Below are 54,994 nucleotides of genomic sequence, written 5' to 3'. Positions count from 1 at the left end.
TGGACCGGTGAACCAGCCGAACACCGCGCTGATGTTCGCCATGCTCAAGCCCTTCGATGAGCGCAAGGACCCGTCGCTGTCGGCCTTCGCCATCCAGGGCAAGCTCATGGGCAAGTTCAGCCAGATCCCGGACGGCTTCGTCGGCATCTTCCCGCCGCCGCCGGTGCCGGGCCTGGGTTCTATGGGCGGCTTTAAGCTGCAGATCGAGGACCGGGCGGGCCTGGGTCCCGAGGCGCTTGCACAAGCACAGGGCCAGATCATGGGCAAGGCCATGCAGGCGCCCGAGCTGGCGAACATGCTCGCCAGCTTCCAGACCAATGCGCCGCAGTTGCAGGTGGACATCGACCGGGTGAAGGCCAAGTCGCAGGGCGTGTCGCTGACCGAGGTGTTCGACACCCTGCAGGTCAACCTTGGCTCGCTCTACGTCAACGACTTCAACCGCTTCGGTCGCACCTACCGGGTAATGGCCCAAGCCGATGCGCAGTTCCGCATGCAGGCTGAGGACATAGGCATGCTCAAGGTGCGCAATGCAGCGGGCGACATGATCCCGCTGAGCGCGTTCGCGACCATCGAGCGCAGTTCCGGCCCCGACCGGGTGATGCATTACAACGGCTTCCCCTCGGCGGACATCAGCGGCGGGCCAGCGCCGGGCTACTCATCCGGCCAGGCCACCGCCGCGATTGAGAAGATCGTGAGCGAATCGCTGCCTGACGGTATGACCTACGAATGGACGGACCTGACTTTCCAGGAAAAGCGAGTTGGCAATACTGCTATCTATATCTTCGCGCTGGCGGTGCTGCTCGCCTTCCTGTTCCTGGCGGCCCAGTACAACAGTTGGTCGCTGCCGTTCGCTGTGCTGCTGATTGCACCCATGGCGCTGCTCTCGGCGATCGCCGGCGTCTGGCTCTCTGGGGGGGGACAACAACATCTTCACGCAGATCGGTTTCGTGGTGCTGATCGGCCTGGCCGCCAAGAACGCGATCCTGATCGTGGAGTTCGCCCGCGCGAAGGAAAGCGAAGGGGCCGATCCGCTGGCAGCCGTGCTCGAAGCCGCGCGCTTGCGGCTGCGCCCGATCCTGATGACGTCGTTCGCCTTCATCGCTGGCGTGGTGCCGCTGGTGCTGGCCAGCGGTGCGGGCGCCGAGATGCGCCACGCCATGGGCATCGCGGTGTTCGCCGGCATGCTGGGCGTGACGGTATTCGGCCTGGTGCTGACGCCGGTGTTCTACGTCGTGGTGCGCAAGCTGGCGCTGCGCCGCGAAGCGCGCCATGCCCGTGTCGGCATGACCGACCAGCACGCATGACGGCCAGGAGGACATACGACATGAAAACATCTTTCGCATTCACACGACCCGCCAGGACGCTGGCGCCGCTCGCCCTCGCGGCGGCGTTGACTGGCTGCTCCATGGCACCGAAGTATGACCGGCCCGCAGCGCCGATCGACACGGCTTATCCCTTGGGCGCGGCCTATGTGGAACCGGCGGCCGCGACGCCCGACGACGCGATCACGGCCGAGATCGGCTGGCGGGACTTCTTCCGCGACCCGCTGCTGCAGCAGTTGATCGGCATTTCACTGGAGAACAACCGCGACATGCGCAAGGCCGCGCTCAACGTGGAGGCGGCTCAGGCGCTGTACCGTATCCAGCGTGCCGAGATGCTGCCGAACCTGGGCGTTTCCGCCCGCGGCGCGTCAGAGCGCGTACCGGCCGACCTCAGCACCACGGGGCAAAGCGACGTGCTCCGGCGCTACGACGTGGCCGGGGTGACGGCCGCCTGGGAACTGGACCTGTGGGGCCGCATCCGCAGCCTCAGCGACCGGGCGCTGGCGTCCTACCTGGCCCTCGACGAGACCCGCATCGCCACGCAGATGAGCCTGGTGTCCGAGGTGGCCAGCGCCTACCTCACGCTGCGTGCCGACCAGGAACTGCTGCGCCTGACGAGCGACACCCTCGCCACGCAGAAGCGCTCCTACGGGCTGACCACCCAACTGGTGGAAGCGGGCAACTCCACGCAGCTCGACCTGCGCCGCGCAGAGATCGCGTTGCGCACCGCCGAGGCCAACCATGCCGCCTACACACGGCAGGCGGCCAAGGACCGCAACGCGCTGGTGCTGCTGTTGGGCCAGCCGCTGACGCCGGAGCTGTCCCGGCAGCTTGACGAGGCCATGGCGCTGCCGGACGACATCGTGCCGACCGGCCTGCCGAGCGGCCTGCCGTCCGAACTGCTCGCGCGCCGGCCGGACATCCGCGCCGCCGAGCAGATGCTGATCGGCGCCAACGCCAACATCGGCGCGGCGCGGGCCGCGTTCTTCCCGACGATCAGCCTTACGGGCTCGGCGGGCACGGCCAGCGCTTCGCTGGACGGCCTGTTCGATTCGGGCTCGCGGGCCTGGAGCTTCCTGCCGCAGATCACGCTGCCCATCTTCCGCGGCGGCGCGCTGCGCGCCAACCTGGACGTGGCGCACGTACAGAAGCGCATCGAGATCGCCAACTACGAGAAGTCCATCCAGGCGGCCTTCGCCGAGGTGGCCGACGGCCTGGCGGGCAAGCGCACGCTCGATGAGCAGATCCGCGCGGAGCAGCTCCTGGTGGCGGCCAGCCAGAAGGCCTACGAGCTGGCCGAGCAGCGCTTCCAGGAGGGCGTGGACGACAACCTCACTGTACTCGACGCGCAGCGCACGCATTACGGCACGCAGCAGACCCTGGTGCGCACGCGCCTGACGCGGCTGAACAACCTCATCCATCTGTACAAGGCGCTGGGCGGCGGCTGGACTGAGCACACGGTGCAATCGGGCGCCACGGCGCAGCAGTCCGCCCGGTCGCCGGGATGAGGGCCGGCGCGCAGCGGTGGCGTCCCCCATCGCTGCGCGCGGAGAGCTGGATGAGGATTGGTGAACTCGCGCGCTTGACCGGCACGCCCCCTGAGAACATCAGGTTCTACGAACGGGAGGGCCTGCTGCCCGCTCCCGAGCGGTCCCGCAACAACTACCGGCGCTATGGCCCGGCCCATGTCGAGCGGCTTTACCTGATTCGCAACTACCGCGCGTCGGGCATCGGCCTGGATGACATGCGCAACTTGCTGGGCTGGACGCATCGCGAGTCCCCGGAACCCGAGCTGCTGACGCAGGCTGTCCGGGACCATCTCGCCTATGTCGAGGAACGCATGGCGCAACTGACCCGGGTGAAAGAGCACCTGCTCGCATTGGAACGGCAGGCTGTTCCTTCTGCCGCTCGGGAGATTTGCGAGGAGCGACCAGGTTGCGGCGGTTCATGAGCATCGCATGGCCGAATCATGGTCGGATAACTGAACATATATTCATGCGTGTAATATTTCCGGCCAGACAAACGAACAAGAAAGACCGCCCATGACCGACCAGAGCATCACGCGCCGAAACATCGGCGTTCTCACCGCCGCGCAGGCGCTCGGTGGCGCCAGCGCGCCCATCGTGATGTCGCTGGGCGGGCTGGTCGGCCAGCAGCTTGCCAAGGACTCGGCCTGGATCACCTTGCCCGTGAGCCTGTTCGGCCTGGGTCTTGCCATCGGCACCTTGCCTGCGGCGTTCATCATGCGGCGCCATGGCCGCCGCAACGGATACGTGGTCGGGGTCGGCTTCGGCGTGGCCTCGGGCCTGATCGCCGCGCTGGGCATCATGCTGGCCTCGTTCTGGATCTTCTGCGCCGGCACCTTCCTGGCGGGCTTCTACGGCGCGTATGTGCAGAGCTACCGCTTCGCAGCCGCCGACACCGCCGAGGACGCGCTCAAGGCCAAGGCGATTTCCTGGGTGATGGTGGGGGGTCTCGCGGGTGCCATCATCGGGCCGCAGTTGGTGATCTTCACGCGCGACGCGGTAGCGGGCACGCCCTACGTCGGCAGCTTCCTCAGCCAGGCGCTGCTGCCGCTGATCGCCCTGCCGATCTTGCTGATGCTGCGCACGCCGCGCCAGACCCCGGCCGAAGCCGCCGCCGACAGCGGCCGCACGGTGCTGCAGCTCCTGGCGATGCCGCGCTACGCGCTGGCCGTGGCCGCGGGCGTGGTGTCCTATGGGGTGATGGCGTTCGTGATGACCGCCGCGCCGGTGGCGATGGTCAACCACGGGCATTCGGTGGACAACGCCGCCCTGGGCATCCAGTGGCACCTGCTGGCGATGTTCGGGCCGAGCTTCTTCACTGGGCGGCTGATGGTGCGCTACGGCAAGGAGCGCGTGACCGCCGTGGGCATGGTGCTGCTCGCCGCCTCCGGGGTGGTGGCCCTGGGCGGGCTCGGCCTGTCCCACTTCTGGGGCTCGCTGGCGCTGCTGGGCATCGGCTGGAACTTCAGCTTCATCGGCGCGACGGCGGTGGTCACCGATTGCCACACCCCGGCCGAGCGCAGCAAGGCGCAGGGCATGAACGATTTCTTCGTCTTCGCCGCCACGGCGGCCGTGTCGTTCCTCGCGGGATCGATCCTGCACAGCTCGGGCTGGCAGGCGGTCAACTGGATGATCTTCCCGGCCCTGGCGCTGATCTTGGTGCCGCTGCTGTGGCAGACCGCGCGAAAGCCGGTGCGGCTAGGTCCGGGCTGATCGGGCCGATGCGGGAGGTGTTCCATCTAGCGGTCGCCTCAGGCGCTACATCACCTGCTTCCACCGCTGCAGCTTCGACAGCGCGTTGTCGTAGGCGGCGGAAGTGAAGGACTGGATCTTGCGCCGAGGGTCTTCATCGGCATCAACGGCGAAATGAGGGGCTTGACCTTCCAACAATGGGAAGCCCTACAGTGACTCCATCAATCTCATTCAAGGAGTTTTTCATGAGAGTCAACAAGTTCAGCCTGTTGTTCATTGCGGGCGCCGTCGTGGTCGCCATCGGCCTGATGGCCGTTCAGAAGAAGGTGGTCCCGTCGGGTGAAGTGATGCAGGCCAATGCGAGCGGAGATCACCAAGGGCACGCGATGCCCTCCAGCGCCTCGGCCAATGACAGCCCTTCCACGACCGCGTATCGCGCCGTGAACGACCAGATGCACGCGGGGATGGGAGCGCAGTTCACTGGCAACGCCGACGTCGATTTCATGCGCGGCATGATCCCGCACCACCAGGGCGCGATCGACATGGCCAAGGTGGCGTTGCAGTACGGCAAGGACCCGGAGGTCCGCAAGTTGGCTGAGGAGGTTATCTCTGCGCAGGAAGGCGAGATCGCCATGATGAATAAGTGGCTTGGAGAACGCGGCCAACAGGCGGCGACCGGCAGCTCGGGCGACGCCTCGACGACCGCCTACCCTGCCGGCAATGACCGCATGCACGCCGACATGATGATTGACTTCAGCGGCGATGCCGATGTGGACTTTATGCGCGGCATGATCCCGCATCACCAGGGCGCGATCGACATGGCCAAGGTGGCGTTGCAGTACGGCAAGGACCCGGAGGTCCGCGAGTTGGCTCAGGAGGTTATCTCTGCGCAGGAAGGAGAGATCGCCATGATGAAGAGCTGGCTTGCCGCTCGGGGAAAGTGAAGGCACGACCATGAACCAAGCCAGCACCCCGCGCATCATCATCTATAGCACTCCAGCCTGCCCGGACTGTCGGGTGCTGAAGGAGTGGCTGTCCCAGCAGAGCATCGTGTTTGAAGAACGCGACCTGACCGACCCGAAGATTTCTGCGGAAGCCAAGTCACGAACCGGCGTGCGCGTGGCTCCGATCACGCTCATCGGTAATGAGGTCTTCTATGGCACCTTTGCGAGCCAGAAGCCGGGGCTGATGAAGGCGCTCGGCCGTTCGACAAGTAGATGAAGGGTCTCAAGAAATACTTGGCCCGCGCTGCCGTCCAAGCTCCCAAGATACGCCGCCACCGCGCACCACGGCGGCGATATGCTGCCCCAGCCGCTGCTCGATCACCGGCCGCCACGGCACCAAGCTGAATCCCATGCCGTCGTCCAGCATCGCGTAGCGCCCGCTGGCGAGCATGACGCTGCGCCGGTAGATGCCAGCCACGCGCTGCCCGTCGGCCACCGGGCGATGCTCCAGGCCGGTTTCAGCGGCAATGCCCTTCGCGGCCTGTGCCAGTTCCCGGTTGCGCAGTGTGCCCAGCAGGTTGCGCGCCAGGATCACGCGCTGCCCGCGCCGCTCGGCCAGCCCCTGTTCGGCCAGGAAGTCGGCGCGCTGTTGCATGGCCTGTTTGGCCTCGCCACCAAAGCCCAGGTCGCCCAGGCCCGAGCCGCCGCCGATCAACTGCTGGTCGAGCCACGTGGCCCCGATCACGCGGGCCTGCCGCTCGATGGGCAAGTGCGATTTCAGCTCCACGGCCACGCCGCCCAGGCGCTGCGCGTCGTACTGGCGGCCACGCTCGGCCAGGTCGTCCGGCACCTTCCATAGCCCTTCGGCAACGCGCTCCACAATGCCGGCCCGACGCAGGGCCTCCAGCCGGCGGATGTGGGCGGCGACGACTTCTTGCGGGTCGCGTCCGGCCTTGGCCCGGCCCTGCCCGATCGCCAGGTGATGGTCAGTGCGGTACAGGCCATCGCTCGCCAGCGCGGCGATGTTCTTGTCGGCTGCGCGCACGTCGGCCGAGCCTTTCACCTCCACCACGGCGCCGCTCGGGTAGTTCGCCAGCTCGTCGCGGGCGTTGAGCGCGACGTAATGGGCCTTGCCGTCCACCCCGTCGATGACCAGATAGCCCCGGTCGCGCAGCTCGTCGGCCAGCCCCTTCGCGGCCACACGGCCGAGGATGGTTCGGCCATCGTCCCCCGGCTCGAACACGGCCAGCTCGCGCGGCTCGCCGCGCATGGCCCGCTGCACGGTGCGGATGATGTCGCCGCGCTCGCCCAGCGCGCGCAATGTCTTTTCCGCATCGGCATGGATGGCCCAGGTGCCGGGCTGCGTCTCGTCGGCCAGGCCCAGGCGCTGCAAGTGTTGCAGGCGGCCGATTAGCATCAGGCGTTGGCGCTGCAAGCGGGGGGGCGTTGAACCTTTCGACGCGCACCAGGCCATCGCCGCCGGCCTCGCCTATCTCACGCTTGAGGGTGCGATCCAGGCTCGTCCACCGCTCTTGCTCCACCTCACGCTGCAAGGTCTGCTGGATCTCCAGTTCGGTGCGCGGCCCCAGCCATTCGGTCGCCAGCTCGGCGGCGCGATAGCGGAAGCCATCGGCGATGTAGTCGCCCGCGATGATGAGGTCTTTGCCGGTGTCGTCGCGCCCGCGCACGACGATGTGCGTGTGCGGGTTGTCGGTGTTCCAGTGGTTCACGGCCACCCAATCGAGGCCCGTACCCAGGTCGGCCTCCATGCGGCCCATGAGGTGCCGCGTGTAGGTGCGCAGGTCTTCCAGCTCCGCGCCATCCTCGGGCGAGAGGATGAAGCGGAAATGGTGCCGGTCGTCGGCGCAGCGTTCCTTGAAGGCGTCGAGATCGGCCACGTCTGTCTGCGGCCCGTAGGCTTGGCCCGGCTCGCCGTCGCGGCCCACGCCGTCGCGCTCGATGTAGCGCAGGTGCTTGGCGAGCGACTGCGGGCTGGCCCGCTGGTGGTTCACCAGCAGCGTCTTGATGGTCGCGCGCCGCGACATAGGCGTCAGCTTCGCCCCGGCGAAGCGTGCTGCCGTGTGGCCGCGCCCCAGGCGCGAGCCGGGCCGCTGGCCGGTGCCACTCGCCGATGCCGGACGGCGCACCGTGGACTTGCCGCTGCTGGCTTTGCCCGCCTGTTTGAGCACCTTGGAAACGAAGCTCTGCCCCTGGCCCTTGCCCCGGTTCTTCGGGGCGCTGGGGCGCACGCGGAAATCGTCGTCGCGGCGGTCGGTCATGGCTGCGCTCCCTGCAAGCTCTGGCGTGTCCTGTCGTGCGAAGCACGCGGACATGCCTGCATTGGCGCGACCTTCGCGCCGAACGCGGCACGGCGGCAAAGCCGCTCCGTGCCGCGCCACCCCCATGTGCAGACTGGCTTTCGACGCGGCCCGGTGCCGCGTCCTTTTGTCTTGCCTTCCGCCTTTGCCTGTCGCTGGTGCTCCAGGCGTCGGCGGCCCGGCGGTGCTGTGCTGCTTGCAGCCAGCCCGCCGGCGAACGCGCAGAGGGACACGCCGATGGCCGCTAGCCGGGCGCGTTCGAGGCAAGACGCCTGCACACTGGATGGCAGCGCGAAGTGCGGTGCGAATGCACCCGCACTGCACGCGCGACGACATGGCGGCAGCAGCCAGAACGACATGCCCGATGGCACGATGAGATGCACGGCAGCGTGCAGCGAATCGGCCGCCATCATGGGCGTGCCTCCAGCCAGACCCGATGCGCAACGCCGATCACGGTGGATGCGCTGACCGGCCCGAAATAGCGGCTGTCGAACGATGCCGGCTTTGTCACGCTCAACAGGAACAGCTCGCCCGGTTCGAGGTGGCGGCAAAGCTGCAAGGATGGCAGCGACCGGCCCAGCCGGTCGGCAGGCAGCACGGCGGCCGAAGGCACGCCGTCGATGCGTACCTGTCCAGCGACGATGCAAACGTGTTGCGGTGCGACTGCGCCCACACGTTTGAGCAGCGGAACGCGCGTCGGCAGGTAGCCGCGCTGCGCAGCCAGTGCGGCTACCTCGACTGGCAACGGCACGAGCACGATGCTGTCCACGGACAACGGACGTAGCAGCGAAGCAGTGCGCGGGTCGAACGGTTCGATGCGATACCATCCGACCGCCACGCTGTCGGATGGGTTGTACGTCAGGCGCGGCAGCGGTTGCACGAACGCCGCCCAGGCCAGCGCAGCGAGGCCGACTGCGGCGAAGCCCGCCAGCACGATGCGAGCGCGCAGGCGCGAGCGAGGATGCGGCGAGGCGGACGAAGTGGAAACGGTCGTCATGGCAGCGCCTTCCCAGCGAGCCACGCGGAATGCCGCTCGGCGGTGTATTCGGGCAGCGGCAGGCGGGCCTCCAGACGGTTGCCCAGCGTGCGCCAGTACGCGGGCGAGACGGCAGACGCGGCGATGCCCAGCGCCTCGATGCCGTCGATGCGTTCCAACACGGCGCGCACGTTGGCGTCATCCTCGGCGTGCAGCAGCAGACGTGCGCCTGGCCGCACGCCGGGGATGCGCTGCAAGGCATCCAATGGCGTGCCAGCCTGCATCACCATGAGCTGCCAGCGGATCGTGCCGTAGTCGTTGGTCTGCCAGCGGATGCGGCAGAGAACAGCGTTCGGCAGGAACACCGCGCAGCGCCGCCAGCGGTCGAGCTGGAGCGTGCGCGCAGGTTCGCCGAAGCGCAGGTAGAGCTTGAAGCGCGGTTCGATGTAGGCCAGCGATACGCGCGTCAGCGGCACGTTGCCGGCCTGGCGGGCGAGTGTCGAAAGCGAAGTCGCTGGCGTGGTCGATGCAGAAGCCGTGACCGCGTTCGCGGCAGGTGCGATGGATGCGTTCATGGCAGGTTCTCCGTGCGGGTCTCGGGAAACTCCCGTTCCAGCAGGCCGCGGAGCAGTTCGGCCACGGTCACGCCCTGACCGAAGGCGGCGATCTTGATGCGCGCGCGCAGCGCTGGCGTCACGTCGAGGGTCAGGCGTGCGGTGTAGAGGTCGCCCTTATTGAGCGCATCAGCGTCGCCCTGGCGAATCCACGCCTCAGCGTGCGGATTCGCCGGTGGGCGCGCACCGATGCCAATGCGCTTGGCCGTGCGCTTGCTGTTCGGTGGCGACTGTGCGGTCATGTCGGCCACCGCAGCAGTTCATCGACCAGCGCGGCGATCTCGCGGGTGGCGGCGCTGTCGGGCGCCGTCTCGCGGGCGAGTCGACCAGCGGCCACGCTGTCGGCGAAGACGATCCTTTGCCGAACCTCAGCGCGCAGCGCCGGCAACGGCTGTTCGGCCAGCGATTGCCGCGCCTCCCGACCGATCACCGTGGTGCTAACGCGGCGGTTGATGACGAAGGCCGCGCGCAGCGCAGGCCGGAACACCTGCGCCTCACGGATCAGTGCCACCATCTCGGCGCTGGCCCACAAGTCGTAGGGGCTGGGCTGCACCGGAATCAGCACGCGCTCGGCTGCCAGCAGCGCGGAGCGCGCCAAGGCGGCGATGCGCGGCGGCCCGTCGATGATGACGTGATCTGCGCGGCGGGCGAGTTCTGGCGCCTCTTGGTGCAGCGTTTCGCGTGCAAGGCCCACGGCGCTGAACAGCCGTGGCAAGCCTTGCTGGCTTCTGCGCTGCGTCCAGTCCAGCGATGAACCCTGCGGGTCGGCATCCAGCAGGACGACGTGCTGGCCGCGCATCGCCAGTTCGCCGGCGATGTGGGTGGCGAGCGTGGTCTTGCCGACGCCGCCTTTTTGGTTGAGTAACGCGACGATCATGGCGCGGCCCTCCGTGCTGGAAAGCCTTGCTTCGAGTCGCCTGCAAAACCTGATTTCTGGCGGCTTGGATTGCCTGCCGTTTGTGGCCGCGTGGCGGTTGTCCACCGCAGCGGCGCTTCTCTACTAAAAGTTAGAGAATTTAAGTTATGTATGTTAGAGAGCGCGCAAACCCAATGCTGGCGCGGGTTTTCGGCCGATTGGCACGCCTGATAGCACGATAGGGCCACGCCTGATAGCACGATACCCCGCACGCCTGATAGCACGACACTATTCACAGGTTGTCCCGGAGTTATCCCCGTGCCGTGGACGGCACGGGTCGGAAGGTCAATAACTCCGTTCCGTCGTCCGGCATCCGCTCGATGCCCAGGACGTAGCCGGGCAGCGACTGCCGCGCCACCAGCGCGCGCAGGTCGCAGGCGAAGTCGTAAGGTTTGGCGGTACTGCCGGACTTCTGGTGCAGGTAGCGGAAATCGAACTGCCAGCCGTATTCCTGCCTGCCACCGTGCTTGCGTACCAGCCGGTACAGCCATCGCTCGATACCGCCGGTCAGCCGGAAATACGCCGGGTCGATGGTCAGCACCAGGGCGGCATCGAGCACGCCGGCGTAGAACCAGTCCGGCAGGATCAGTTCGATGCCCAATGGCGTGCCGCTGGCGTCGGCCAGTTCCTTCCACTCGTTGATCCACGAGAAGCGGTGCAGCCGCCTTCCCGTGGTCTCGCGGATGGACGTGGCCACCGTGGTCGATTGCAGCCGGTCGAGCGCGGCCTTGAGACGCTGGTAGTCGCGTGAGCCGGTGCCGCGCCCGATGAAGCGCAGGATCTCGTAGGGCGTGGCGTGCATCAGCCGCGATGGCCGCAGGCCCGCGTCCTGCGCCTCCACGATCTGGCTGGCGGCCCAGATCAGGATGTCGGCATCCCAGATCGTGGCGATGCCATGCTCGGTCGTGCCTTCCACGCGGATCGTCACGTTGCCCGCCCGGAAGTCGATGGGCTTGACCCGCTTGGACTTCGCCAGCGAGAAGAACGGATAGGCCATCAAGTCTTGGCTGTCGCGCGGCGCCATGTCGCCCGGCAAGGCGCGAAACAGGTCGAGCTGTTCGCGCTCCTGCACCGACCGCTGCCGGGGCGGCAGCGCGAGACTGGACATGACGGCGGCCACCCGTGAACCTGCGATCAGCGGCGATCACGGTAGTCACCCGCATGGCGCTCGGCGTACTCCGGGTCGGAGGTGGCATCGAAGCTGCGCGCATCGGCCCAGGCATCCAGGTCGGCCACCGCGTACATGACGCGCCGGCCGAACTTGCGGAACTTCGGCCCGCCGCCGATCACGCGCTGTTTCTCCAGCGTGCGGGGCGACAGCCGCAGGTAGTCGGCGGCTTCGTCGTTGGTCAGATAGCGTTGGGGCTGCGCGGGCGCAGCAACAGCAGCGGAAGGAGCGGTTACAGAGGGCCGCAAGGGAGCGGGTCGCATGGGATTTACCTCCATCAAGCCCGGCCACACCACGCGGCCGGATGGAGGCACTTTCGAGAAATTCAGGCTTCCTGCTAAGGGACGAATTGCAGGGAGTGCAAAACGTCCCCCCTTGCTACGATGCAACTGGCCCAAGCTGCGCCAGGCTGCGATAGCCGCCGCGCATCAGCGCCTCGCCGCGACGCGCCAGCCGCCGCACGCGGGCACGCAAGGCGCTGTCGGCGTGCCAGTCGGCGGCCACGGCATCCACGCCGAACAACCCTTCGGCCACCTCGCGCAAGGACGCGCCGGCCAGGGTCGCGTCAAGCGCCTGGAGCGTGTGCAGTTCCTGCACCGCCGCGAGCGTGGGCCGGGAACGGGCCATTGCCGCAGGCACGGCATCCGGCAGCGCCGCCAGCTTGTCCAGTTCGGCCACCAGTGCCTGATAACGCGCGCAGGGTGTGGCGCAGGCGCGGGTAGCGTAGAGGTAGGCCATGCCGTCTTCCAGGCCCGGCGCCAGCGCGAGCCGCAGGCAGCAACCGGGCCAGCGCGACACCAGCACCAGGCGTTTGCCGTCGTGGATCAGATGCTTGCGGCCGGGAACACACCAGAACTCGAAGGCATAGGCTTCGGGCGGTGGGTCGGCATCGGGATAAAGCTGCACCACGGCATCGTGGTCGGGAAACCAGGCCGGATGCGCGTCACGTGCGTCTAGGGCGGGATCTTCCAGCAGGCGCAGGCCCCAGCGGTGCGCCGCATCCGGGCGGCGGCGACGGCGCAGCCAGTCTAGCCGGTAGTCGGGATTGCGGCGCAGGTACTCCCAGGCCAAGGCCGGGCCATCAAGATGCAGCGTGTAGAGATACGCAGCGGTCGGATACCAGTGTTCTCGATGTTCGGCACTCGGGCCAGCCATGACGCAACCTCCTGTCAGTCAGCAGGAACGTCGCTGCGGCTCGGCATGCGGGAGCTATCGTTTCAACATCAAAACGTCATCGTTATCGGGTTAAGCTGAAACTACGGGTGTCAAGTCCGATTGGCTCCGGTGCATTGCGAAAATCGTCTGAATGCGACGGCTGTGCCGCCTGGAATCGACGGTCAGCAGCCGATACCGTGCCGCAGCCCGGGCCAAAGACCATGACTGTTTACATCAGAGTTGCACCGCTTCGGTGCAAGAATGCGGATTCAGACCGGGCGGGTCTTGAGTGAGACGGAAATAGTCACAATGCGCTGCGCTTGGCCTCGCTGCGCGGGCCTGCATCAGTCCGGTATCGAACCGTCTTCTTCGGCCAGCCGCACATACTCCGACAGCCGCCGTGTCGGTTGAAAGTAACGATCGCGCATCACGGGCTGCTTGCGCGGCCCGACGATGGACGCCAGATCGGAGAGCTTCACCGTGCCCAGGGCAGGCATCCCGATGCCCAGGTCGATCAGGCCATAGGCCGTATCGCCGTCGGTGGGATCGAGCGAGGCCAGCAGCCAGGTTGCGTGCGCGTCGGGGGTGAACAGCCGCACCACGGGCAGCGGGTCGGTATCCTGCCCGGCGGCGCGGGCCTGGCCGTGGGCCAGCAGCCGCGCCCGGTCGTCCTCGGTGACAAGCGGGGTCACGACCGCGCGCCTTGCACGAATGCACGCAAGCGCTGAAGCGCATTCGTGCTTGCGCCCTGATGCACAAATGCGCAAGCGTACGAATCCGCAGAAGCGTAGAGCCACGCAGGCGCATGTACGGAAGTCAGGAAAGACACGGATCAGGCTCTCCGCTTTTGAAGAAAGCCGCTGATGTGGATTTCTTCAAAGGCACAAAAACAAGTGGGATCGGATGAATGAGTTAAATATAACGTGGTTTTAAATTTTGTACAAACTGAAACTTCTGCATATGCAGAAGCGATCCATCCAGCGTGGCCGACCGACGGGCGCGACAACCTTTGAAGCGGAGCCGGCACAAGCGTTTGGCGCCGCAGTACGCTCTATCAGGACTGCACAGGGTGTTGCGCAAGAAACTTTGGCAAATCGTGCAGGAATCGAGCGCTCACATATGGGGAAGATTGAACGAGGAGAGCATATGCCCACTCTGGCGATTATCTTGAAAATTGCTAGAGCACTGGGATGCAGCGCTTCTGAATTGATGAAGGAAACAGAAAATGGGCTTGAGGCAATCAAGGGAAAATAACCCATTCCAATGCGCTGCTGTTGCAACGATCGAAGGGGTCTCTTTGGAGTTGGAGGAAGGTTTTTGCGAAACAAAAATCATTCCCGCCCCACCGCACGCGAATAGCCACTATCAAGAAACCTCGCCTTTTCTGAAATGGGCAGGAGGGAAAAGGTGGTTGGTCGAAAAGCACTCACACCTTCTAAATATAGAGCACGAAAGATATATCGAGCCTTTTGTGGGTAGTGGCGCAGTTTTTTTTTAGCCTGCTTCCGCATTCCGCTATTCTTTGCGATAAAAACGAAAAGCTCATAGAAGTTTATGAGGCAATAAAAAGCGACTGGAAGAAAGTTGCAGATTTGCTTCGAGTTCATCACAAAAATCACTCTTCAGAATATTATTATCAAACTCGCCGAAAGCGGTTACGCACGCCAGAAACACGAGCAGCGCAATTTATTTACCTAAACAGAACCTGTTGGAATGGCTTATACCGGGTAAATAAGAAAGGTGAATTCAACGTCCCAATAGGAACGAAGCAGAATGTAGTTCTGTCGACTGATGATTTTGAAAAAATCGCCTTGTGCTTAAAAAATGTAGAGCTTCTCTCTGGCGACTTTGAAATTGCTCTTGAAAAGGCTGGGCAGGGGGATTTTGTTTTTATAGATCCTCCTTATACAGTCAAACATAACTACAACGGCTTTCTAAAGTACAACGAAAGTATATTTTCCTGGGAAGACCAGGTTCGACTTCGTGATGCCGTCGAGCTTGCTGTATCACGAGGGGCAAAAGTGCTTGTGACTAACGCCTGCCATGACAGCATAAAACGCCTATATGAAAACCTAGGCGAGATCTCAACGTTAAATAGAGCCAGCATCATAGCCGGGAAATCTTCCGCTCGGGGCAGGTACGAGGAGGTCGTCATCAAATGCTACTAAAGACCATCGGCCGCCTGCCTCTAATTCAATGCCTGGTGCATTTTCCTCTGAATGCTCATAAAACAGCATTAAAGAAATTCTCTACGCTTTGGATTTTGACCAGCCTTCCTGTCATCGTCGCTGTATTTCTGTCGCCAATACCAGATGGAACCTCGGGTGTGGGAGTAAAGCTTCTGCTGAAGCTAAGAGAGTCCATTACAGTTTCAGAATTATTTGTGTACACCGCCACATTTCTTACGCCTATTTTCTATATGATTTTTGAGAAGTACCAAGAATCATCAGAAACTCAATTTGGCGAAAAAATAGTACAAAGCGTTAGAAGGTTATTCAAGGGCTACGGGTTGCTGGCGTTGATTTCAATCGTCATCATGATCTTGACCGCTATTGCTTTCGGGCAGATTAAGGCAGGGTCGAGTGACTTCCAAAACTCGTTTCTCGGCTACTACCTAAGTAGTTTATCACTGCCAATCTACATCTTTTCTTTATACTGCTGGTATCTCACGCTCCTTGATGGAGCATGGAGAGGTGATTTTGTATCGGAGAATAGAAGCTCTGAAAAAAATATAGTGAACGATTTTTCTGCAAGGCTGCGTGCTCGGGAGTCTGGTGATGAGTAAAGAATTAAAGCTTACAGTCCTGAAAGTCCGCCAGCCAATTGGCGATTTTTATATCGCATCAATAAGGGCACAAGACCTAGTAGATATATCCTTCTCGGATGTAAGGCGGTTAGCCAAAGACCAGCGTGACCTTGAGAAATATCTTGGTATCCAGCGCCCTGTCAGCCCCAAGAGAATTAAAGAAATAAAGCAATATATCGAAGGAGAGGATTCGACATTTCCAACATCAGTTATCCTTGCTGTGGATGAAAAGTGCGCTGAATATGACTCAGATGGGAACGGCATCGGCACACTGGTTCTTAAGGAGTATCAAGCCGATGCCTCTGATGAGGCAGACTCAATACCTTACGCTAGAATTGCAAAAGTTATAGATGGTCAACACCGCATTGCTGCCTTCATGGATGAAAACAATAATTGGTGTTTTGATTACGATGAGCGAGATTTTGATATTAATGTTGCGATATTTATCGGGGCGGATGTCTCCGAGCAGGCAAATATATTTGCAACCGTAAATCTTGCGCAAACAAAAGTTAATAAAAGCCTTGTGTATGACCTGACGGAGCTGGCAAAAACATCAAGTCCTCATAAGACATGCCACAATGTAGCGGTGGCATTGGATAAAGAGCCAAGCAGCCCGCTATATCAAAGGATTAAGCGGCTAGGAACAGCTACGCCAGGTCGAAAAAAAAGAGCCCTTGACACAAGCATCCTTTGTTGAATCTTTAGTTAAATTCATTTCACCCAACCCCGTTCAAGATAGAAATGATCTCTTGGCAGGGAAGAAAATAAAGCACGTCGCTGGATCTGATTTGAAAAAATTTCCATTTAGAAATTTATTTATTGATGGAAAAGAGATTGATATTACCGAAATAATTTACAACTACTTTAAGGCAGTTGAGAAAAAATGGCCAGACTCATGGAATGCAACTGATCGCGTGGGCAATCTCCTTCCTCGATCAAACGCCTTTAAAGCCTTCATGATTTATTTGCGAGAAGATGCGTATCCAGAACTTGCGCAAGGAAACTATGGACTGATTCCGTCCGTGAATGAATTTTATAAAAAACTGGATCACATCGAGTTAAAAGACGAAGACTTTACAACCCGAAATTTCGCACCAGGCAGTGGTGGACAAGCCACGTTCTTAAAGATGTTGCGTGGGGAGATATCGCTCGAAGATATGCTAGACGGGTAAGTCCCGAATGTCCTTCCTCGTATCAGAAAACGGGGGCAATAGCCCCCGTGTGTCATAACAAGCCATGCTCTGCAAACGACACCGTGTTTGCACCGGCCACGATGACATGATCCAGCGTGCGAACTTCCACCAGCGTCAGAGCCTCTTTCAGCCGCTGCGTCAACACCCTGTCGGCCTGTGACGGCTCAGGATTCCCGCTCGGATGGTTGTGCGAGAGGATGACCGCCGCCGCATTGAGCCGCAGGGCTTCCTTGACCACTTCACGCGGATACACCGATGCACTGTCGATGGTGCCGTGGAACATCTCCCGGTACTCGATCAGCCGGTGGCGCGTGTCCAGAAACAGCACTGTAAAGACTTCATGCTCGAAGCCTGCCAGCTTGTTGCGCAGGTACTCCTTGACCAGCGCCGGGGAAGTGAACTCAGCACCACGCTGCATTTTCAACTCGATGGCCTGGCGCGCCGCTTCGAGAATTTGATCCACCGATGCCGGCATGTAGCGCCCTTGGGCGTCACGCACCAGCAAAGCGTCATCGAACGAGGAAAAGGACAGTTGCGACATAATCGTGCTCCGGTTGCTCGGGCGGAATTGCCCGGAACCGTTGCCAGCACGGCGCAGCGCAAGCAGTCAGAGATCGAAGACGGCCACTAGGCCGCAAGCGTGCGAGCACGCGCAGTCATTGACGGCGAGAACGCCGTGATACGGTGAAGGGAACAGCAAGACCGCCTACACCCCACTCAGCCACACACCCGCCGTTGGCAAGTGCGCAGCACGCGCAGGCCCGGATCAACGATCCAGGCCGGAGGCGTCAGGGATCAGCGCCGAATGGCTGTGATTCGGCACGAAGCACGGGGCGCAGCCCGCGAGCCCGACGGCGGTACGCCGGGACGCACAACTATGGCTTGCCGTCCTTGAAGGACAGCGCTCCGCGAGATTCGAGCAGCCGCCGCGTGTTCTCCAGTTCTTTTTGCAACAACTCGGCATCTGGCAGCACAGTGCGGTAGTTCGCCGCCATCACCTTGGTTGGCAAGCCATCCAGCGCATACCGCGCCAAAGCATGGCCCTTGTCGGCACACAGAATCAGGCCCACCGGCGGGTTCTCGTCCGGGTAGGCCCAATGCTCCTTGGCATAGTTGCAGTACATATGCATCTGCCCCACATCGGCATGGGTCAGGCTGCCCAACTTCAGGTCGATGATGACCAGGCAGCGCAGCTTGCGATGGAAGAACAGCAGATCCACCCGGTACCAGGTCTGGTCGATGCGCAACCGGCGCTGCCGCCCAACGAAGGTGAAGCCTTCGCCCAGCTCCAGCAGAAAGTCTTCCAACCGCTGGATCAAGGCCGCTTCCAGGTCGGATTCCGAGTACTCGTCCTTGAGGTCAAGGAACTCCAGCACATACGGGTCTTTGATGGCGTCATTGGGCGTGACGATATCCTCGGGCTTGGCCGCCGCACCCTTGACCAACATCACGGCCTTGTCTTTGGACAAGGCCGTGCGTTCATAGAACTGGCTGCCTATCTGCCGGTCGAGCTGGCGCACGCTCCAGCCACCGCGCAGTGCTTCGGTCTCGTAGAACCGGCGGGCATGGTCATCCTTGACCGACAGCAGCCGGACATAGGCCGACCACGGCAGGGTAAAGACCTGAGCCAGTTCGGACAGACTCAATTTCCCAGACACTGTCTGGGATTTCTCAGGGGGCGACTCGTTTCCCAATTTCCCAGACAGTGTCTGGGAAATCTCTGGTTGGGGGTACGCGAGGTAGAAACGCCGCATGCTCTCCAGGTTGTTGACGCCGAACCCGCGCCCGAATCGGGCCGTCAGGTCGGCGGACAAGCGTTCCATCAATTGCTCGCCGTAACCAGCCCGCCGCCTGCCTTTCTGCTCGGCCTCGACGATCCGGCGGCCGATTTCCCAATAGCTGGCGGTCATCATTGCATTGACACTGCGCGCCGCCGCCTGGCGCGCCGCATCCAGCAGCTCGACGATGCCGCCGTGGATGCCGGCGTAGCCGGCAGGTAAGGCGGCGGGCTTCCGCGTTGCCACAGGCGTCTTCCTTGTCATGCTGTCGCCTCCATAGAACGGGATGCCCCGGTAATCGCCAGCCGCCGATTCGCCACCAGTTCGGCCGCGTCCCGCACCGGCTTGTCCTCGGTATGAACATAGTGCATGAACATCGCCACGGTCTTGTGACCTGTGAGCTTCATGCCCACCTTGGTCGGAACACCCGAGTTGGCAATGTCGGTCGTCGCCCGGTGGCGGATGCCGTGTGTACCGACATGCGGCACGCCTGCCGCCTTGAGCACGCGCGTCCAGCCGCCGTAGTGCTCGCCGTGGGTCAGGTGCCGGGTCGGGTCGTTCGGCGACGGTAGGACATAGGGGCAGCCTTCCCGGCGCGGTGCCGTCGAAAGCAGCCGATAGGCTTCCTCGCTCATGGGCTTGGAGATGCCACCCGTCTTGCTGTCGGGCCAGACGACGCGGCGCTTTTCCAGATCAACCCATGCCCATTCGAGCGGGCAGATTTCCGAGCGCCGTGCGGCGAACTCGAATTGCAGGCGAATCGCCAGCGGAATGACGTAGTTCTCCAGCCCCTCGGCCTCCAGCTTCTCCAACTGGCGGAAGATCCGCACCAACTCATCGTCCACGATGAGCCGGGTTTCCTTGCCGGGCGGGTACATCGGGACGTGTCGGCACGGATTCGTGCCGTCTGGGCGCAGCCCCCACACTTCGGCCAGGTTGAACATCTTGCGCAAGACGCCGAAGGTGCGGTTGGCTTCGGCCTGCTTGTAGGCCAGCTTCTTCATCAGCGCGGCCACGTCCGGGCGCTTCACGTCCTGCACCTTCATCCGCCCCATGATCGGGATGATGCAACGGTCAATCACGCCCTGATAGCCGCGCTGCGTGCTGGGCTTGTTGCGCTGCTTGGAGTAGTCCTCCATGAAGGTGTGGCAATACTCCTTCATGGTCGGCGCCTTGCGCGCGGCATTCTTGGCCGCGCTGGGGTCGCCGCCCCGGCGAACCTCGGCCAGCCACTCCTGCGCCATCGTGCGCGCCTGATCGACCGTCAGTTCCCCGTACTGGCCCAAGGCGGGCTTGCGGCGCTCGCCGGCGTTCGTGCGGTACTGAAGCATGAAGACCTTGCGCCCTGCCGGGGTGATCTTGCACAGGAAGCCGGGCACCACGGTGTCCCGCAGTTCGATGGCCTTGTCTTGAGGTTGCGTCGCATCGACTGCGGACTTGGTGAGTTTTATTCTTGCCACGATGACTCCTCGGAAAGCCCGGTTTCCAAGAGCCGCATGGGAGCCACGCGAGGGGAAGCCGGGTCAAGTTTCGGAAAGCACCGGCATATGTTGAACTCGCCTAAGTAATTGATAAACCTGCTGTATCGAGCCTTGGCGTAGTCCAGCGAATTACGGTACTGGAGTCATCGTGAAACAAAAAAAGCCCTGCCGGCATCGGCCGGGCAGGGCTTTTTTGCAATCAGCCGCGGTAGCGGCGGTGGCCTCAGCGGGTACGGGAAATGTTGGTATCGATGGTGCCGAACACGGTGATGCCGCTTTCGCCCGAGCCTGACTGCACAGGCGCCGTGCCCGAACAGGCCGACAGGGCAGCCAGCATCACGGCAGCGGCGGCGGTGGAAATCCAATGGCGCATAAGCGTTCTCCTGGGCATAGAGGGGCTCCGGCAGAGCCATGGCCCATGGTAGCGCCCAGGGCAGAAGCCGAGGACAGAACAAGGGGATTTCAGGCTCGAACGCTTGCCGGACAAGCGCTTCCAGCTATCAATTTCACTGCTCCAGATACAGCTCTGCCAGGCGTTTGCGCACCTGGGCATCCACGCCCAGCGCTTCGCTCAGATAGCGGTCCACGCTGCCGTGCTGCGCGCGCGCCAGCTCCACCGAGGCCATGAGGAAGGAAGGCTGCACGCGCCACAGCACGTCCAGCACCTCGGCGGACATGTGGCCGTACATCTGCGCGGGGCGCCTGAACAGGCTGTTGGTCAGCAGGTAGTCCTGCATGATCTGCTCCTCGTCCACGCCCAGGGCCGTGAGCAGCAGGGCCGCGGCCCAGCCCGTGCGATCCTTGCCGGCCGTGCAGTGGAAGACCAGCGGCGCGTCGCCCTGCTGCAGCAGCGTGAAGAACTGGGCAAAGCGCGGGCTGTAGGTCTGCACGAAGCTGCGGTAGGTGTCGTGCATCAGTTCCTCGGTGGCGGCCACGGTCAGGCCTTCGCCGGACTCCAGCATGGCCTGGGCCCGCTGCACCACCGTGGGCTCGACCACCAGCGCGTGGCGCGTGAGCTGTGGCCAGCTGTAGGAAAGGTGCTGGCTTTCGGTCAGGCCGCGGAAATCCGCGCTGCGCGTCACGCCCAGCGCCTGCAGCGCCGCAAGGTCCTGCGGCGTCAGATGGGCCAGATGGGCCGAACGGTACAGCCGGCCCCAGCGCAGGCGCCGGCCGTCCCGGGTCAGGTAGCCGCCCAGGTCGCGGAAGTTGGAAGCGCCAACGAGGCTGACGGAGCGCGATGGCGTGGCGGGAAGAGAGGGGGAAAGCAGTTCGGCATCCATGTCCCAAGAGTAGCCGATATGCATTTCCCCATCATGTCAGGCCTGCGACGCACCGCGCAGCAGGTGTTTCAACAGTTTTCCCGTGGCCGTGCGCGGCAGGGCCTCGCGAACCTCGTAGACACGCGGGATCTTGTACCGGGCCAGCCGGGGTTCGAGAAAGCCACGCAGCGCAGCTTCGTCCAGCCGCCGGCCCGGGCGCGGCGCGAGCACGGCCACCACGGTTTCGCCCCATTCGGGATGGGGGCGGCCGATGACGGCCACGTCCTGCACATCGGGATGGGTGGCCAGCACGTCTTCCACCTCCTTGGAATACACGTTCTCGCCGCCCGTGACGATCATGTCCCTGAGCCGGTCCACGATGTAGAGGTAGCCGTCCTCGTCCACGCGCGCCAGGTCGCCGCTGCGGTACCAGCCCTGGGCATCGAAGGCTGCGGCGCTGGCCTCGGGGTTGTCGAGATAGCCCTGCATCATGGCGGCCGAGCGCAGGTGGATCTCGCCCACCTCGCCGGGGCCGCAGGGACTGCCGTCGGCGCGCCGCACTTCCAGGGCCACGCCGGGGACGCCGCAGCGGCCTATGGAGCCGGCCTTGGCAATGGCCTCCTCGGGGTAGAGCACCGTGCCCAGCGGGCCCGATTCGGTCATGCCGTAGACCTGCATGAAGCGGTCGCTGCCGTAGCTGGCCGCCAGCCTGCGCGCCATGTCTGCGCCCAGGGGACCGCCGCCGTAGGCCCACAGCCGCATGGCGCTGAAGTCGTAGGCCGCCACATCGGGCACCACGGACAGCGGCGCCAGGAACGCGATGGGCGCGCCGAAGGTGAAGGTGATGCGCTCTCCCGCCAGCGCGTCGAGAAAGGCCTTGGGCGCATATTCACGCAGCAGCACGGCCGTGCCGCCCATGAGCAGCGTGCCCAGCAGCCAGTTGTTCAGCGGCGAGGAATGCCAGACGGGCATGGCGATCAGCGTGCGTTCCTGGTGCGTGAGCGAGGTGCTGGCCGCCGCGCACAGCGCCGCATGAAAGACATTGGCATGGCTGTGCAGGCAGCCTTTGGGCTGGCCCGTGGTGCCCGAGGTGTAGAGGATCTCGGCCGGGGCTGGGTCATCGGGCGTGCCTCCATCCGCAAGCGGTGCGGCTTGCTCCAGCAGCTCGTCGAGGAACGGCAGGCCATTGGCGCGGCTGTCGGTGCTCATCCAGCGGGTGCCGCCGGCCATGCGGCCGGCCAGCGGCGCCAGCGTGCCGTCGGCGATGCACAGCTTCACGCGCGCATGGTCGAGGATGTACTGCACCTCGGGTGCCTGCAGCTTGTGGTTGACGGGCACCACGGTGGCGCCCAGCCGCCAGGCGCCGAACAGCGCGAAGACAAAGCCCGGCGTGTTCAGGCACAGCAGGGCCACGCGGTCGCCGCGGCGCACGCCCTGGCCATGCAGCACGGCGGCGGCTTGGCGGCTGGCTTCGGCCAGGGCCGCATAGCTCCAGTCGCGCGCCGGTTGGCCGATGGCGCGCAGCGCCAGCTTTTCGGGCCGCGTGCGGGACTGCTGGTCGAGCAGCGAAACAAAATCCATCATCGCTTGCCTCTCCTCAGTCCGTCCAGGCGGCGCGCAGCAGCGCTGCGGGATCGCCCGTGCCGCAGGACGCGCCGGCCACAGGCCCCCAGTCGGCGTCGAAGCGGCTGGCGATGAAGGCCGAGGCGGCGGCGCTGTCCGCATGGCGCAGCATCAGGCTGGCCTGCACCGTGAGCGCCAGGCGCTGAGTAAAGCGCCGCGCCTCGCGCTCCAAGGCCTGGGGCGGCTGAGCGACAGCGGCGCGCAGCTTGCCGACCTGCGCGGCCAGCAGCGGCTCCTGCGAAGCCGTGTCCTGCAGGTGGTCCAGCAGCAGGTGCGCGTCGTCCGGGTTGCGGGAAATGGCGCGCAGCACGTCCAGGCACATCACGTTGCCCGAGCCTTCCCAGATGGAGTTGACCGGCGCCTCGCGGAACAGCCGGCCCATGGGGCCGGTCTCCACATAGCCGTTGCCGCCGAAGACCTCCATGGCCTCGCCCGTGAAGCCCACGGCGCGCTTGCAGTTCCAGAACTTGGCGGCCGGCGTGACGATGCGGCGCCAGGCCAGGTCCAGCGCATCGCCGCTGCCAAAGCGCGCGGCCAGGTCCATGGCCAGCCAGGTGGCGGCCTGGGACTCCAGCGCCATGTCGGCCAGCAGCGCCGTCATCACGGGCTGCTCGGCCAGCGGCAGGCCGAAGGCATAGCGGTTGCGGCTGTAGTGCAGCGCCTGCACCAAGGCCTGGCGCATGAAGCCGGCGCTGGACAGTGCGCAGTCCAGCCGCGTGTAGGTGGCCATCTCGATGATGGTGGAGATGCCGCGCCCCTCCTCGCCGATGAGCACGCCCCAGGCCTCGTGGAACTCCACCTCGCTGCTGCTGTTGGAGCGGTTGCCCACCTTGTCCTTGAGGCGCTGGATGTGGATGGCGTTCTTGCTGCCGTCGGGGCGCCAGCGCGGCACGAAAAAGCAGGTGGAGCCGCCCTCTTCGGTCTTGGCCAGCACCAGGTGCCCGTCGCACATGGGAGCGGAGAAGAACCACTTGTGGCCCGTGATCAGGAATTCCTCGCCCCAGGGGCCGTGTCCATAAGGAGCAGCGCGCGTGGTGTTGGTCCGCACGTCGCTGCCGCCCTGGCGCTCCGTCATGCCCATGCCCACGGTGATGGAGCGCTTGCCCGCCAGCGGAATGTCGCGCGCATCGTGCTCGGTGGAGGCCAGCAGCGGAGCGACCACCGCATCGAGCTGCGGATTGAGGCGCAGCAGCGGAATGCTGGCCTTGGTCATGGTCGTGGGGCAGGTCGAGCCCGATTCGATCTGGCTGTGCATGAACAGCGACGCGCCATAGGCAGGCCAGGCGCTCCGGCGCCCGTCGACGAAGGGCAGGTTGGCGATGCCGTTGCGCCGCGCAATCGTCATCATCCGGTGCCAGGCCGGATGGAAGCGCACCTGGTCGATGCGGTCGCCCGTGGGCGAATGGGTGTGCAACTCGGGCTCGAAATGGTTGGCTTCCTCGGCGGCCTGCAGCGTGGCCTCGGCGCCGTATTCGGCCCCCTGGCGCAGCAGCTCGGACTCGCGCCACTGCGCACCGCCGCGCGCCACGGCGCGCTGCAGCACCGGGTCGCTGGCGTAGAGGTTGTAGTCCTTGAGTTCGGGGACCTGGTTGTGGGGGTGGATGCCGATATCTGCCATGGCGTGTCTCCTGTGTCCGCTGGCGCCGGGCTGCGGTCCTGCTGTCCGCAGCCGCGCAAGCCCTGCCGTCTTGTTTGCCCCTGCATGCCGCAGGCCGGGGTACACGTTAGATTCTAGGAAGCGACCCTTCTTTACGTGTTCGGATTTGCGCAGCCATGAAACCCTCTTCCAGCCGGCCACCCGCCGCCGGGCGCCGGCGCCCCTCGCAGTCGCGGGCGCGCCAGACTTCGCAGGCCCTGCAGGACGCCTTTGTTCGGCTTTTGGTCGAGCGCGGCTACGCGGCGATCACGGTGCGCGAGATCGTGCTGGTGGCCGGCACCGGCCTGGGCAGCTTCTACGAGTACTTCGCCAGCAAGGAAGACCTGGCGCGCGTCTGCCTGCACCTGCGCACCAAGGCCCTGCTGCTGGGCATGCGCGGCGTGGCCGCCAGCCATGCGGGCCGGCCTCTGCAGGACATCGTGCAGGCCGTGGTGGACTCGCAGCTGCAGGCCCACCGCGAGCGGCCCGAGGAATGGAGCGCGCACTACCTGCTGGAGCGCCACTACTCCAGCGCCGAGGCCTACCGCAAGATGTACGAGCGCTTCGTGGATGCCTGGGCCGGCGCCATCGAGACGGCCAGCGACCTGCCGCCCGGCTATCCGGTGCGCGCGGCGGCGCGGGTCAGCCAGACCATTCTCTACGGCCTGTTTTCCCACGCCCACCTGCGTGCGCCAGGGCCTGATCCGTCCGCGCTGCGGACCGAGGCCTGCACGGCCATCGCGGCCTATCTGAACGCCTTGCCCAGCGCACAAGGCTGAGATGCCCCACAGTGCGCAATTAAAAGCTGCCTGCGCTTGCTGGATAAGGAGTTGAGATGCTTTTGCATCAAACTTCCATGCACAGCAAGCTCTAACAGCTCTTGTTTTGAGAGCACCACTCAAAACCGGCGCTGCTCCAACCCGGGGGCGGCGAAGCTGCCTTCCCGCCGGGGGAAGGCGCGCAGCGCCTCAGGGGGCTACATGTTTCCCGACAATGCCGGCCAGCTCGAACATGCTGATCTGGTCCTTGCCGAACACGGGCCTGAGCTTGGCATCGGCATTGATGGCGCGCTTGTTGGCGGCATCCTGCAGGCCGTTGGCCTTGATGTAGTCCCACAGCTTCTTGATCACTTCGGGGCGCGAAGTGGGCTCGCTGCCGATCACCGCGGCCAGCTCCGCGCTGGGCTTGAGCGTGGCGCTCACGGTGCGCGGCTTCTTCGCCGCTGCAGTCTTGGCTGCCGTCTTGGTCGCGGTCTTTGCGGCGGTCTTCTTGGCGGCAGCGGTGGTCTTGGCGGCAGCTCCCGTCTTCGCCGCCGCAGAGCCCGCCGTCTTGCGCGGCGGGTATTTGCTTTCGCGCTGCTCGAACTCGAAATTGACCTTGCCCGCAGCGCCGTCCCAGACCAGGAAGGCCTTGAAGTTGCGGCGCGTGCGGTTGGAGACGAATTTCTCCAGCAGATCGGTCTTGCCGGTCTGCAGCAGCTTGCTCATCTGCTCGCGCTCGATGGGCTGCTGCAGGATGATCTGGCCGCTCTTGAAGTCGCAGCTGGGCGTGGGCTGGGCCAGCGTGGGCACAGCCTTGGAGCAGACGTAGTTGCTGCCGTGCTCGTAGACCGGCGCGCCGCACTTGGGGCAGGGGCCCAGCGGCTGCTGCTGGGCGAAGTCCACGATCTCGCCTGTGTCCTCGGAATCCTTGTCGTCGCCGAAGTCGAATTCGAGCTTGTAGTTGCCCCCCTCCTCGTCGCGCACGATGGCGACTTCGGCCACGAAGGGCCAGCCGGCCTTGGAGCGGAATCCCTCCAGCGGGCCGATGCGGCGATCGCGCAGCAGTTGTTCGGCTTCGGCCGTCTCGAAGGTGCGGCCCGCGGGCGACTTGGTGAACGAGAAGCCGCAGCCTTCGCCCGTGCCGCTGGCACCCGTGCAAGCGTAGCGGCGGTAGTTTTCCTTGACCACGCCGCCGCAGTTGGGGCAAGGCGTCTGCAGCGTCGCATAGTCGCCGGGCACGGTATCGCGGTCGTATTCCTTGGCCTTCTTGACCAGCTTCTCGGTCATGGCCTGGATCTGCTGCATGAAGGCTTCGCGCGAGAGCTGGCCCTTTTCCATCTGCGAGAGCTTGTATTCCCACTCGCCGGTCAGGTCGGCGCGCGAGAGTTCCTCCACGCCCAGGCCGCGCAGCAAGGTCATGAGCTGGAAGGCCTTGGCCGTGGGAATCAGCTCGCGGCCTTCGCGCAGCATGTATTTCTCGGTCAGCAGGCCTTCGATGATGGCCGCGCGCGTGGCTGGCGTGCCCAGGCCTTTTTCCTGCATGGCTTCGCGCAGCTCGTCGTCGTCGATCTGCTTGCCCGCGCTTTCCATCGCACCCAGCAGCGTGGCTTCGGAGTAGCGCGCGGGCGGCTTGGTCTTGAGGCCCTTGACCTCGGCATGCTGTGTGCGCGGCTGCTCGCCGGGCTGCACGGCCACCAGCGGCTGGCCCTTGTCGCCTTCCTTGGCGTCCTCGACCTCGTTGGCGGCTTCCTTGCCGTAGATGGCCAGCCAGCCCGGCTTGACCAGCACCTTGCCCTCGGTCTTGAAGCTGTGCTGCTCGACCTTGCTGATGCGCGTGGTGACCTGGTATTCGGCGCTCGGGAAGAACACGGCCATGAAACGGCGCACGACCAGGTCATAGAGCTTCTGCTCGGCCTCGGACAGGCCCGAAGGCGCCTGCGTGGTCGGAATGATGGCGAAGTGGTCCGAGACCTTGCTGTTGTCGAAGATGCGCTTGGTCGGGCGGATGTAGTTGTCGTTGATGGCCTGCTGCGCGAACGGCGCCAGATGGCGCATGGAGCTTGCGGCCAGCATGGCGAAGGTCTGGTGCGCCACGGGCAGGTAGTCCTCGGGCAGTGCGCGCGAGTCGGTACGCGGATAGGTCAGGGCCTTGTGGCGCTCGTACAGGCTTTGCGCCAGCGCCAGCGTGGTCTTGGCCGAAAAGCCGAACTTGCCGTTGGCCTCGCGCTGCAGGCTGGTCAGGTCGAACAGCAGCGGCGAGGCCTGCGTGGTGGGCTTGCTCTCTTCGGTAACGGTGGCAGGCTTGCCCTGCACCGCGGCGGCAATCGCCTCGGCCTGGCGCTTGTCCCAGATGCGGTCGGCGCGCGCCTCGGCGTCTTCGCCCTTCTTCCACTGCGGGTCGAACCACTTGCCCAGGTACTGGCCGGCCTGGGCGCCGAAGGTGCCGTGCACCTCCCAGTAGTCGCGGCTCACGAACTTGCGGATCTTTTCCTCGCGCTCGACGACCAGCGACAGCGTGGGCGTCTGCACGCGGCCCACGGTGGTCAGGAAAAAGCCGCCGTCGCGCGAGTTGAAGGCCGTCATGGCGCGCGTGCCGTTGATGCCCACCAGCCAGTCGGCCTCGGAGCGGCTGCGCGCGGCGCTGGCCAGGCCCTGCATCTGCTGGTCGCTGCGCAGATGCTGGAAGCCGTCGCGGATCGCCTGGGGCGTCATGGACTGCAGCCACAGGCGCCGGATGGGCTTGCCCAGCGTGCCCTTGGCGCCGCCCGCGTACTGCTCGATCAGGCGGAAGATCAGCTCGCCTTCGCGGCCCGCGTCGCAGGCATTCACGAGTTCGGTCACGTCCTTGCGCTTGGCCAGCTTGACCACGGCGTTGAGCCGGCTCTTGGTCTTGTCCACGGGCTTGAGGTCGAAGTGCGGCGGAATCACCGGCAGGTGCGCAAAGCTCCATTTGCCGCGCTTGACGTCGTACTCCTCGGGCGCCTGGATTTCCACCAGATGGCCCACCGCGCTGGTCACCACATAGCGCTCGCTCTCGAAATATTCGTCGTGCTTCTCGAACTTGCCGGCCACCGGGGTCAGCGCGCGGACGATGTCCTGCGCCACCGATGGCTTCTCAGCAATCACCAGGGTCTTTGTCATTGTGTGTTCTCGTCGTCATTAACCGCCCGCGCGCCACGCGGCGCCCGGGCTCATACAATCCGCTTCTCACGCGTGCGCACGCACGCGCATGTGTGCACATCCAAGTTATCAGAGAAAACATGCCCCGCACATCCCTGGCCCCATCGACCCAGCCCCCGGGTGGCCGCCGCATCCAGACCCGGCGCTCCGGCGTGCATGGCAAAGGCGTTTTCGCCGTGCAGGATATTGCCGAGGGCGAAACCATCATCGAATACGTGGGCGAGGTCATCAGCTGGCAGGAGGCCCAGGACCGCCATCCGCACGACCCCTCCCAGCCCAACCACACCTTCTACTTCCATGTGGACGAAGACCATGTGATCGACGCCACCCACGAAGGCAACTCCTCGCGCTGGATCAACCACAGCTGCGAGCCCAACTGCTACACGGACGAGCGCGACGGCCGCATCTTCATCGTGGCGCTGCGCAATATCGCGGCGGGCGAGGAACTGAACTACGACTACGGCCTGATGGTGGACGAGCGCTACACCAAAAAGCTCAAGGCCGAATACCCATGCCACTGCGGCAGCGCCCGCTGCCGCGGCACGCTGCTCGCGCCCAAGCGGGGCTGGCGTCCGCCGATGCCTGGAGACACCCCCTGAGCCGCTGCGCGGCCTCTCCCTCTCTCTACGCGCTTCGCGCTATGGGAGGGGGACGACAGCCTCGCTGCGGGACGGCGCGGCCGGCGCAGGCCCTTGCTCCCTGTCTCCGAGTTGGAACATGCTTATTCAAGGCCTGCTCGTCACATAGAAATTTTGGATAAAAAAATGACCCAGCCGATTCACTGGAATGCCGAAGCCCTGTGGCAGGCGATCGCGCCGCAGCTGCCGGGCTTCAGCGTGGAAGTGCTGCCGTCCATCGGCTCCAGCAATACCGAGCTCATGCGCCGCGCGCGCGAAGGCCAGACCGACCCGGTGCTGCTCATCGCCGAGCAGCAGACGGCCGGCCGCGGCCGCCTGGGGCGCAACTGGATCAGCGGCGTCGGCGATTCGCTGATGTTCTCGCTGGGCATGCCGCTGGCGCCGCGCGACTGGTCGGGCCTGTCGCTGGCCGTGGGCGTGAGCGTGGCCGAGAGCCTGCAGCCCCAGCTGCCGGCCGCAGGCAGCGCTGTGCCGAAAATCGGCATCAAGTGGCCCAACGACCTGTGGCTGGAAGGCGACCGCAAGCTGGCCGGCATCCTGATCGAGACGGCCAGCTTCGTGGGCAGCCACCAGCACGACGTGCATGCGCCGCGCTATGTGGTGATCGGCGTGGGCATCAATGTGCGCCCGCGCCCCGGCGACGGCATGCGCACGCCGCCGGCCTGCCTGCAGGAGCTGGATCCCGCGCTGGACGCGCCCACGGCCCTGGCCTGCATACTGCCGGCCCTGGTCAATGAAGTGCAGGTTTTTGCCCACGGCGGATTCGCGCCGCTGATGGAGCGCTTTGCCCGGCGCGACCTGCTGGCCGGGCGCGAAGTGGTGCTGAGCGACGGCAGCAGCGGCCTGGCCCAGGGCGTTGGCGCCGACGGCGGCTTTCTGGTGCGCACGGCCGCCGGCCTGCAGGCCGTGACCAGCTCCGAGATCAGCGTGCGGCCGAGATGAAGCTCCCCCTGAGCCGCTTTGCGGCCTCCCCCTCTCTCTCTACGCGCTTCGCGCTACAGGAGGGGGACGATGCCTTCGCCGGGGCGGCCCCGCCGCGAGGCGGCTCTTGCTCGGCATCCCTGGCTTTGGGCCGCGCCAGTTTCATGGGCTGCGGGTGGCGCGAAGTGCCATGAATAACTGATGTGAAGAACCTTGACCCTATGCTGAGAATCGCCTTCCTGCTGCTCGTGCTGGCCAATGCCGGCTACTACCTGTGGAGCCACGGCCAGCTGGTGGCGTGGGGCCTGGCGCCGGCCACCCAGTCCGAGCCGCAGCGCCTGGAGCAGCAGATCAAGCCCGAGGCGCTGGAGATCCTGCCGTCCGCCCCGCCCGCTTCCCCAGCCCCCTCGCCAGAGCCCGTACCGGCCGCACCCGCTGCCGCGCCGGAGCCGGCGGCCGTGGCCGCACCGGTTGCCGCCGCCGCAGCGACCGAGGCCGCCGCAGCCAGAGGCCCGGCGGTCTGCCTGCAGGCCGCCGGCGTGGAGGAGCGCCAGGCCGACAACCTGCGCCGCGCGCTGGCGCAGCTGCCGCGCGAGCAGTGGGAGCTGATCGCCAACCACCAGCCGGGCCGCTGGATGGTCTACATGGGCAAGTTTCCCGATGCCGAGTTCCTCGACCGCAAGCGGGCCGAGCTGCGCGCGCTCAAGATCGACTTCGACCGCGCGGGCGGTAACCTGGAGCCGGGACTGTCCCTGGGCCGCTTCTCCACCGAGGAGGCCGCCACGCGCCAGCTGACGGCCTTTGCCCGCCAGGGCGTGCGCACGGCCCGCGTGGTGCAGGAACGCCCCGATGTCACCACCTACACGCTGCGCCTGCCCAAGGCCACGCCGGCGCTGCGCGCCGAAGTCGAGACCCTGGCCGGCCGCAATCTCGATGCCAGGGCCCTGCGCGCCTGCGCGCGCTGAACCGGGGCTTGAGAGGCCGCCCGCTCCCGGCATATGGGCTGACCACGCAAAAAAGGCCTGCATCGCAGGCCTTTTTCATGGTGGGGTGCCAGTGCCAGGCACCCTGGGTGCATCAGTCCAGATGGATCTGGGCGACTGCCGCCACCTTCTTCATCTTGGCGACTTCGTTGGCGATCTGCTTGGTGAAGTCGGCGCTGGACGTGCCCGAGACATACAGGCCCTGCGAAGCCATGCGCTGCTTGACGGCGGGGTCCTTCAGGGCCGCGACGATGGCCTTCTGCACGCGCTCCACCTGGGCGGGGGGCGTGTTCTTGGGGGCCACGAGGCCGAACCACGAAGGATCGTTGAGGTCCGGATGGCCGGCCTCGGCATAGGTGGGCACATCGGGCAGCACGTCCAGGCGCTCGCGCCAGGACACGGCCAGGGCCTTGACCTTGCCGGACTTGATGTGCGGCAGCGAGGAAGCCACCTGGTCGAAGTACACGGGCACCTGGCCGCCGAGCACGTCGTTGATGGCCGGGCCTGCGCCCTTGTAGGGGATGTGGGTCATCTGGGTGCCCGTGCTCTTGAGGAACTGGGCGCCCCACATGTGGGCGATGGTGCCGTTGCCGGGCGTGGCGAAGCTGACCTTGCCGGGGTTGGCCTTGAGGTAGGCCACGAATTCGGCGAAGTTCTTGACCGGAATCTGCGCAGGGTTGATCACGAGCACGCCGGGGGCCTTGACGATCTCGGTCACGCCCACGAAGTCGTTGATCGCGTCATAGGGCAGCTTCTTGTAGACGGCCGGATTCACGCCCTGGGTGGACAGCGTGGCGATGCCGAAGGTCACGCCGTCGGTGGCGCGCGCCACTTCGGCCATGCCGATGGAGCCGCCGGCGCCGGCGCGGTTCTCGATCACCACGGGCTGGCCGCCCAGCAGCTTGGGCAGCACGTCCTGCATGTTGCGGGGCACCATGTCGGTGGAGCCGCCGGGCGGGAAGGGAACGACGATGCGCAGGGGACGCGTGGCGTCCTGGGCCATGGCCAGGCCAGGGGCGGAAGAGACCACTGCGGAAGCGGCAGCGGTGCAGAGGAATTGACGACGTTGCATCAAGAAAGCTCCAAGGATCCAAACAAACCTAGTACGGTACCGATCACGGCAGTTGCCATTTTTGCAACTCAATGTTTCAGCCCGACTTGTGATTCCGATTGTAGGGGAAGCAAGTATTTGCTCAGCCGTAGGCTGCGCTCAAGTTCTCGGCCTATTGTCCGGCGCAGCGTCGAGAGCCAGGAAACGCACGGTAAAACGGGCGCCCGGCGTGCCCTGGCCCGGGCGGGCATCCTCGAGCAGCACCTGCGCGCCGTGCTGGCGCGCGATCTCCATCACGATGGGCAGGCCCAGGCCCGAGCCGTCGGCCTCCGAGCCCAGCGCACGGTAGAACGGCTGGAAGATCAGCTCCCGCTCGGCCTGGGGCACGCCCGGGCCGGAGTCTTCGACCTGCAGCAGCAGCACGCGGCCGAAGTGGTCGGCCTGCACGCGCACCGTGACCACACCCGGCGCCTCGCTGCTCGAGGGCGTGTAGTTGATGGCGTTGTCCACCAGGTTGCGTACCAGCTCGGTCAGCAGCGTGGCATTGCCGCTGAGCCAGACGCCGGGCGTGACGGCCTCGGCGCCCTCGTAGCCCAGGTCGATGTGCTTGTCCAGCGCGCGCGGCAGGCAGTCCAGCACCACGTCGGTGGCGATGCGCACCAGATTGCAGGGCTTCATGGCCGGCACCGCGCTCTCGGCCCGCGCCAGCGCCAGCAGCTGGTTCACCGTGTGCGTGGCGCGCATGCTGGAGCGGCCGATCTGCTGCAGCGAGCGCTTGAGCTCGTCGGTGCTGGTGCCTTCGCGCTGGGCCAGGTCGGCCTGCATGCGCAGTCCGGCCAGCGGCGTCTTGAGCTGGTGGGCCGCGTCGGCCAGGAAGCGCTTTTGCGTGGCGATGGAGTCGTCCAGCCGCTCCAGCAGGCCGTTGACCGAATCGACCAGCGGCACCACTTCCAGCGGCACGTCCTTGTGGTTGATGGGCGAAAGGTCTTCGGGCTTGCGCGCGCGGATGCGCTCCTCGAGCCGGTGCAGCGGCTTGATGCCGCGCGCCAGCGCCAGCCACACCAGCAGCGCCGCCAGCGGCAGGATGACGAACTGCGGCAGCATCACGCCCTTGATGATCTCGGTGGCCAGCACGCTGCGCTTCTCGCGCGTTTCGGCCACCTGCACCAGCGCGAGCGCATCGCCGGGCAGCGGCATGCGCACCCAGATGTAGGCCACGCGCAGGTCTATGCCCTTGTATTCCTCGTCGCGCAGCAGCACCGTGCCCGAGGGCGGCGCCTCGTCGGCCTCGGGCGGCAGCGGCAGGTCGCGTTCGCCGGCCAGGTACTCGCCCTTGACGCCGCGCACCTGGAAGAAGATGGTGTCCGATTCGTCGGCGCGCAGGATCTCGCTGGCCGACTGCGGCAGGTTGAACTGCACCTTGCCGCGCTGCACCACGACGAGCTGGGCCAGCGCCTGGGCGTTGTATTCCAGCGCGCGGTCGAACGGCTTGTTGGCCAGGCCCTGGGCCACCAGCCAGGTCAGCGCCAGGCTGACCGGCCACAGCAGCAGCAGCGGCGTGAGCATCCAGTCGAGGATTTCGCCGAAGAGGGAACGCTGCTCGCGCTGGAAGATTTTCACGGTTCAAGCCTTTTTGGCCGCCAGCGCCCGTCCATCAAGCGCAGACAGCTATCGAATGAATAGCTCAACCGGGGATTTTTTCAAGGCAGTAGCCCAGGCCGCGCACCGTGGCGATGCGGATGGGGCCGCGCTCGATCTTCTTGCGCAGACGGTGGATGTAGACCTCGATGGCGTTGTTGCTCACCTCCTCGCCCCATTCGCACAGGCGATCCACGAGCTGGTCCTTGCTCACCAGCCGGCCCGCGCGCTGCAGCAGCACCTCCAGCAGGCCCAGCTCGCGCGCCGACAGCTCGACCATCTTGCCGTCGATGGTGGCCACGCGCCCCGCCTGGTCGTAGACCAGCGGCCCGTGCTTGATGGTGGAACTGGCCCCGCCCATGCCGCGGCGCGTCAGCGCGCGCACGCGCGCCTCCAGCTCGGACAGCGCGAACGGCTTGGCCATGTAGTCGTCGGCGCCCAGGTCCAGCCCCTGCACGCGCTCCTCGATCGAATCGGCCGCGGTGAGGATCAGCACCGGCAGCGCATCGCCGCGCCCGCGCAGGCGCTTGAGCACCTCCAGGCCGTGCATGCGCGGCAGGCCCAGGTCCAGGATCAGCAGGTCGAACTCGCTGCTGGTCATCAGCGCCGCATCGGCCTCGCTGCCGTTGGCCACATGGCTGACCACGGCGCCCGAGCTGCGCAGCGTGCGCAGCAGGCCATCGGCCAGCACCTGGTCATCTTCGGCAATCAGTATGCGCATGGGGAGTCTCCTGAAATATGGTTACCGCTGTCGACGCAAGTACAGTGGCTGCTTTGGCTCCGATTCTAGGTCGCCGCAGGAGGCTGGCACAGCGGGCTTACGGGTGGCCTGCGGGCAGGGACAGTGCTGCGGCATGGTCGATGACGTAGAGCCAGCGGCCGTCGGCCTGGCGCCGGACGACCTCGGCCGTGCTGCCATTCGCGACGAGACCGCCATCGTCGCCATACAGCGTCCAGTCGGCGCGCAGCAAGGCGATCTCTGCGCATTCGATGCAGAAATTGTTGTGGGATACCATGCGCCCCGGCACGGCCAGCAGGCGGGACAGCGGCTCGGCGATCCGGGTCCGGCCGCGCCAGGTATCGGTGCTGCCATCCACACGCAGTGCGGCGTCGGGCTCATACAGCGCCAGCAGATGGGCCAGATCGCGGCTGTTGAAGGCGCGCGCAAAAGTTTCATTCATGGCGGCAGGGGTCAGGACCTTGAACATGTTTTCTCCTTGGATGGATGTCGAGACCGGCATCAGAGCACTGGACCATCCAGCTATCCAAACGGATAGCCGGCCCGAGATGCCCCGTCCCGTGCGCCCCCAGTCCTGCCCTGTCGAGGACTGGCTGGCCTTCCTCGGCCACCGCTGGAATGCACTCGTCCTTTGGCATCTGCGTGCAGCCCCTCTTCGGCATGGAGAGCTGATGGAGTGCCTGCCCGGCATCACACCCAAGGTGCTTGGCGAGCGGCTGGCCGCCCTGCAGGACCGCGGACTCGTGGCCCGCGCTGAAGGCCGGCACGGCTACATGCTCACTCGGCGCGGGAGCACCTTGCTGAGCGTGCTCGATCAGCTCGAACTCTGGGCCCGCTACGCTCCGCCGGCATAGGCTTCCAGGCCCAGCGCCACCACCGTGGCCACGTCCTCGCCCACGGCTTCGCGGAACTCCGCCTCGGCCTGGGCCACCGCATCGTGGAAGGCCTGCAGCCAGGCCAGGCCGGTCTCGGTGAAGCGCACGCGCCTGGCGCGCGCATCGCGGGCATCGGCCTCGCGCGTGACCAGGCCCCAGGCCTCGCACTGCGCCACCAGGTCCGCCATGGCCTGCTTGGTCATGCCGGCCTTCTCGGCCAGGTCCGTGACCCGGTCGCCGGCCAGCGACAGATGCCGCGTGATGTGGATATGGGCCGCGCCCACCTTGTCACGTGCGGCGAGGTTGGACAGCGCCAGCGGCACTTGCACATCGCGCGCCATGAGCTGCAGCACGCGCGCATCGAAGCGGCGCATGGCATGGCCGAGCAGGCGGCCCAGATGGGTCTGGCGCCAGGCGTCCGCGGGCGGGGTGACAGGGGCAATTTCGGACATTGCAGGTATTTCGGAGTCAGGGCAAATAGTAAGGCAAACTGTCCAAATATTTCAACACATGGACAGTACAAACCCATAAACTACTGTTCAAGCATCCAGCCTGAATGTAAATACAGAGCTGCAACCGACCCGCATCCACTCTTCTAGGAGCCTGTTATGAACGCCATCGCCAAGACCGCCGAAGCCAACAGCGAAAAAGCCAAGGCACTCGCCGCCGCCCTCGCCCAGATCGAAAAGCAATTCGGCAAGGGCACCATCATGAAGCTGGGCGAAGGAGAGGCCATCGAGGACATCCAGGTGGTCTCCACCGGCTCGCTGGGCCTGGACATCGCCCTGGGCGTGGGCGGCCTGCCGCGCGGCCGCGTGATCGAGATCTACGGTCCCGAATCCTCGGGCAAGACCACGCTGACGCTGCAGGTCGTGGCCGAGATGCAGCGCCAGGGTGGCACCTGCGCCTTCATCGACGCCGAGCATGCGCTGGACACCAGCTATGCCCAGAAGCTGGGCGTGAACCTGAACGACGTGCTGATCAGCCAGCCCGACACCGGCGAGCAGGCCCTGGAGATCGTGGACAGCCTGGTACGCTCGGGCGCCGTGGACCTGATCGTGGTGGACTCGGTGGCCGCGCTCACGCCCAAGGCCGAAATCGAGGGCGAGATGGGCGACCAGCTGCCCGGCCTGCAGGCCCGCCTGATGAGCCAGGCGCTGCGCAAGCTGACCAGCACCATCAAGAAGACCAACTGCATGGTCATCTTCATCAACCAGATCCGCATGAAGATCGGCGTGATGTTCGGCTCGCCCGAAACCACCACCGGCGGCAATGCGCTGAAGTTCTACGCCTCGGTGCGCCTGGACATCCGCCGCACCGGCACCATCAAGAAGGGCGACGAGGCCATCGGCAACGAAACCAAGGTCAAGGTGGTGAAGAACAAGGTCTCGCCGCCGTTCAAGACCGCCGAGTTCGACATCCTGTTCGGCGAAGGCATCTCGCGCGAAGGCGAAATCCTGGACATGGGCGTGAATGCCAAGATCCTCGACAAGTCGGGTGCCTGGTATGCCTACAACGGCGAGAAGATCGGCCAGGGCCGCGACAATGCCCGCGAATTCCTGCGCGAGAACCGCGACCTGGCCGTGGAGATCGAGAACAAGGTGCGCGAAAGCCTGGGCATCAAGCTGCTGCCCACCGAAGGCGGCGAAGCCCCCGAAGCCAAGTCCTCCGGCAAGAAGGGCAAGGTCGACAAGGACGGCGTGATAGAAGCTTAAGCCCCCTGAGCGACTTCTCGTCGCTTCCCCTCTCTCTTCGGGCGGGGGACGGCATCCTCGCTGCGGGGCGGCGGGGCCGCCCGGGCCCTTGCCTGATGCCTCTGGCTCGGTGCACGCCAGCATGCGGGCTGGGGCCACGGACCAAAGAGTTAGCCATCTTTGCGCAGGCAACCCCTGCGCATTTTTTATTGCCGCCGGACACTTCAACCTTCAGGGAGACCTTTCGCACATGAGCTTTGCCAAGCTTTCACTCAAGGGCCGCGCCCTCAAGCTGCTGGCCCAGCGCGAGCATTCGCGCCTGGAACTGCAGCGCAAGCTGGCTGCGCATGTGGAAGAAGGCGAGGATCTGGACGCCATCCTCGACGCGCTGGAGCAGCGCGGCTTCATCAGCGAGGAGCGGGTGGTGGAGTCGGTGATCCACAGCAAGGCCGGCCGCTACGGCACGGCCCGCCTGGTGCAGGAGCTGCGCAGCAAGGGCCTGGACGACGAGACCGTGCGCGCGGCCGGCGAGCAGTTGCGCGAGACCGAGCTGCAGCGCGCGCGCGAGCTGTGGCGCAAGCGCTTCGGCACGCCGCCGGCCACACCGCAGGAGCATCTCAAGCAGATGCGCTTTCTGGCCTCGCGCGGCTTCGGCGCCGATATCGCGAGCAAGGTCGTCAAGGGCCGTGGCCTGGAGGAAGACGAATAGCCTCTCCGGCGCCCTCCTCCCAAGACCCCTGCGCCGGCAGCCGAGCACTCCTGAAAGAAGAGCTGCTTGCGCATGAGCAGCCTTTGATTCAATACACTTTTCCCTTCAATCAAAGAACCGGCAAGCGCAGGCAGCTATCAATTCAGCGTACCGCCTGGCTGCCGCGCCCCACGAACAGCAGCACCAGGATGGCGGCACAGAACTCCACCGCGGCAATGATGAGCAGTCCGGGCGCATACGAGCCGCTGCCGGTCTGCAGCAGGCCCAGCAGCTGGGGCGAGAAATAGCCCGCCAGATTCGCCACGGAGTTGATCACCGCCAGGCCCACCACCAGCGCTGTGGCCGACAGGAAGCGGCTGGGGATCTGCCAGTACACGGGAATCGAACCCATGGTCCCTAGCGAGGACAGCGCCAGCGACGCCACCACGCCGGCCACGCTGCCCTGCCTGAGGAACAGCGCCGTCAGCAGCAGGCCGATGGCGCCCAGCGCGGCGGCGGCCGCCGTATGCCAGCGCACCTCCTTTCGGCGGTCGGACAGCCAGCCGTTGCCCACCATGCCCAGCCAGCCGAAGGCATAGATGCCGGCCATGACCCAGCCCAGCGCCTTCAGGTCGGTCACGCCCACGGACTTGACGATGCTGGGCCCGTAGAACACCAGCGTCGCATTGCCGGCCACGATGCAGAAGAAGATGAGGATCAGCATCAGCACGCGCGGATTGCGCATGGAAGCCCAGAAGCTGTGCTCGCGCTCGCCCAGCGCCTGCTCTTCCGCCCACAGCTCTTCGCGCACATGCTGCTTCTCGCGGTCGCTGAGCCAGCGCGCCTGCGCCGGGGTGTCGCTGAGCAGGAAGTAGGCGGCAATGCCGGCGATCACCGAGGGAATGCCTTCGACGATGAACAGCCACTGCCAGCCCGCATGGTTGCCCATGCCGTGCAGGGCCTCCATCAGGTAAGCGGCGATCGGGCTGCCCAGCATCAGCGACAGCGCCGAGGCCGAGACAAAGAACGCCAGCGCCTTGCCGCGCCGGTGCGCGGGCAGCCAGTAGGTCAGGTACAGGATCACGCCGGGCTGCAGGCCGGCCTCGAAGGCGCCCATCAGAAAGCGCAGCACGTAGAACTGCAGCGGCGTCTGCACCCAGGCCATGAGAATGCCCGTCACGCCCCAGCCGATGGTGATGCGCATGATGGTCTTCTTGGCGCCGAACCTGTGCAGCAGCAGGTTGCTGGGCACCTCGAACAGGAAGTAGCCGATGAAGAAGATGCCGGCGCCCGCGCCGTAGACGGCGTCGGACCACTGCAGGTCGCTCATCATGGTGAGCTTGGCAAAGCCTACGTTGACGCGGTCGATCCAGGCCAGGAACCAGACCAGGGTCAGGAACGGAATCAGCCGCCAGATGATGCGGCCGAAGGTCACGTCGCGCTCCTGGACGGAGCTGGCATCGGCCGCCTGCTGCGGCGGCTTTGCGGGGGTGGTGATGGCAGACATGGAACGCCTCGCTTTCGTGCAACAGAGGCCGGGATCGCAGCGATGGTCGGAGCCGTGGCGGCCTCCGTCCCAGGGGCGCAACGGCCGGCCACACAGGTAAGGCGGACTATAGGAAAGCTCGGCGCAGGCCAGGGCCGGGACTTGTCCGTCTGGACAAGGCAGGATTTTTAGTTTTCAAAAAACCAAACAATAAGAAAAATAAATTTCACATCACCCGCAAACCTCCCGCCGCGCGCCGAAAGCAGGCAAGAAAAAACGGCCGCCAGGGCCGTTTTCGGGGATGGGGCAGAGAATGCGGCTTACAGGCCCAGCATGATCTGCAGGTTCTGCACCGCGGCGCCGCTGGCGCCCTTGCCCAGATTGTCCAGGCGGGCGATGAGCACGGCCTGGCGGTAGCTTTCGTTGGCGAACACGCGCAGCTCCAGCTTGTTGGTGTCGGCCAGTGTATCGGCGGCCAGCTTGCCGTCTTCGGTCGGCGCCAGCACGCTGACCCAGCGGGCCGGCGTGTTGGTCCTGTCGTAATGGCTGGCCAGCGCATCGTGCAGGTCGGCGGCCCTGGGTGCGCCGGGCAGCAGGTCCAGATGCAGCGGCAGCTGCACCAGCATGCCCTGGCGGAAATTGCCCACGGCGGGCACGAACACGGGGCGGCGCGTCATGCCGGTGTAGTGCAGGATCTCGGGAATGTGCTTGTGCGACAGGCCCAGCGCATAGGCTTCGTAAGGTGCGGCCTGGCCGGCCTCGTAGGCCTCGATCATGGTGCGGCCGCCGCCCGAATAGCCGGAGACCGAAGGCAGGCTCACGGGATAGTCGGCCGGAATCAGGCCCGCGGCCACCAGGGGATGCAGCAGCGCGATGGCGCCCGTGGCGTAGCAGCCGGGGTTGGCCACGCGGGTGGCGGACCGGATCGCCTCCAGCTGGCCGGCGCGCAGCTCCGGGAAGCCGTAGACCCAGCCCGGCGCCACGCGGTGGGCCGTGGAGGCGTCGATGATCTTGATGGCGCGGCCCGTCTCGGCCGTGATGGCATCCACCATGGCCACGGTCTCGCGCGCGGCATCGTCGTGCAGGCAGAGGATGACCAGGTCCACGCCGGCGATCAGTGCTCGCTTGGCCGCCGGGTCCTTGCGCAGCTCGGGCGCAATGCTCACCAGCTCCACGCCAGCAAAGTTGACCAGACGCTCGCGGATCTGCAGACCTGTGGTTCCTGCTTCACCGTCGATAAAGACTTTTGCCATTGCTCTTCTCTCCTACACCGGCTCGCGCATTGCGTTCCTTGTATGCCGCGGCCTGCGGCACCATTGCCGCGTTTAGCTCTTTATTGTCGTTTAAACCGCCGGCGGATGCGGAAATTGGCGCTGAAACCACGCTGCGCCGACAAAGCCCGGCGGCTTTCGTCCTGACTGCGGCCGGACTGCTTCCTTTTTTGACCCCGGGCATGGCCGGGCCATGGTCGGGCGGCAGTTTGTCGGATGGCTGACAAAACTCTGGAAAAACCCTGCAGCTTATATATAAGACATAAGAGAAAGGCGGGTGAAAAAATATGACCCGGATATCATTTCCTCAACGATATCAAGGCATTGCGGGCTGCCCGGCGCTTCTGTAAAGAAGTGCCACATTGTGGATTTTGCGCATGGTGGGCCGTCGTTTTGCGCGGTGCAACATGGTACATTTCCGAGTGCCATGTCATACGAACCCGGTGGTTGCCAGACGCAGTGTCCACGGCACACGGGCATTTCCCCTCAGTTCAGAGAGACAAAGTCATGAAGATTCATGAGTACCAAGGCAAGGAAATCTTGCGTCAATTTGGTGTGCCAGTTCCCCGTGGCATCCCGGCATTCACCGTTCAGGAAGCCGTGGAAGCAGCCCAGAAGCTGGGCGGCCCCGTGTGGGTTGTCAAGGCCCAGATCCACGCCGGCGGCCGCGGCAAGGGCGGCGGCGTGAAGGTGGCCAAGAGCATCGACGATGTGAAGGCCCTGTCCGAGCAAATCCTGGGCATGCAGCTGGTGACCCACCAGACCGGTCCCGAAGGCCAGAAGGTCCGCCGCCTGTACATCGAGGACGGCGCCGACATCCAGAAGGAATACTACCTGTCCGCCGTGACCGACCGTGCCACGCAGAAGGTGGCCTTCATCGCTTCGAGCGAAGGCGGCATGGACATCGAGGAAGTGGCGCACTCCACCCCCGAGAAGATCGTGACCGTGATGGTCGACCCCCTGCAGGGCTTCACCCAGGCCAACGGCGAAGAGCTGGCCAAGGGCATCGGCATGCCTGCCGATTCCGTCGCGCAATTCATCGACGTGTGCACCAAGATCTACAAGTGCTACATGGACACCGATGCCTCGCTGGTGGAAATCAACCCCCTGAACCGCGACTCCAAGGGCAACATCATCGCCCTGGACGCCAAGTTCAACTTCGACTCCAACGCCCTGTTCCGCCACCCCGAGATCGTGGCCCTGCGCGACCTGGACGAAGAGGATCCCGCTGAAATCGAGGCTTCCAAGTTCGACCTGGCCTACATCAGCCTGGACGGCAACATCGGCTGCCTGGTCAACGGCGCCGGCCTGGCCATGGCCACCATGGACACCATCAAGCTGTTCGGCGGCGAACCCGCCAACTTCCTGGACGTGGGCGGCGGCGCCACTCCCGAGAAGGTCACCGAAGCCTTCAAGATCATGCTCAAGAACCCCAAGGTCAAGGGCATTCTGGTCAACATCTTCGGCGGCATCATGAAGTGCGACACCATCGCCACCGGCGTGATCACCGCCTGCAAGGCCGTGAACCTGTCCGTGCCGCTGGTCGTGCGCATGAAGGGCACCAACGAAGAACTGGGCAAGAAGATGCTGGCCGAATCCGGCCTGCCCATCATCAGCGCCGACACCATGGCCGAAGCCGCCACCAAGATCGTCGAAGCCGTCAAGTAAGGCCCGGAGAACAGAACATGTCTATCTATATCAATAAAGACACTCGCGTCATCACCCAAGGCATCACCGGCAAGACGGGCCAGTTCCACACCGAGAAGTGCATCGAGTACGCGAACGGCAAGAACTGCTTCGTGGCCGGCGTGAACCCCAAGAAGGCCGGCGAAAAGATCTTCGACGTGCCGATCTACGCCTCCGTCAAGGAAGCCGCCAAGGACACTGGCGCCACCGTTTCCGTGATCTACGTGCCGCCCGCAGGCGCTGCCGCCGCGATCTGGGAAGCCGTGGAAGCCGACCTGGACCTGGCCATCTGCATCACCGAAGGCATTCCCGTGCGCGACATGCTGGAAGTGCGCAACAAGATGAAGGCCAAGGAAGCCGCCGGCGGCAAGAAGACGCTGCTGCTGGGCCCCAACTGCCCCGGCCTGATCACGCCTGACGAGATCAAGATCGGCATCATGCCCGGCCACATCCACAAGAAGGGCCGCGTGGGCGTGGTGTCCCGTTCCGGCACACTGACCTACGAAGCCGTGGCGCAGCTGACCGAACTGGGCATCGGCCAGTCCTCCGCTGTCGGCATCGGCGGCGACCCGATCAACGGCCTCAAGCACATCGACGTGATGAAGGCCTTCAACGATGATCCCGACACCGACGCCGTGATCATGATCGGCGAAATCGGCGGACCCGACGAAGCCGAAGCCGCCCGCTGGTGCAAGGAACACATGAAGAAGCCCGTGGTCGGCTTCATCGCCGGCGTGACGGCCCCTCCCGGCAAGCGCATGGGCCACGCCGGCGCGCTGATCTCCGGCGGCGCCGACACGGCCGATGCCAAGCTGGCCATCATGGAAGAGTGCGGCTTCACCATCACCCGCAATCCTTCCGAAATGGGCCGCCTGCTCAAGGGCCTGCTGTAAAAGCGAGCATCAAGGGTGCGTGAAACTGTGAGCACTTACGCAGTTTCACGAACAGATACAGGCAGGTATAGCCACTAAACTGCCGTCACCCAATAAAAGATCAGCGCCATGGGTATCCCATGGCGCTTTTCCATTCATAACGCGGAGTGACCATGGAATTTCTCAGCAGCGCCGACTTCTGGATCGGCCTCGTCAAGATTATCTGGATCAACATCATCCTGTCGGGAGACAACGCCGTGGTGATCGCGCTGGCCGCACGATCGCTGCCGCCCGAGCAGCAGAAGAAGGCCGTCATGTTCGGTTCGGGCGCGGCCGTCGTGCTGCGGATCGTGCTGACCGTGGTCGCAGCTAAGCTGCTGGAGCTGTCCTTCCTGCAGATCGTGGGCGGCTGCCTGCTGCTGTGGATCGGCTACCAGCTGCTGACCGGCGACGAGGACGGCGAAGGCGAATCCAAGGGCACCAGCTCCATGATGGCTGCCGTGCGCACCATCCTGATCGCCGACCTGGTGATGAGCCTGGACAACGTGATCGCCGTGGCCGCCACCGCCCAGGGCAACATGGTCCTGCTGATCCTGGGCCTGGCCATCAGCATCCCGCTGGTGATCTTCGGCTCCACGCTGATGATCAAGCTCATGGAGCGCTTCCCCGTCATCGTCACGCTGGGTGCCGCCCTGATCGGCTGGGTCGGCGGCGAGACCATCATGAACGACAAGGTGCTGCACGGCTTTGTGGAAAACGCCCCCTGGCTGCACTATGTGGCCGCCGCGGCCGGCGCCATCCTGGTCGTGGGCCTGGGCAAGTTCATGCAGGCCCGCAAGCCGCAGGAAGAAGCCAGCGCGGCCTGAACGCGGCCCGACCCGGCAGCGGCCGATGCGGCTGCCAGCCCCTGAAAACGCACTGCACCGGCAGTGCGTTTTTCATTGGGCCTGCGCCAAGCCGGCCTGCACCAAGCCGGCATGTGCCGGGCGGTACACCGCGCACCGCGCTCCTGCAAGCCCGCGGCGCATGTCCATGACGCCAGCAGCAATAGTGCCCCGCGCCACGGCGCGGCAGATGACTAAACTGGACCGTCATCGACCCAGGCGGCAATGCCGCTTCTCTTGCGCGCTGCACGGCGCATCCTGGCGGAAACATGCACCTGGGCAAAGGAAGCCTGCCCATGGAAGCCCTGCTTGCCGCCGATTTCTGGATCGGCCTGTTCAAGATCGTCTGGATCAACATCATCCTCTCGGGCGACAACGCCGTGGTGATTGCGCTGGCGGCGCGCGGCCTGCCGGCGCACCAGCAGAGAAAGGCCATCGTGTTCGGCTCCGGCGCCGCCGTCGTGCTGCGCATCGCACTCACGGTGGTCGCCGCGCGGCTCATGCAGCTGCCCTTTGTCGAGATCATCGGCGGCCTGTTGCTGCTGTGGATCGGCGTGGGCCTGCTGCGCGAGGACGACAGCGCCGATGACGCAGACCGCCAGACGGCCCGAACCGGCATGATGGCCGCCATACGCACCATCCTGCTGGCCGATCTGGTCATGAGCCTGGACAACGTGATCGCCGTGGCCGCAGCGGCCCGCGGCGACATGCTGCTGCTGATCCTGGGACTGGCCATCAGCATCCCGCTGGTGGTCTTCGGCTCCACGCTGATGATCAGGCTCATGGACCGCTTTCCCGTCATCGTCACGCTGGGCGCGGCCCTGATCGGCTGGGTGGCCGGGGAAACCACCACCGGCGATGCCGTGCTGGCCGCGCTTGCCGAGGCCACGCCATGGATCCACTATGCGGCGGCGGCCACCGGCGCGCTGCTGGTGGTAGTGACCGGCAAGGCCTTGCAGGCCCGGGCCAACCGCAGCGCAGCGGCGTGACGGATGGAGAGATAAGCTCCCGAAAAAGGAGCTACTTGCGCCTGCTGCCTCTCAATAACAGGCTCTAACATCCCCATACCCAATGAGCAGCAAGCGCTGCCCGCTCCTGATTTCATACCGCTTGCGTAACGGGCACCCTCCCCGGCCTTTTCATGGAAGCACCGCCATGCCAAGATCAGGAGCCGGTTCCCGGTCTCGCCGCCTCTTGCGCCACCCTCCCATGCTGCCCCCGTCGCCCCTGCCGCGCTCCACATCCAACGTCGTCCGGCCCGCCGTGCACATGGTGGCGCGGACCGACACGGGGCTGCAGCGCAGCAACAACGAGGATGCCGTCGCCATCCACCCGGATGCCAGGCCCTGGCCCGTCGCCGTGCTGGCCGACGGCATGGGCGGCTACAGCGCCGGCGAAATCGCCAGCGCCATGGCGGTGAAACTGGTGCCCGCCGCCTTGCAGGATGCTCCGGCTGCGCCCGCCCATCTGGAAACGGCGCTGCGCGATGCGCTGCAGCTGGCCAATGCCGCCATTTTTTCCGCGGCCAGCAGCACGCCCGGCTGCCGCGGCATGGCCACCACCGTGGTCGCGGCCGCCGTGCTGCCGGAGGAAGTGGTTTTCGCTCATCTCGGCGATTCGCGGGCCTACGGCTGGCGCCAGGGCGCGCTGACCCGCATCACCCATGACCATTCGCTGGTGCAGCGGGAAATCGACGCCGGCCATATCCGCGAGCAGGACGCCCGCAGCTCCGGCCTGAGCCACCTGGTCACGCGCGCGCTGGGCGTGGGCCACGAGGTCGAGCCCGACATCAGCCGCTGGCCGCTGCAGGCCGGCGACCGCATCATGCTGTGCTCCGACGGCGTGACCGACATGCTGAGCGACGAAGAAATCGGGAAACTGTTCGCCGAACAAGCTCCGCTGCCCATCCTCTTGACCGCTCTGGTGCAGGCCGCCAATGCAGCGGGCGGCAAAGACAATATCGGCGTCATCCTGATGGAGTCGACAGCCGTTGAAGCAGGACCGGACTCACTGACGGCGCCATAGCGCATCAGCGACCGCCGGTCTCTTTTCCCGCAGGACGGCAGACGGATGCGGCAGCAGAACATGGCAAGGCCTGATGAACAGGCCGGAAACCGGCACTGCCGAACACGCGCCACTCCACCGCAGCGCCTGGCTTTGGGAAGCTTTGTAGAATCTCCGCCCGGCCCTGCCTTGGTTTCAAACAGTTACGATAATGGCAATGACCAAGGCCAGCCCTTGGCCCAAGACAGGAGCTTTTTCAGCATGCCCACTCTGGTCATTTCTATCGACGGTGCTGTGATCAAGGAGGTCCAGCTCACCAAGGAACGCACCACCCTGGGCCGCCGACCGTACAACGACATCGTGATCGACAACCTCGCCGTCAGCGGCGAGCATGCCGTGCTGACCATGGCGAACGGCCTCGTCACCATCGAAGACCTGCGCAGCACCAATGGCACCCATGTCAACGGCAACGCCATCGAGCGCTGCACGCTCAAGAATGGCGACCTGCTGGATGTGGGCCGCTACAAGATCCGCTTCCTGGACGAGGAGGCGGACAAGCCCTCCAGGCGCCACGGCCTGACCGCCACGCTCAAGGCCATGGCGGCCACGGCTGGCGAAACCCACGGGCTGGGCAGCAAGCTCAGCAGCCCCTCGGGCTTTGGCGAAGTGTCCAGCTTCTCCTCCACGCTGCAGGGAGTCCCTGCACTTCCCACCCAGCGCCGCGCCACCATCCGCATGCTCACCGGCGGCCTGGCCGGCCAGGAAGTCGCGCTCTACAAAGTGGTCACCACCCTGGGCAAGCCCGGCGTGGCCATTGCCTCCATCACACAAAAGCCCCATGGCTTTGTGCTCACCCACATTGAAGGCGAAAGCACCGCCCTCAAGCTCAACGGCCAGAATGTCGGCCCGCTGCCCGTGCCTTTGCTGCACGGCGATATGGTGGAACTGGCGGGCACGCAGATGCAGTTTGTAGTGGGGGAATGACGCTCGACGTCGCTCCTACCCTCGACTCTGACATTCAACAGTTGCAGTCACACCCGAGGACAGCGTACAGCCAGCATCGACCAGCGCACTCCTGGCCGGAACTGCAGCCTTTCGCGTCACAAGAAACGCCATTCAAACTGACAAAAACGTCACTCCCATGTATCCACATGCCAAAAATGTTCTTAATTGTGTTTTAGATACACAAAGACACATTTGATGCGCTTGAACACTACTTGCGCTACTTGGCACGGCAGTTGCTTACATCCACTGCGTCATTTACAACCGAGGGAGTAAACATGAAGCGTTCCATCCAAAAGGGTTTCACCCTGATCGAACTGATGATCGTCGTGGCGATCATCGGTATTCTGGCCGCCGTGGCTTTGCCTGCTTATCAAAGCTATATGGCCAAGTCGCGTTTTGCTGAGGTGGTGCTACAAGGATCGGCATGTCGCTCTGACGTTTCAGCTAAATACCAGACCTCCATGGACGCACTCTCTGCCACAAACCCCGGCCCTGGTGGCTGGGGCTGCGAAATTCCTGCAGCGAACAGCAAGCCCGTGGCTGGAAAGTACGTACTTGAAATCGCGACGAATGATATTGGCGCAGCTCGCTTGACTCTCAAAGATACGGCCAACAAGGAACTTGGCATTCCTGACGGCGAGTACCTGTACTTTGTACCTCTGAAAAAAGATGGTACCAACATTGCAACTACAGATTTGGCAGGAGCAGACAAGGGTGGTCTTACGGGCCAACAGATTGGTGGCATGAAGTGCATGGCCTCAACGAACGCAAAGGCTGAATTGAAGAAGTTGTTGCCTGGTAGCTGCTCTGTTGGTGATATTCCCGGTGGCTCAGATTTCAAAGCTGCATCGTCTTAACAATAAACTTTAAATAGTAAAAGGCCTCATTTTAAATGAGGCCTTTTTTCTTATGAAAATTTATTTCTAACTACAAATTTCTTTTTAAGATAAATTTATTTTATAAATTCTTGTAATTTTATTAAATGAGATAATTAGTCTTAGTTAGACGCTAAAAATAATTAGTTTAAAGACGAATATTTCCTCGGTTAGCGATTTAAAAAGCTAATCGCAGGCCATCCAATTCCCCGACTTCCCCCCCCCGCTTCTCCAGCACCCTCACTCCCCCCATCACCATCCCCTTGTCCACCGCCTTGCACATATCGTAGATGGTCAATAGACCGACCTGCACGGCGGTCAGGGCCTCCATCTCCACGCCGGTCTGGCCCTTCAGCTCCACGGTTGCGGTGCAGAGGATGGAGCTGGTTTCGGGCTGGAGTTCAAAGTCCACGGCCACACGGGTCAGGGCCAGCGGGTGGCACAGGGGGATCAGGTCGCTGGTCTTCTTGGCCGCCATGATGGCGGCGATGCGGGCCACGCCCAGCACGTCGCCCTTCTTGGCCGTGCCGCTTTGAACGATGGCCAGGGTTTCGGGTTGCATGGTGATGCGGCCTTCGGCTATGGCGATGCGGTGGGTGGCGGGCTTGGCGCCGACATCCACCATATGGGCCTGGCCCTGGGCGTCGAAATGGGTCAAGGAAGACATGGCTGGTTTTCTCGCAAGATCGTCACCGCTTGCTGCCAAAGCGAAAAATGCATGGTGGGCAAGCAGCAGGAAGAATGTAAAAGCCGGCCAGAGCGGGAATCTTCCGGCCCTGCCAGGCAACCAAGGCATGATAGCCGTGACTCTTCCCAGCCGATGCATCCGTGACCGCCATGCCATTTTTCACAAGAAAACAGCATAGAACCCTTGCTGCCAGAGCGCTGGCAGCTTCCATTGCGATAGCACTGCAGTGCACCGCGCCACCGGTGCTGTCCCAGGGATTGCCCACGCTGGGTGATGGCGCCTCGTCCATCACCACCGGGGAAGAGCGCCGGCTGGGCGACCAGATCGCCAAGGAGCTGTACCGCGACCCCGACTATCTGGACGATCCGGTACTGCAGGAATATGTGGAGGGCATCTGGCTGCATCTGCAGGACGCGGCGCGCAAGCGCGGCGAGCTGTCGCCCGAGCTCGAGGAACGCTTTGCCTGGACGCTGCTGCTGGGCAAGGACCGCCAGGTCAATGCGTTTGCCCTGCCCGGCGGCTATATGGGCGTATACCTGGGCCTGATCGGCGTGGTCGGCAGCGGGGACGAGCTGGCTTCGGTGCTGGCCCACGAAACCAGCCACATCACCCAGCGCCATATCGCGCGGCTGATGGCGCAGCAGGGAAGGCAGACCCCGCTGATGCTGGCCTCGATGATTCTCGGCGCGCTGGCGGCCACGCGCAGCCCCGATGCGGCGATGGCGCTGATGACGGGAGGGTCGGCGCTGGCCGTGCAGAACCAGCTCAATTTCTCGCGCGCCATGGAAAGCGAAGCCGACCGCATGGGCTACAGCCTGATGGCGCCGGCCGGCTTTTCGCCCCAGGGCTTTGTGAGCATGTTCGGCAAGCTCGAGCAGGCCAGCCGCCTCAACGACAACGGCAGCTGGCCCTATCTGCGCAGCCACCCGCTGACCACCCAGCGGATTGCCGACATGGACTCCCGCATCCCGCCCGGCAGGCGCGCCGCAGGGCCGGCCCCCACGCTGGAGCACATGATGATGGCCGCGCGGGCACGCGTGCTGTCCAACTATGGCGTGGAAGTGCTGCGCCAATGGGAGACGCTGCCGCGCTCGGGCAGTTTTGCCGCGCTGCCGCTGGCCGACCAGGTGGGCCAGCTATACGCTGCCACGCTGAGCGCCATACAGCTGCAGGACTGGAAGATTGCGCGCGAGACCCTGCAACACCTGCTCAGTGCCACGGCCGGCAATGCCGAGGCCCGGCTGCAGGCCCAATGGCTGCACGCGGAGTTGGAATTCAAGGCCGGCAATGCCCAGGCTGCGCTGGCAGCGCTGCCCCAGGCCCAGGCGCCGGCTGCGCAGAAGCCGCCGAAGGCCACGGCTGGCGGCAATCTGGCCGGGCCGCGCGAGGCCGGGCCCAGCCTGTCCACCGTCAACGTGGTCGAGCATGTGGCGCCGCGCCGGCCCGAGATGCTGCTGCGCAGCGAGATCCTGCTCAGGCTCAATCAGGCCGACTCCATGGCCGGTACGCTGCAGACCTGGGTGACCGACCATCCGCAGGACGCCACGAGCTGGCAGACGCTGGCACGCGTGTGGCGGGCACAGGGGCAGGAAGTGCGCGCCCTGCGCGCCGAGGCCGAAGCGCAGGTGGCGCACTACGACTATGCGGCCGCCGTGGACCGCTTCAAGGCGGCGCAGGACCTGACGCGGCGCAGCGGCGCCAAGGCCGACTACTTCGAGGCCTCCATCATCGACACGCGCCTGCGTGCCGTGCAGGAGCTGCTACGGGAACAGACGCGCGACAAGAGCATCAACAAATAGGCCCAGCACCGAATAGATCAGCGCGCCCAGCATGGCCGCGCCAAAGCCGGTGACGTGAAAGCCGCCCAGGATGCCCGAGGCCAGCCAGAACATCAGCCCGTTGACCACGAACAGGAACAGGCCCACGGTGATGATGGTCACCGGCAGGGTGAGCACCACCAGCACCGGCCGCAGCACCGCGTTGAGCAGCCCGATGACCAGGGCCGCGATCATGGCCGAGCCGAAGCTATGAACCTGCACGCCGCTATAGAGATAGGCCACCAGCAGCAGGGCGACGGCGCTGAGCAGCCATTTGATGATGATCTTCATGGGGCCAGCATAGCAGCGTCCGGCCTGCACGGCATGTCCCCGCGCAGCCTCGTCGGATGCAGCAACTGCCTGCATACGTAGGGCGGACTGCCGATTCCCAGGGGCGGCCCGGCAACAATAAAAAGGCCTTGTGCGGCATGCCGCACAAGGCCCGAGACAAGGCGCCAGCGCGCAGGCTTCAGAACGAGAGCGAGTCGTCGATCACAAAGCCCATGAGCGCGCCCAGCGCGGCCAGCGTGCCGGGCAGGTTCCAGCGGCGGCCCATGGAAGCGCCCTGGGCGGCCGGCTTGGCGGGAGCAGCCTGCGGCGCTTCCTGCTTGGGCCGGCGTGCATCGATGATCTGCGCCGCGCCATGCTGCTGCTGCAGCTCGGCCACCAGTTCGGCCAGCGGGCCCTTGGCCAGCACGGGCGTGACCTTGGCACCGCATTCCTGCATCACGGGCAGCACGGAGGCGAACAGCTTGTCGGCCCACTTGCCGCGCCAGTTCTCGCGTGCACGGTGGCTCACCCACTTGCTCACCCGGTGCGTCATGCGCGGAGCGCAAGCCACCAGCAGCCAATGAGAAGAAGCCGCCTGGCTTGATCCCGCAAGGGCTTGAAGCATGGGCATGGCGTATGCGGCGTCATCCACGTAAACAATGATGGGGTTCAAAATCTGTCCTTGTTGGAGCCTGGTTGAAGGAGATGGTCCCCGGGGACCATCGCCCCTATTGTGAGGCGTGTGAAGCGGGTGCCCGGCCGGCACCCCTTCACATGTCTCAGGTTTTGCCGCGGATCAGCTCTGCTCGCTGGGTGCGGGCACGGCGCGGCGGTTGGCCACGAGCTTGCCGATGCCCAGCACCAGCAGCGCGCCGGCGATATGGGCGGCCCAGTACAGCGTGGTGGAGATTTCCGCCAGGCCCTGTGCGTCGGTCGTGCCCAGCTTGGGCACCCACAGCCACTTGTCGGTGTTCACGAAGACCGGGTCGGTCACCAGCATGCCGCCGGCAATCCAGCCCAGCAGCATGCCGCCGGCCACGATGATGACGGGGAAGCGCTCCATGAGCTTGATCACCAGCTGCGAGCCCCAGACGATGATGGGAATCGAGATCAGCAGGCCCAGCACCACCAGCAGCAGCTGGTGTTCGCCCGAGCTCTGGGCGGCACCGGCAATGGCGATCACGTTGTCCACCGACATCACCAGATCGGCCACGATGATGGTCTTGATCGCGGCCAGCAGCTTGTCGCTGCCCTGGATGTTGTCGTGCCCGTCCTCGTCGGGGGCAATCAGCTTGATGCCGATCCAGACCAGCAGCAGCGCACCCACCACCTTCAGCAGCGGCAGCTGCAGCAGCGTCATCGCAAAGACGATCAGAATCACGCGCAGCACGATGGCGCCGGCAGTGCCGTAGATGATGCCTTTTCTGCGCTGCTCCGCGGGCAGCTTGCGGCAGGCCAGCGCGATCACGACCGCGTTGTCGCCGCCGAGCAGGATGTCGATGATGATGATTTGTCCCAGCGCTATCCAGAACGGGGCATGGGTGAGAAAGTCCAGATCCATTGATGTTTCCTCGTTGTCGAATGCCGCCAAAAAGCAAGCACATCCTGGACAGTTGCCGGCATTTGCTTGTTCTTGGCACCAAAAGACCGATGCGACCAAGCCGAAGCGTCTGCCCGAGCGAGGAAAACCTGGCTGGAGGGAAGCCACCTTGATCGACCGTCATCGGGTCCATCAAAGGTCTTGCTCGATTGCAGCGCGACTGCAACCCGAATGGCCGGAAGCCGAGGCTTCGTATTGACGACCGATTCGCCGCCGGTGCCCGCACCGCTGTGCAGCGGCAGTGACCGGAAAAGAGCTACTCCCCTTCGAAGCTGCGGATTTCAACACAGCCCCCGCAGCATGACAAGCCGCAAAACCCGGCTTGTTCACAGGTTTTATATAGCAAAAAACGCATGCAACGACCGCTCAAATTGCGTGATGCGCTCCGTATTCAATAGCAACCTTGCCGGTTCCGGCACTGCTTTTCATGGCGGGGCAAGGCCCGGCACGAGGACTTATGATCCCAGTCCCGAATTGCCGTGCATCCATGACCGCCCTCCACATCACCGATATCGAAGCTGCCATCAATTACTGGCGTGACCGCGCACCATCGCCCGATGGCGTGCTGCTGTCCGCCGAGGTGCGGGCGCTGGCCGAGGTGTATGCATTGATGATCCATGCCCGGGCCCAGGAAGTGAGCACCCAGGGCTTTCCCGCGCATGCCATGGCGGCCTGGCTGGCCTGGTACGACACCACGCCCGACACGCCCTGCATTGCCATCTGCTCCACCAGCCAGGGGGACGAGAAATGCAAGGGCTGTGGCCGCAGCTTCGATGAGGTCCAGCTGTGGACAGCCCTGGAACCGGCGGAAAAGCGTGCCGTTTGGCGCAGGATCACGGCAGAAGGAGACTCCTGGCGCTTTACCCGCTATGCCGAGCGGGCCATGGAAAAGCGCTGCGTCACCTAGCCCGCCATTTCGCACTGCGGCAGTGCGATGTTGTGTTGCGCCTAAGATGGACCGGTTGTCCACTGCCTTCGGGCCATCGCCTGCCGCCTTCCATGCCAGCGTCCCTCTCGCAAGCCTGCCCTTTCTGGCCCGCCACGGCGGCCCGGCTGCGCGAGCGTGACGCCGCCAGGCTCAATATCGGCCCCCGCCAGGCAGCACGGCCCTGAGGCGTCGCCCTGAGCGGAACCGGGCGGCGCAGCATTCCAGGCCGACGCACAGCAGCCTTGCACAGGGCTCTCCACCGCTGACCGCCAGGCCTTACCGCATCCTCACAGCCCGCCCCAGGCGGGCCGTCCCACGGAGCCGTCCCGGCTCATCAGGGCAGAGCCGCGCCTTGGCCGCTCTGCGACGGAGCACATGCATGACAACAATGGCCGTCCCGAGCACGAGGCCGGGCAATCCCCTGAACGCGAGCTTGAGCACCGCCCTGGATTGGCTCAAATCCGGCTGGCGCAGCCGCATCGACAGCCGCCGGCCGCTGGCGCTGGCCGATCCCGTGACCGAGCTGCGCATCGACGTGATGCAGCCCCTGGTCGATGGCGAGCTGGAAGCCATCTACGACTGCATCTACCAGCCGGGCAGCAAGCTCCACGGCCTGCAGCGCCGGCCGCTGCACGATCCGCAGTTCTGCCTGCACTGGCGCGAAGCCGACGGCGAGTGGTATGCCTATGTGGAGGATCTGGACCGGCGCAGGCTGGCCGGCTACACCGTGTTCAACCGCCTCGTCGAGGTGGACAGGCGCACGGACCGGCATGTGCGCTCGCCCCACTCGCGCTTTGCGCCGCATTACCAGCGCCGCGGGCTGGCCAGCGCGGTCTACCGCAGTGTGCTGGATGCGGGCACCTGCCTGCTCAGCGGCGCGCGCCAGTCGCCCGGCGCACACGGGCTTTGGAACCATCTGGCGCGCGGCTACGAAAGCCACTATGTCGGCATTGCCGAAACCAAGCGCCTGCAATACCTGGGCCGCGAGGCGCCGCCGGCCTGCGTGCTCGACCGGCTGGCCACGCGCCGCCTGCTGCTGGGACGGGACCGGCCGCTGCAGGACTTTGCCCGCGGGGTGAAGATGGAGCTCGCGCCAGGGCAGGCCTGAAGCTCACTTCCAGCGCACAGGCTCCACGAACACCGTGCCCAGCGGGCTGGACAGCGTGAGCTGGCCTTCCTGGATCGTGGCCTGCAGCTGCATGCTGCGCTCGGCCAGGCCACCCAGTTGCTGGGCAATCCCTGAATCGATGTAAAGCACTTCCAGCTTGTCCTGGCGGTTGACCTTGCCCTCGATGCCTTTCCACCAGACGTGGGCCGCATGGTTGAAGGGGTAGACCAGCACATGGTCGGACTTGTTGCAGGCCTTGGTGATGGGCTTTTCCTCGGGCTGGCCGACCTCGATCCACAGGCGCTTGGCACCGGTGAAGTCGGTGATGTGCACGTCCGGATCGTCGGGGTCGGACAGGCCCACGCCAAAGCCCAGCGTGCCGTCGCCGTTGCACAGGTCCTGCAACTGGTGGGCATTGAGCGCCAGGGCCACGAGCCGCACCATCATGCGCTCGTCGGTCTCGCTGGGGTGGCGCGCCAGGGTCAGGTTGTGGTCGGCGTAGTAGTTGTGGTCGATGTCGGCGATCGACAGATTGGCTTTGAAGATGGTGGACTTGATGGCCATGGCGGTGCTGCCCGCAGGCAGTCCAGAAGAAGGATTCAAAAACAAGAGCTGCCAGCGCCAATCAACATTGGCTTTGGCAGCTCTTGAATACTGAAACGCTTGAATATCAAGCGCAAACAGCTATCGTTTTATACGCGCTTGGCCAATTCGGCGGCCTTGCCGATGTACGAAGCCGGCGTCATGGCCAGCAGGCGTTCCTTGTCGGCCTGGGGAATTTCCAGGCCGTCGATCAGGCGGTGCAGGTCTTCGGCCAGCACGGTCTTGCCGCGCGTGACTTCCTTGAGTTTCTCGTAGGCGCCCTGCACGCCATAGCGGCGCATCACGGTCTGGATGGGCTCGGCCAGCACTTCCCAGGCGTTGT

At 64.6% G+C, this 54,994-nt stretch carries 58 protein-coding genes and 2 pseudogenes (2 of these 60 running past the window's edge); 30 read left to right on the top strand and 30 right to left on the bottom strand.

Annotated features, from left to right (window positions below; translation table 11 throughout):
* The 6 genes and pseudogenes from V8Z74_RS12865 to V8Z74_RS12840 form a co-directional block, all read left to right on the top strand.
* Positions 1–1,304: pseudogene (locus V8Z74_RS12865) on the top strand (efflux RND transporter permease subunit) (it extends 1,874 nt beyond the left edge of the window).
* Entirely contained in the window at positions 1,301–2,830 is a 1,530-nt protein-coding gene (locus V8Z74_RS12860; protein ID WP_349709550.1) for an efflux transporter outer membrane subunit, read from the top strand. Before V8Z74_RS12865 ends, V8Z74_RS12860 begins: the two are co-directional and overlap by 4 nt.
* Before the next feature lie 50 nt (positions 2,831–2,880).
* A complete protein-coding gene (locus V8Z74_RS12855) occupies positions 2,881–3,273 on the top strand; it encodes a MerR family transcriptional regulator (RefSeq protein WP_019396549.1) in 393 nt (130 codons plus the stop codon).
* Positions 3,274–3,364: 91 nt separating this feature from the next.
* Positions 3,365–4,561, top strand: a complete 1,197-nt coding sequence (locus V8Z74_RS12850; protein WP_008786732.1) for an MFS transporter — start codon at positions 3,365–3,367, stop codon at positions 4,559–4,561.
* Between the two features lie 224 nt (positions 4,562–4,785).
* Entirely contained in the window at positions 4,786–5,484 is a 699-nt protein-coding gene (gene copM / locus V8Z74_RS12845) for a CopM family metallochaperone (RefSeq protein WP_021162755.1), read from the top strand.
* Positions 5,485–5,494: 10 nt separating this feature from the next.
* Entirely contained in the window at positions 5,495–5,761 is a 267-nt protein-coding gene (locus V8Z74_RS12840) for a glutaredoxin family protein (RefSeq protein ID WP_008786730.1), read from the top strand.
* A 6-nt stretch (positions 5,762–5,767) separates the two neighbouring features.
* Here the strand turns inward: V8Z74_RS12840 and V8Z74_RS12835 are convergent.
* The 9 genes and pseudogenes from V8Z74_RS12835 to V8Z74_RS12795 form a co-directional block, all read right to left on the bottom strand.
* Positions 5,768–7,763 (bottom strand): annotated as a pseudogene (locus V8Z74_RS12835) (relaxase/mobilization nuclease domain-containing protein).
* 448 nt (positions 7,764–8,211) lie between these two features.
* Complete coding sequence (locus V8Z74_RS12830) at positions 8,212–8,799, bottom strand: S26 family signal peptidase (RefSeq protein WP_073646493.1); 588 nt, start codon at positions 8,797–8,799, stop codon at positions 8,212–8,214.
* Complete coding sequence (locus tag V8Z74_RS12825) at positions 8,796–9,353, bottom strand: DUF2840 domain-containing protein (RefSeq protein WP_073646492.1); 558 nt, start codon at positions 9,351–9,353, stop codon at positions 8,796–8,798. The genes V8Z74_RS12830 and V8Z74_RS12825 overlap by 4 nt, the downstream gene beginning before the upstream one ends.
* Positions 9,350–9,634 carry a chromosome partitioning protein ParB gene (locus V8Z74_RS12820; RefSeq protein ID WP_073646498.1) on the bottom strand — a complete coding sequence of 95 codons (285 nt, stop codon included), beginning with the start codon at positions 9,632–9,634 and terminating at the stop codon, positions 9,350–9,352. Before V8Z74_RS12820 ends, V8Z74_RS12825 begins: the two co-directional genes overlap by 4 nt.
* Positions 9,631–10,269: a ParA family partition ATPase gene (parA, locus tag V8Z74_RS12815; RefSeq protein WP_073646491.1), complete on the bottom strand. Its 639-nt coding sequence runs from the start codon at positions 10,267–10,269 to the stop codon at positions 9,631–9,633. The genes V8Z74_RS12820 and parA overlap by 4 nt, the downstream gene beginning before the upstream one ends.
* A 289-nt stretch (positions 10,270–10,558) precedes the next feature.
* The gene (locus tag V8Z74_RS12810; protein WP_073646490.1) at positions 10,559–11,416 is read right to left on the bottom strand and encodes a replication initiator protein A; all 858 of its coding nucleotides are present in this window, start codon (positions 11,414–11,416) and stop codon (positions 10,559–10,561) included.
* A 26-nt stretch (positions 11,417–11,442) separates the two neighbouring features.
* Positions 11,443–11,739: a helix-turn-helix domain-containing protein gene (locus V8Z74_RS12805; protein ID WP_073646489.1), complete on the bottom strand. Its 297-nt coding sequence runs from the start codon at positions 11,737–11,739 to the stop codon at positions 11,443–11,445.
* A 115-nt stretch (positions 11,740–11,854) separates the two neighbouring features.
* Positions 11,855–12,631, bottom strand: coding sequence for a DUF2285 domain-containing protein (locus V8Z74_RS12800; RefSeq protein ID WP_073646488.1), 777 nt, complete (start codon positions 12,629–12,631; stop codon positions 11,855–11,857).
* Positions 12,632–12,975: 344 nt separating this feature from the next.
* A complete protein-coding gene (locus tag V8Z74_RS12795) occupies positions 12,976–13,323 on the bottom strand; it encodes a DUF2958 domain-containing protein (RefSeq protein WP_073646487.1) in 348 nt (115 codons plus the stop codon).
* A 268-nt stretch (positions 13,324–13,591) separates the two neighbouring features.
* Here V8Z74_RS12795 and V8Z74_RS12790 point away from each other — a divergent pair, with 268 nt between their 5' ends.
* Genes V8Z74_RS12790 through V8Z74_RS12770 form a run of 6 tightly spaced genes read left to right on the top strand, consistent with a single transcriptional unit; the run spans position 13,592 to position 16,609 of the window.
* On the top strand, positions 13,592–13,885 hold the full coding sequence (locus tag V8Z74_RS12790; protein ID WP_073646486.1) for a helix-turn-helix domain-containing protein: 294 nt from the start codon (positions 13,592–13,594) through the stop codon (positions 13,883–13,885).
* Positions 13,857–14,129, top strand: coding sequence for a DNA adenine methylase (locus V8Z74_RS26265; protein WP_502879530.1), 273 nt, complete (start codon positions 13,857–13,859; stop codon positions 14,127–14,129). The genes V8Z74_RS12790 and V8Z74_RS26265 overlap by 29 nt, the downstream gene beginning before the upstream one ends.
* Complete coding sequence (locus V8Z74_RS12785; protein WP_349709549.1) at positions 14,110–14,799, top strand: DNA adenine methylase; 690 nt, start codon at positions 14,110–14,112, stop codon at positions 14,797–14,799. Before V8Z74_RS26265 ends, V8Z74_RS12785 begins: the two co-directional genes overlap by 20 nt.
* Positions 14,790–15,416 carry a hypothetical protein gene (locus V8Z74_RS12780; protein ID WP_124164490.1) on the top strand — a complete coding sequence of 209 codons (627 nt, stop codon included), beginning with the start codon at positions 14,790–14,792 and terminating at the stop codon, positions 15,414–15,416. Before V8Z74_RS12785 ends, V8Z74_RS12780 begins: the two co-directional genes overlap by 10 nt.
* The gene (locus tag V8Z74_RS12775) at positions 15,409–16,134 is read left to right on the top strand and encodes a DGQHR domain-containing protein (RefSeq protein WP_349709548.1); all 726 of its coding nucleotides are present in this window, start codon (positions 15,409–15,411) and stop codon (positions 16,132–16,134) included. Before V8Z74_RS12780 ends, V8Z74_RS12775 begins: the two co-directional genes overlap by 8 nt.
* Positions 16,112–16,609, top strand: coding sequence for a ParB N-terminal domain-containing protein (locus tag V8Z74_RS12770; protein ID WP_349709547.1), 498 nt, complete (start codon positions 16,112–16,114; stop codon positions 16,607–16,609). Before V8Z74_RS12775 ends, V8Z74_RS12770 begins: the two co-directional genes overlap by 23 nt.
* A gap of 52 nt (positions 16,610–16,661) precedes the next feature.
* Here the strand turns inward: V8Z74_RS12770 and radC are convergent, their stop codons facing one another.
* The 7 genes from radC to V8Z74_RS12735 all read right to left on the bottom strand — a co-directional run bounded on the left by radC (position 16,662) and on the right by V8Z74_RS12735 (position 24,389).
* On the bottom strand, positions 16,662–17,171 hold the full coding sequence (radC, locus tag V8Z74_RS12765) for a RadC family protein (protein WP_073646484.1): 510 nt from the start codon (positions 17,169–17,171) through the stop codon (positions 16,662–16,664).
* A 334-nt stretch (positions 17,172–17,505) separates the two neighbouring features.
* Positions 17,506–18,672 carry a PDDEXK nuclease domain-containing protein gene (locus V8Z74_RS12760; RefSeq protein ID WP_073646483.1) on the bottom strand — a complete coding sequence of 389 codons (1,167 nt, stop codon included), beginning with the start codon at positions 18,670–18,672 and terminating at the stop codon, positions 17,506–17,508.
* The gene (locus tag V8Z74_RS12755; protein WP_073646482.1) at positions 18,669–19,868 is read right to left on the bottom strand and encodes a tyrosine-type recombinase/integrase; all 1,200 of its coding nucleotides are present in this window, start codon (positions 19,866–19,868) and stop codon (positions 18,669–18,671) included. The genes V8Z74_RS12760 and V8Z74_RS12755 overlap by 4 nt, the downstream gene beginning before the upstream one ends.
* A gap of 244 nt (positions 19,869–20,112) precedes the next feature.
* The gene (locus tag V8Z74_RS12750) at positions 20,113–20,262 is read right to left on the bottom strand and encodes a hypothetical protein (protein ID WP_169798040.1); all 150 of its coding nucleotides are present in this window, start codon (positions 20,260–20,262) and stop codon (positions 20,113–20,115) included.
* Positions 20,263–20,395: 133 nt separating this feature from the next.
* Positions 20,396–21,193, bottom strand: coding sequence for a tyrosine-protein phosphatase (locus tag V8Z74_RS12745; protein WP_502879529.1), 798 nt, complete (start codon positions 21,191–21,193; stop codon positions 20,396–20,398).
* A 12-nt stretch (positions 21,194–21,205) separates the two neighbouring features.
* Positions 21,206–22,729 carry a class I adenylate-forming enzyme family protein gene (locus tag V8Z74_RS12740; RefSeq protein ID WP_502879533.1) on the bottom strand — a complete coding sequence of 508 codons (1,524 nt, stop codon included), beginning with the start codon at positions 22,727–22,729 and terminating at the stop codon, positions 21,206–21,208.
* Between the two features lie 16 nt (positions 22,730–22,745).
* Entirely contained in the window at positions 22,746–24,389 is a 1,644-nt protein-coding gene (locus tag V8Z74_RS12735) for an acyl-CoA dehydrogenase family protein (protein WP_349709545.1), read from the bottom strand.
* Positions 24,390–24,544: 155 nt separating this feature from the next.
* Here V8Z74_RS12735 and V8Z74_RS12730 point away from each other — a divergent pair, with 155 nt between their 5' ends.
* Positions 24,545–25,186, top strand: coding sequence for a TetR/AcrR family transcriptional regulator (locus V8Z74_RS12730; RefSeq protein ID WP_066474154.1), 642 nt, complete (start codon positions 24,545–24,547; stop codon positions 25,184–25,186).
* Between the two features lie 189 nt (positions 25,187–25,375).
* Here V8Z74_RS12730 and V8Z74_RS12725 read toward each other — a convergent pair whose 3' ends face one another.
* Positions 25,376–28,309 (bottom strand): DNA topoisomerase III, encoded by a 2,934-nt coding sequence (locus V8Z74_RS12725; RefSeq protein WP_349709544.1) that lies wholly within the window; start codon positions 28,307–28,309, stop codon positions 25,376–25,378.
* A gap of 119 nt (positions 28,310–28,428) precedes the next feature.
* Between V8Z74_RS12725 and V8Z74_RS12720 the strand changes: the two genes are divergently transcribed.
* The 3 genes from V8Z74_RS12720 to V8Z74_RS12710 all read left to right on the top strand — a co-directional run bounded on the left by V8Z74_RS12720 (position 28,429) and on the right by V8Z74_RS12710 (position 30,872).
* Positions 28,429–28,947: an SET domain-containing protein gene (locus V8Z74_RS12720; RefSeq protein ID WP_349709543.1), complete on the top strand. Its 519-nt coding sequence runs from the start codon at positions 28,429–28,431 to the stop codon at positions 28,945–28,947.
* Between the two features lie 165 nt (positions 28,948–29,112).
* The gene (locus V8Z74_RS12715) at positions 29,113–29,928 is read left to right on the top strand and encodes a biotin--[acetyl-CoA-carboxylase] ligase (protein WP_349709542.1); all 816 of its coding nucleotides are present in this window, start codon (positions 29,113–29,115) and stop codon (positions 29,926–29,928) included.
* 200 nt (positions 29,929–30,128) lie between these two features.
* On the top strand, positions 30,129–30,872 hold the full coding sequence (locus V8Z74_RS12710; RefSeq protein ID WP_349709541.1) for an SPOR domain-containing protein: 744 nt from the start codon (positions 30,129–30,131) through the stop codon (positions 30,870–30,872).
* Between the two features lie 112 nt (positions 30,873–30,984).
* Here the strand turns inward: V8Z74_RS12710 and V8Z74_RS12705 are convergent, their stop codons facing one another.
* From V8Z74_RS12705 to V8Z74_RS12690, 4 genes are all read right to left on the bottom strand, one after another.
* Positions 30,985–31,962 (bottom strand): Bug family tripartite tricarboxylate transporter substrate binding protein, encoded by a 978-nt coding sequence (locus V8Z74_RS12705; RefSeq protein WP_066474171.1) that lies wholly within the window; start codon positions 31,960–31,962, stop codon positions 30,985–30,987.
* Between the two features lie 138 nt (positions 31,963–32,100).
* A complete protein-coding gene (locus V8Z74_RS12700; protein WP_349709540.1) occupies positions 32,101–33,561 on the bottom strand; it encodes a sensor histidine kinase in 1,461 nt (486 codons plus the stop codon).
* 64 nt (positions 33,562–33,625) lie between these two features.
* Complete coding sequence (locus V8Z74_RS12695; protein WP_066474181.1) at positions 33,626–34,300, bottom strand: response regulator; 675 nt, start codon at positions 34,298–34,300, stop codon at positions 33,626–33,628.
* Between the two features lie 97 nt (positions 34,301–34,397).
* Positions 34,398–34,787, bottom strand: coding sequence for a YybH family protein (locus tag V8Z74_RS12690; RefSeq protein ID WP_349709539.1), 390 nt, complete (start codon positions 34,785–34,787; stop codon positions 34,398–34,400).
* Between V8Z74_RS12690 and V8Z74_RS12685 the strand changes: the two genes are divergently transcribed.
* Complete coding sequence (locus V8Z74_RS12685) at positions 34,786–35,172, top strand: winged helix-turn-helix transcriptional regulator (protein WP_349709538.1); 387 nt, start codon at positions 34,786–34,788, stop codon at positions 35,170–35,172. The genes V8Z74_RS12690 and V8Z74_RS12685 overlap by 2 nt on opposite strands.
* Here the strand turns inward: V8Z74_RS12685 and V8Z74_RS12680 are convergent.
* The gene (locus V8Z74_RS12680) at positions 35,154–35,645 is read right to left on the bottom strand and encodes a MarR family transcriptional regulator (RefSeq protein ID WP_066474185.1); all 492 of its coding nucleotides are present in this window, start codon (positions 35,643–35,645) and stop codon (positions 35,154–35,156) included. The genes V8Z74_RS12685 and V8Z74_RS12680 overlap by 19 nt on opposite strands.
* Positions 35,646–35,801: 156 nt before the next feature.
* On the opposite strand from V8Z74_RS12680, the gene recA reads away from it, so the two are divergent.
* Together recA and recX are read left to right on the top strand one after the other, a co-directional pair.
* Complete coding sequence (recA, locus tag V8Z74_RS12675) at positions 35,802–36,908, top strand: recombinase RecA (RefSeq protein WP_066474186.1); 1,107 nt, start codon at positions 35,802–35,804, stop codon at positions 36,906–36,908.
* Between the two features lie 229 nt (positions 36,909–37,137).
* Complete coding sequence (recX, locus tag V8Z74_RS12670; RefSeq protein WP_066474188.1) at positions 37,138–37,596, top strand: recombination regulator RecX; 459 nt, start codon at positions 37,138–37,140, stop codon at positions 37,594–37,596.
* Between the two features lie 142 nt (positions 37,597–37,738).
* On the opposite strand, the gene V8Z74_RS12665 is transcribed toward recX, so the two are convergent.
* Both V8Z74_RS12665 and argC read right to left on the bottom strand, forming a co-directional pair.
* Positions 37,739–39,082 (bottom strand): MFS transporter, encoded by a 1,344-nt coding sequence (locus tag V8Z74_RS12665; RefSeq protein WP_349709537.1) that lies wholly within the window; start codon positions 39,080–39,082, stop codon positions 37,739–37,741.
* Between the two features lie 299 nt (positions 39,083–39,381).
* A complete protein-coding gene (gene argC, locus V8Z74_RS12660) occupies positions 39,382–40,314 on the bottom strand; it encodes an N-acetyl-gamma-glutamyl-phosphate reductase (RefSeq protein WP_066474193.1) in 933 nt (310 codons plus the stop codon).
* 29 nt (positions 40,315–40,343) lie between these two features.
* Between argC and V8Z74_RS12655 the strand changes: the two genes are divergently transcribed.
* The 8 genes from V8Z74_RS12655 (at position 40,344) to V8Z74_RS12620 (ending at position 47,640) form a co-directional block, all read left to right on the top strand.
* The gene (locus V8Z74_RS12655) at positions 40,344–40,556 is read left to right on the top strand and encodes a hypothetical protein (RefSeq protein WP_349709536.1); all 213 of its coding nucleotides are present in this window, start codon (positions 40,344–40,346) and stop codon (positions 40,554–40,556) included.
* 283 nt (positions 40,557–40,839) lie between these two features.
* Positions 40,840–42,000, top strand: coding sequence for an ADP-forming succinate--CoA ligase subunit beta (sucC, locus tag V8Z74_RS12650; protein WP_066474196.1), 1,161 nt, complete (start codon positions 40,840–40,842; stop codon positions 41,998–42,000).
* A gap of 17 nt (positions 42,001–42,017) precedes the next feature.
* Entirely contained in the window at positions 42,018–42,911 is an 894-nt protein-coding gene (gene sucD, locus V8Z74_RS12645) for a succinate--CoA ligase subunit alpha (protein WP_066474198.1), read from the top strand.
* A 152-nt stretch (positions 42,912–43,063) separates the two neighbouring features.
* Positions 43,064–43,756 (top strand): TerC family protein, encoded by a 693-nt coding sequence (locus tag V8Z74_RS12640; protein WP_066474199.1) that lies wholly within the window; start codon positions 43,064–43,066, stop codon positions 43,754–43,756.
* A 314-nt stretch (positions 43,757–44,070) separates the two neighbouring features.
* A complete protein-coding gene (locus tag V8Z74_RS12635; RefSeq protein WP_349709535.1) occupies positions 44,071–44,763 on the top strand; it encodes a TerC family protein in 693 nt (230 codons plus the stop codon).
* Between the two features lie 280 nt (positions 44,764–45,043).
* Positions 45,044–45,799, top strand: a complete 756-nt coding sequence (locus V8Z74_RS12630; protein ID WP_349709556.1) for a Stp1/IreP family PP2C-type Ser/Thr phosphatase — start codon at positions 45,044–45,046, stop codon at positions 45,797–45,799.
* 240 nt (positions 45,800–46,039) lie between these two features.
* A complete protein-coding gene (locus tag V8Z74_RS12625) occupies positions 46,040–46,762 on the top strand; it encodes an FHA domain-containing protein (RefSeq protein ID WP_349709534.1) in 723 nt (240 codons plus the stop codon).
* Positions 46,763–47,058: 296 nt separating this feature from the next.
* A complete protein-coding gene (locus V8Z74_RS12620; RefSeq protein WP_349709533.1) occupies positions 47,059–47,640 on the top strand; it encodes a pilin in 582 nt (193 codons plus the stop codon).
* Between the two features lie 196 nt (positions 47,641–47,836).
* Here V8Z74_RS12620 and moaC read toward each other — a convergent pair whose 3' ends face one another.
* Positions 47,837–48,325, bottom strand: a complete 489-nt coding sequence (gene moaC, locus V8Z74_RS12615) for a cyclic pyranopterin monophosphate synthase MoaC (protein ID WP_349709532.1) — start codon at positions 48,323–48,325, stop codon at positions 47,837–47,839.
* A gap of 170 nt (positions 48,326–48,495) precedes the next feature.
* Here moaC and V8Z74_RS12610 point away from each other — a divergent pair, with 170 nt between their 5' ends.
* Complete coding sequence (locus V8Z74_RS12610; protein WP_349709531.1) at positions 48,496–50,145, top strand: M48 family metalloprotease; 1,650 nt, start codon at positions 48,496–48,498, stop codon at positions 50,143–50,145.
* Here V8Z74_RS12610 and V8Z74_RS12605 read toward each other — a convergent pair.
* The 3 genes from V8Z74_RS12605 to V8Z74_RS12595 form a co-directional block, all read right to left on the bottom strand.
* Complete coding sequence (locus tag V8Z74_RS12605; protein WP_349709530.1) at positions 50,107–50,454, bottom strand: phage holin family protein; 348 nt, start codon at positions 50,452–50,454, stop codon at positions 50,107–50,109. The genes V8Z74_RS12610 and V8Z74_RS12605 overlap by 39 nt on opposite strands.
* A 178-nt stretch (positions 50,455–50,632) precedes the next feature.
* Positions 50,633–51,106, bottom strand: coding sequence for a universal stress protein (locus V8Z74_RS12600; RefSeq protein WP_066474217.1), 474 nt, complete (start codon positions 51,104–51,106; stop codon positions 50,633–50,635).
* Between the two features lie 123 nt (positions 51,107–51,229).
* Positions 51,230–51,994 carry a TerC family protein gene (locus tag V8Z74_RS12595; protein WP_349709529.1) on the bottom strand — a complete coding sequence of 255 codons (765 nt, stop codon included), beginning with the start codon at positions 51,992–51,994 and terminating at the stop codon, positions 51,230–51,232.
* Between the two features lie 526 nt (positions 51,995–52,520).
* Between V8Z74_RS12595 and V8Z74_RS12590 the strand changes: the two genes are divergently transcribed.
* On the top strand, positions 52,521–52,940 hold the full coding sequence (locus V8Z74_RS12590; RefSeq protein WP_349709528.1) for a DUF3717 domain-containing protein: 420 nt from the start codon (positions 52,521–52,523) through the stop codon (positions 52,938–52,940).
* Between the two features lie 400 nt (positions 52,941–53,340).
* Positions 53,341–54,069, top strand: coding sequence for an N-acetyltransferase (locus V8Z74_RS12585; RefSeq protein WP_502879526.1), 729 nt, complete (start codon positions 53,341–53,343; stop codon positions 54,067–54,069).
* Between the two features lie 3 nt (positions 54,070–54,072).
* Here the strand turns inward: V8Z74_RS12585 and V8Z74_RS12580 are convergent, their stop codons facing one another.
* Together V8Z74_RS12580 and purB are read right to left on the bottom strand one after the other, a co-directional pair.
* Entirely contained in the window at positions 54,073–54,633 is a 561-nt protein-coding gene (locus V8Z74_RS12580; protein ID WP_066474230.1) for a YaeQ family protein, read from the bottom strand.
* A 128-nt stretch (positions 54,634–54,761) separates the two neighbouring features.
* Positions 54,762–54,994, bottom strand: the end of a protein-coding gene (gene purB, locus V8Z74_RS12575; RefSeq protein ID WP_349709527.1) for an adenylosuccinate lyase. 1,147 nt of this gene lie beyond the right edge of the window; the window shows 233 of its 1,380 coding nt (coding positions 1,148–1,380); the start codon falls outside the window, past its right edge; the stop codon is at positions 54,762–54,764.

This window comes from Comamonas sp. w2-DMI, from assembly GCF_040187735.1.
Classification (GTDB): Bacteria; Pseudomonadota; Gammaproteobacteria; order Burkholderiales; family Burkholderiaceae_C; genus Comamonas; species Comamonas terrae.
This window is presented reverse-complemented; position numbering and strand designations above follow the sequence as displayed.

Bases quoted from the DNA above. Each gene is read 5' to 3' on its own strand.
- V8Z74_RS12860 (WP_349709550.1), top strand. From the start codon at position 1,301: ATGACGGCCAGGAGGACATACGACATGAAAACATCTTTCGCATTCACA.
- V8Z74_RS12855 (WP_019396549.1), top strand. From the start codon at position 2,881: ATGAGGATTGGTGAACTCGCGCGCTTGACCGGCACGCCCCCTGAGAAC.
- V8Z74_RS12850 (WP_008786732.1), top strand. From the start codon at position 3,365: ATGACCGACCAGAGCATCACGCGCCGAAACATCGGCGTTCTCACCGCC.
- copM (WP_021162755.1), top strand. From the start codon at position 4,786: ATGAGAGTCAACAAGTTCAGCCTGTTGTTCATTGCGGGCGCCGTCGTG.
- V8Z74_RS12840 (WP_008786730.1), top strand. From the start codon at position 5,495: ATGAACCAAGCCAGCACCCCGCGCATCATCATCTATAGCACTCCAGCC.
- V8Z74_RS12830 (WP_073646493.1), bottom strand. From the start codon at position 8,799: ATGACGACCGTTTCCACTTCGTCCGCCTCGCCGCATCCTCGCTCGCGC.
- V8Z74_RS12825 (WP_073646492.1), bottom strand. From the start codon at position 9,353: ATGAACGCATCCATCGCACCTGCCGCGAACGCGGTCACGGCTTCTGCA.
- V8Z74_RS12820 (WP_073646498.1), bottom strand. From the start codon at position 9,634: ATGACCGCACAGTCGCCACCGAACAGCAAGCGCACGGCCAAGCGCATT.
- parA (WP_073646491.1), bottom strand. From the start codon at position 10,269: ATGATCGTCGCGTTACTCAACCAAAAAGGCGGCGTCGGCAAGACCACG.
- V8Z74_RS12810 (WP_073646490.1), bottom strand. From the start codon at position 11,416: ATGTCCAGTCTCGCGCTGCCGCCCCGGCAGCGGTCGGTGCAGGAGCGC.
- V8Z74_RS12805 (WP_073646489.1), bottom strand. From the start codon at position 11,739: ATGCGACCCGCTCCCTTGCGGCCCTCTGTAACCGCTCCTTCCGCTGCT.
- V8Z74_RS12800 (WP_073646488.1), bottom strand. From the start codon at position 12,631: ATGGCTGGCCCGAGTGCCGAACATCGAGAACACTGGTATCCGACCGCT.
- V8Z74_RS12790 (WP_073646486.1), top strand. From the start codon at position 13,592: ATGCAGAAGCGATCCATCCAGCGTGGCCGACCGACGGGCGCGACAACC.
- V8Z74_RS26265 (WP_502879530.1), top strand. From the start codon at position 13,857: ATGGGCTTGAGGCAATCAAGGGAAAATAACCCATTCCAATGCGCTGCT.
- V8Z74_RS12780 (WP_124164490.1), top strand. From the start codon at position 14,790: ATGCTACTAAAGACCATCGGCCGCCTGCCTCTAATTCAATGCCTGGTG.
- V8Z74_RS12775 (WP_349709548.1), top strand. From the start codon at position 15,409: ATGAGTAAAGAATTAAAGCTTACAGTCCTGAAAGTCCGCCAGCCAATT.
- radC (WP_073646484.1), bottom strand. From the start codon at position 17,171: ATGTCGCAACTGTCCTTTTCCTCGTTCGATGACGCTTTGCTGGTGCGT.
- V8Z74_RS12760 (WP_073646483.1), bottom strand. From the start codon at position 18,672: ATGACAAGGAAGACGCCTGTGGCAACGCGGAAGCCCGCCGCCTTACCT.
- V8Z74_RS12750 (WP_169798040.1), bottom strand. From the start codon at position 20,262: ATGCGCCATTGGATTTCCACCGCCGCCGCTGCCGTGATGCTGGCTGCC.
- V8Z74_RS12745 (WP_502879529.1), bottom strand. From the start codon at position 21,193: ATGCATATCGGCTACTCTTGGGACATGGATGCCGAACTGCTTTCCCCC.
- V8Z74_RS12740 (WP_502879533.1), bottom strand. From the start codon at position 22,729: ATGGATTTTGTTTCGCTGCTCGACCAGCAGTCCCGCACGCGGCCCGAA.
- V8Z74_RS12735 (WP_349709545.1), bottom strand. From the start codon at position 24,389: ATGGCAGATATCGGCATCCACCCCCACAACCAGGTCCCCGAACTCAAG.
- V8Z74_RS12730 (WP_066474154.1), top strand. From the start codon at position 24,545: ATGAAACCCTCTTCCAGCCGGCCACCCGCCGCCGGGCGCCGGCGCCCC.
- V8Z74_RS12725 (WP_349709544.1), bottom strand. From the start codon at position 28,309: ATGACAAAGACCCTGGTGATTGCTGAGAAGCCATCGGTGGCGCAGGAC.
- V8Z74_RS12720 (WP_349709543.1), top strand. From the start codon at position 28,429: ATGCCCCGCACATCCCTGGCCCCATCGACCCAGCCCCCGGGTGGCCGC.
- V8Z74_RS12715 (WP_349709542.1), top strand. From the start codon at position 29,113: ATGACCCAGCCGATTCACTGGAATGCCGAAGCCCTGTGGCAGGCGATC.
- V8Z74_RS12710 (WP_349709541.1), top strand. From the start codon at position 30,129: ATGCTGAGAATCGCCTTCCTGCTGCTCGTGCTGGCCAATGCCGGCTAC.
- V8Z74_RS12705 (WP_066474171.1), bottom strand. From the start codon at position 31,962: ATGCAACGTCGTCAATTCCTCTGCACCGCTGCCGCTTCCGCAGTGGTC.
- V8Z74_RS12695 (WP_066474181.1), bottom strand. From the start codon at position 34,300: ATGCGCATACTGATTGCCGAAGATGACCAGGTGCTGGCCGATGGCCTG.
- V8Z74_RS12685 (WP_349709538.1), top strand. From the start codon at position 34,786: ATGTTTTCTCCTTGGATGGATGTCGAGACCGGCATCAGAGCACTGGAC.
- V8Z74_RS12690 (WP_349709539.1), bottom strand. From the start codon at position 34,787: ATGTTCAAGGTCCTGACCCCTGCCGCCATGAATGAAACTTTTGCGCGC.
- V8Z74_RS12680 (WP_066474185.1), bottom strand. From the start codon at position 35,645: ATGTCCGAAATTGCCCCTGTCACCCCGCCCGCGGACGCCTGGCGCCAG.
- recA (WP_066474186.1), top strand. From the start codon at position 35,802: ATGAACGCCATCGCCAAGACCGCCGAAGCCAACAGCGAAAAAGCCAAG.
- recX (WP_066474188.1), top strand. From the start codon at position 37,138: ATGAGCTTTGCCAAGCTTTCACTCAAGGGCCGCGCCCTCAAGCTGCTG.
- V8Z74_RS12665 (WP_349709537.1), bottom strand. From the start codon at position 39,082: ATGTCTGCCATCACCACCCCCGCAAAGCCGCCGCAGCAGGCGGCCGAT.
- argC (WP_066474193.1), bottom strand. From the start codon at position 40,314: ATGGCAAAAGTCTTTATCGACGGTGAAGCAGGAACCACAGGTCTGCAG.
- sucC (WP_066474196.1), top strand. From the start codon at position 40,840: ATGAAGATTCATGAGTACCAAGGCAAGGAAATCTTGCGTCAATTTGGT.
- sucD (WP_066474198.1), top strand. From the start codon at position 42,018: ATGTCTATCTATATCAATAAAGACACTCGCGTCATCACCCAAGGCATC.
- V8Z74_RS12640 (WP_066474199.1), top strand. From the start codon at position 43,064: ATGGAATTTCTCAGCAGCGCCGACTTCTGGATCGGCCTCGTCAAGATT.
- V8Z74_RS12635 (WP_349709535.1), top strand. From the start codon at position 44,071: ATGGAAGCCCTGCTTGCCGCCGATTTCTGGATCGGCCTGTTCAAGATC.
- V8Z74_RS12630 (WP_349709556.1), top strand. From the start codon at position 45,044: ATGGTGGCGCGGACCGACACGGGGCTGCAGCGCAGCAACAACGAGGAT.
- V8Z74_RS12625 (WP_349709534.1), top strand. From the start codon at position 46,040: ATGCCCACTCTGGTCATTTCTATCGACGGTGCTGTGATCAAGGAGGTC.
- V8Z74_RS12620 (WP_349709533.1), top strand. From the start codon at position 47,059: ATGAAGCGTTCCATCCAAAAGGGTTTCACCCTGATCGAACTGATGATC.
- moaC (WP_349709532.1), bottom strand. From the start codon at position 48,325: ATGTCTTCCTTGACCCATTTCGACGCCCAGGGCCAGGCCCATATGGTG.
- V8Z74_RS12610 (WP_349709531.1), top strand. From the start codon at position 48,496: ATGCCATTTTTCACAAGAAAACAGCATAGAACCCTTGCTGCCAGAGCG.
- V8Z74_RS12605 (WP_349709530.1), bottom strand. From the start codon at position 50,454: ATGAAGATCATCATCAAATGGCTGCTCAGCGCCGTCGCCCTGCTGCTG.
- V8Z74_RS12595 (WP_349709529.1), bottom strand. From the start codon at position 51,994: ATGGATCTGGACTTTCTCACCCATGCCCCGTTCTGGATAGCGCTGGGA.
- V8Z74_RS12590 (WP_349709528.1), top strand. From the start codon at position 52,521: ATGACCGCCCTCCACATCACCGATATCGAAGCTGCCATCAATTACTGG.
- V8Z74_RS12585 (WP_502879526.1), top strand. From the start codon at position 53,341: ATGACAACAATGGCCGTCCCGAGCACGAGGCCGGGCAATCCCCTGAAC.
- V8Z74_RS12580 (WP_066474230.1), bottom strand. From the start codon at position 54,633: ATGGCCATCAAGTCCACCATCTTCAAAGCCAATCTGTCGATCGCCGAC.